Annotated in this window: 59 protein-coding genes and 2 tRNA genes (2 of these 61 running past the window's edge); 31 read left to right on the top strand and 30 right to left on the bottom strand. The window is 55.5% G+C overall.

The genetic code is table 11. The annotated features are described in order from the left end of the window. Positions 1–674, top strand: the final stretch of a protein-coding gene (locus PGR29_RS10900; RefSeq protein ID WP_045396993.1) for a glutamine synthetase family protein. Its footprint begins 745 nt before the window's first position; the window shows 674 of its 1419 coding nt (coding positions 746–1419); its start codon lies off the left edge, out of view; it ends in the stop codon at positions 672–674. 350 nt (positions 675–1024) lie between these two features. After that, positions 1025–2416: an APC family permease gene (locus tag PGR29_RS10905; protein ID WP_087858046.1), complete on the top strand. Its 1392-nt coding sequence runs from the start codon at positions 1025–1027 to the stop codon at positions 2414–2416. 89 nt (positions 2417–2505) lie between these two features. On the opposite strand, the gene PGR29_RS10910 is transcribed toward PGR29_RS10905, so the two are convergent. Continuing rightward, on the bottom strand, positions 2506–2628 hold the full coding sequence (locus PGR29_RS10910) for a small membrane protein (RefSeq protein WP_072251592.1): 123 nt from the start codon (positions 2626–2628) through the stop codon (positions 2506–2508). Between the two features lie 266 nt (positions 2629–2894). Between PGR29_RS10910 and PGR29_RS10915 the strand changes: the two genes are divergently transcribed. Further along, positions 2895–3119: a hypothetical protein gene (locus PGR29_RS10915; RefSeq protein ID WP_087858045.1), complete on the top strand. Its 225-nt coding sequence runs from the start codon at positions 2895–2897 to the stop codon at positions 3117–3119. A gap of 16 nt (positions 3120–3135) precedes the next feature. Here the strand turns inward: PGR29_RS10915 and PGR29_RS10920 are convergent, their stop codons facing one another. After that, positions 3136–3885 (bottom strand): SDR family oxidoreductase, encoded by a 750-nt coding sequence (locus PGR29_RS10920; RefSeq protein ID WP_087858044.1) that lies wholly within the window; start codon positions 3883–3885, stop codon positions 3136–3138. A 102-nt stretch (positions 3886–3987) separates the two neighbouring features. On the opposite strand from PGR29_RS10920, the gene PGR29_RS10925 reads away from it, so the two are divergent. After that, positions 3988–4347, top strand: a complete 360-nt coding sequence (locus PGR29_RS10925) for a winged helix-turn-helix transcriptional regulator (protein ID WP_087858043.1) — start codon at positions 3988–3990, stop codon at positions 4345–4347. Positions 4348–4446: 99 nt separating this feature from the next. Further along, a complete protein-coding gene (gene agp / locus PGR29_RS10930; RefSeq protein ID WP_045396982.1) occupies positions 4447–5694 on the top strand; it encodes a bifunctional glucose-1-phosphatase/inositol phosphatase in 1248 nt (415 codons plus the stop codon). A gap of 66 nt (positions 5695–5760) precedes the next feature. Here agp and PGR29_RS10935 read toward each other — a convergent pair whose 3' ends face one another. Beyond that, on the bottom strand, positions 5761–5988 hold the full coding sequence (locus PGR29_RS10935) for a YccJ family protein (RefSeq protein WP_015367252.1): 228 nt from the start codon (positions 5986–5988) through the stop codon (positions 5761–5763). Positions 5989–6008: 20 nt separating this feature from the next. Continuing rightward, a complete protein-coding gene (wrbA, locus tag PGR29_RS10940; protein WP_015367251.1) occupies positions 6009–6605 on the bottom strand; it encodes an NAD(P)H:quinone oxidoreductase in 597 nt (198 codons plus the stop codon). A gap of 391 nt (positions 6606–6996) precedes the next feature. Here wrbA and PGR29_RS10945 point away from each other — a divergent pair, with 391 nt between their 5' ends. Beyond that, a complete protein-coding gene (locus PGR29_RS10945; protein WP_015367250.1) occupies positions 6997–7170 on the top strand; it encodes a general stress protein in 174 nt (57 codons plus the stop codon). Positions 7171–7327: 157 nt separating this feature from the next. After that, a complete protein-coding gene (locus PGR29_RS10950) occupies positions 7328–8254 on the top strand; it encodes a DMT family transporter (RefSeq protein ID WP_113374225.1) in 927 nt (308 codons plus the stop codon). A gap of 45 nt (positions 8255–8299) precedes the next feature. On the opposite strand, the gene rutG is transcribed toward PGR29_RS10950, so the two are convergent. The 7 genes from rutG to rutA are packed head-to-tail and all read right to left on the bottom strand — an operon-like array spanning position 8300 to position 13725. Continuing rightward, positions 8300–9622: a pyrimidine utilization transport protein G gene (gene rutG / locus PGR29_RS10955; protein WP_316424521.1), complete on the bottom strand. Its 1323-nt coding sequence runs from the start codon at positions 9620–9622 to the stop codon at positions 8300–8302. A gap of 21 nt (positions 9623–9643) precedes the next feature. Then, positions 9644–10138 carry an NADH-dependent FMN reductase RutF gene (gene rutF / locus PGR29_RS10960; RefSeq protein WP_087858038.1) on the bottom strand — a complete coding sequence of 165 codons (495 nt, stop codon included), beginning with the start codon at positions 10136–10138 and terminating at the stop codon, positions 9644–9646. A 10-nt stretch (positions 10139–10148) separates the two neighbouring features. Then, on the bottom strand, positions 10149–10739 hold the full coding sequence (locus PGR29_RS10965; protein ID WP_213317056.1) for a malonic semialdehyde reductase: 591 nt from the start codon (positions 10737–10739) through the stop codon (positions 10149–10151). Beyond that, entirely contained in the window at positions 10736–11539 is an 804-nt protein-coding gene (gene rutD / locus PGR29_RS10970; RefSeq protein ID WP_316424523.1) for a pyrimidine utilization protein D, read from the bottom strand. Before rutD ends, PGR29_RS10965 begins: the two co-directional genes overlap by 4 nt. Further along, positions 11536–11928 carry a pyrimidine utilization protein C gene (gene rutC, locus PGR29_RS10975; protein WP_020079164.1) on the bottom strand — a complete coding sequence of 131 codons (393 nt, stop codon included), beginning with the start codon at positions 11926–11928 and terminating at the stop codon, positions 11536–11538. The genes rutD and rutC overlap by 4 nt, the downstream gene beginning before the upstream one ends. After that, positions 11921–12631 carry a pyrimidine utilization protein B gene (gene rutB, locus PGR29_RS10980; RefSeq protein ID WP_316424650.1) on the bottom strand — a complete coding sequence of 237 codons (711 nt, stop codon included), beginning with the start codon at positions 12629–12631 and terminating at the stop codon, positions 11921–11923. Before rutB ends, rutC begins: the two co-directional genes overlap by 8 nt. Positions 12632–12633: 2 nt before the next feature. After that, entirely contained in the window at positions 12634–13725 is a 1092-nt protein-coding gene (rutA, locus tag PGR29_RS10985) for a pyrimidine utilization protein A (RefSeq protein WP_213317058.1), read from the bottom strand. Between the two features lie 284 nt (positions 13726–14009). Here rutA and rutR point away from each other — a divergent pair, with 284 nt between their 5' ends. Continuing rightward, positions 14010–14648, top strand: a complete 639-nt coding sequence (gene rutR, locus PGR29_RS10990; protein ID WP_316424524.1) for an HTH-type transcriptional regulator RutR — start codon at positions 14010–14012, stop codon at positions 14646–14648. On the opposite strand, the gene PGR29_RS10995 is transcribed toward rutR, so the two are convergent. Together PGR29_RS10995 and putA are read right to left on the bottom strand one after the other, a co-directional pair. Further along, positions 14645–15040, bottom strand: a complete 396-nt coding sequence (locus PGR29_RS10995; protein ID WP_087858034.1) for a lysozyme inhibitor LprI family protein — start codon at positions 15038–15040, stop codon at positions 14645–14647. The genes rutR and PGR29_RS10995 overlap by 4 nt on opposite strands. Positions 15041–15221: 181 nt before the next feature. Then, entirely contained in the window at positions 15222–19184 is a 3963-nt protein-coding gene (putA, locus tag PGR29_RS11000) for a trifunctional transcriptional regulator/proline dehydrogenase/L-glutamate gamma-semialdehyde dehydrogenase (protein WP_316424525.1), read from the bottom strand. Positions 19185–19606: 422 nt separating this feature from the next. Between putA and putP the strand changes: the two genes are divergently transcribed. Continuing rightward, positions 19607–21115, top strand: a complete 1509-nt coding sequence (gene putP / locus PGR29_RS11005; RefSeq protein WP_045365591.1) for a sodium/proline symporter PutP — start codon at positions 19607–19609, stop codon at positions 21113–21115. A 97-nt stretch (positions 21116–21212) separates the two neighbouring features. Here the strand turns inward: putP and PGR29_RS11010 are convergent, their stop codons facing one another. Continuing rightward, positions 21213–22301 carry an AI-2E family transporter gene (locus PGR29_RS11010; RefSeq protein ID WP_087858033.1) on the bottom strand — a complete coding sequence of 363 codons (1089 nt, stop codon included), beginning with the start codon at positions 22299–22301 and terminating at the stop codon, positions 21213–21215. A 241-nt stretch (positions 22302–22542) separates the two neighbouring features. On the opposite strand from PGR29_RS11010, the gene PGR29_RS11015 reads away from it, so the two are divergent. Beyond that, positions 22543–22977 (top strand): DUF3574 domain-containing protein, encoded by a 435-nt coding sequence (locus PGR29_RS11015; protein WP_316424526.1) that lies wholly within the window; start codon positions 22543–22545, stop codon positions 22975–22977. Positions 22978–23010: 33 nt separating this feature from the next. Here the strand turns inward: PGR29_RS11015 and PGR29_RS11020 are convergent, their stop codons facing one another. Beyond that, positions 23011–24195 carry a NupC/NupG family nucleoside CNT transporter gene (locus tag PGR29_RS11020; protein WP_113374216.1) on the bottom strand — a complete coding sequence of 395 codons (1185 nt, stop codon included), beginning with the start codon at positions 24193–24195 and terminating at the stop codon, positions 23011–23013. A 274-nt stretch (positions 24196–24469) separates the two neighbouring features. Here PGR29_RS11020 and efeU point away from each other — a divergent pair, with 274 nt between their 5' ends. The 5 genes from efeU (at position 24470) to PGR29_RS11045 (ending at position 29327) form a co-directional block, all read left to right on the top strand. After that, positions 24470–25300 (top strand): iron uptake transporter permease EfeU, encoded by an 831-nt coding sequence (gene efeU / locus PGR29_RS11025; protein WP_047043553.1) that lies wholly within the window; start codon positions 24470–24472, stop codon positions 25298–25300. Positions 25301–25353: 53 nt separating this feature from the next. Continuing rightward, positions 25354–26481: an iron uptake system protein EfeO gene (gene efeO / locus PGR29_RS11030; protein ID WP_087858030.1), complete on the top strand. Its 1128-nt coding sequence runs from the start codon at positions 25354–25356 to the stop codon at positions 26479–26481. A 4-nt stretch (positions 26482–26485) separates the two neighbouring features. Continuing rightward, on the top strand, positions 26486–27769 hold the full coding sequence (gene efeB / locus PGR29_RS11035; RefSeq protein ID WP_316424527.1) for an iron uptake transporter deferrochelatase/peroxidase subunit: 1284 nt from the start codon (positions 26486–26488) through the stop codon (positions 27767–27769). A 510-nt stretch (positions 27770–28279) separates the two neighbouring features. Then, positions 28280–29068 carry a phosphate starvation-inducible protein PhoH gene (gene phoH, locus PGR29_RS11040; RefSeq protein ID WP_015367231.1) on the top strand — a complete coding sequence of 263 codons (789 nt, stop codon included), beginning with the start codon at positions 28280–28282 and terminating at the stop codon, positions 29066–29068. A gap of 106 nt (positions 29069–29174) precedes the next feature. Next, a complete protein-coding gene (locus PGR29_RS11045) occupies positions 29175–29327 on the top strand; it encodes a hypothetical protein (protein ID WP_316424528.1) in 153 nt (50 codons plus the stop codon). A gap of 479 nt (positions 29328–29806) precedes the next feature. On the opposite strand, the gene PGR29_RS11050 is transcribed toward PGR29_RS11045, so the two are convergent. From PGR29_RS11050 to PGR29_RS11060, 3 genes are all read right to left on the bottom strand, one after another. After that, positions 29807–29894 (bottom strand) — tRNA-Ser (locus PGR29_RS11050). A 146-nt stretch (positions 29895–30040) separates the two neighbouring features. After that, entirely contained in the window at positions 30041–30718 is a 678-nt protein-coding gene (locus PGR29_RS11055; RefSeq protein ID WP_015367229.1) for an isochorismatase family protein, read from the bottom strand. 19 nt (positions 30719–30737) lie between these two features. Beyond that, positions 30738–31598 carry a pirin family protein gene (locus PGR29_RS11060; RefSeq protein WP_316424529.1) on the bottom strand — a complete coding sequence of 287 codons (861 nt, stop codon included), beginning with the start codon at positions 31596–31598 and terminating at the stop codon, positions 30738–30740. Positions 31599–31713: 115 nt separating this feature from the next. On the opposite strand from PGR29_RS11060, the gene PGR29_RS11065 reads away from it, so the two are divergent. Beyond that, on the top strand, positions 31714–32619 hold the full coding sequence (locus PGR29_RS11065) for a LysR family transcriptional regulator (protein ID WP_316424530.1): 906 nt from the start codon (positions 31714–31716) through the stop codon (positions 32617–32619). 345 nt (positions 32620–32964) lie between these two features. On the opposite strand, the gene PGR29_RS11070 is transcribed toward PGR29_RS11065, so the two are convergent. Continuing rightward, positions 32965–33052: transfer RNA gene (locus PGR29_RS11070), tRNA-Ser, on the bottom strand. A gap of 268 nt (positions 33053–33320) precedes the next feature. Between PGR29_RS11070 and ghrA the strand changes: the two genes are divergently transcribed. The 7 genes from ghrA (at position 33321) to ymdB (ending at position 37975) form a co-directional block, all read left to right on the top strand. Next, complete coding sequence (gene ghrA, locus PGR29_RS11075; RefSeq protein ID WP_113374210.1) at positions 33321–34259, top strand: glyoxylate/hydroxypyruvate reductase GhrA; 939 nt, start codon at positions 33321–33323, stop codon at positions 34257–34259. A gap of 85 nt (positions 34260–34344) precedes the next feature. Beyond that, positions 34345–35082, top strand: a complete 738-nt coding sequence (locus PGR29_RS11080; RefSeq protein ID WP_015367224.1) for a phosphatase — start codon at positions 34345–34347, stop codon at positions 35080–35082. A gap of 23 nt (positions 35083–35105) precedes the next feature. Further along, the gene (locus tag PGR29_RS11085) at positions 35106–35660 is read left to right on the top strand and encodes a TorD/DmsD family molecular chaperone (RefSeq protein WP_316424531.1); all 555 of its coding nucleotides are present in this window, start codon (positions 35106–35108) and stop codon (positions 35658–35660) included. Positions 35661–35762: 102 nt separating this feature from the next. Then, a complete protein-coding gene (locus PGR29_RS11090) occupies positions 35763–36245 on the top strand; it encodes a DUF1097 domain-containing protein (RefSeq protein WP_316424532.1) in 483 nt (160 codons plus the stop codon). A gap of 287 nt (positions 36246–36532) precedes the next feature. Next, entirely contained in the window at positions 36533–36829 is a 297-nt protein-coding gene (locus tag PGR29_RS11095; RefSeq protein ID WP_228302313.1) for a fimbrial assembly protein, read from the top strand. 228 nt (positions 36830–37057) lie between these two features. Beyond that, positions 37058–37360 carry a type 1 fimbrial protein gene (locus tag PGR29_RS11100; RefSeq protein ID WP_087858023.1) on the top strand — a complete coding sequence of 101 codons (303 nt, stop codon included), beginning with the start codon at positions 37058–37060 and terminating at the stop codon, positions 37358–37360. Positions 37361–37450: 90 nt separating this feature from the next. Further along, positions 37451–37975 (top strand): O-acetyl-ADP-ribose deacetylase, encoded by a 525-nt coding sequence (ymdB, locus tag PGR29_RS11105; protein WP_087858022.1) that lies wholly within the window; start codon positions 37451–37453, stop codon positions 37973–37975. Positions 37976–38019: 44 nt separating this feature from the next. Here ymdB and mdoC read toward each other — a convergent pair whose 3' ends face one another. Beyond that, positions 38020–39180 carry a glucans biosynthesis protein MdoC gene (gene mdoC, locus PGR29_RS11110; protein ID WP_213793810.1) on the bottom strand — a complete coding sequence of 387 codons (1161 nt, stop codon included), beginning with the start codon at positions 39178–39180 and terminating at the stop codon, positions 38020–38022. A 252-nt stretch (positions 39181–39432) separates the two neighbouring features. Between mdoC and mdoG the strand changes: the two genes are divergently transcribed. From mdoG to PGR29_RS11125, 3 genes are all read left to right on the top strand, one after another. Then, on the top strand, positions 39433–40986 hold the full coding sequence (gene mdoG, locus PGR29_RS11115) for a glucans biosynthesis protein MdoG (protein ID WP_045393624.1): 1554 nt from the start codon (positions 39433–39435) through the stop codon (positions 40984–40986). Continuing rightward, complete coding sequence (gene mdoH, locus PGR29_RS11120) at positions 40979–43507, top strand: glucans biosynthesis glucosyltransferase MdoH (RefSeq protein ID WP_113374206.1); 2529 nt, start codon at positions 40979–40981, stop codon at positions 43505–43507. Before mdoG ends, mdoH begins: the two co-directional genes overlap by 8 nt. A gap of 61 nt (positions 43508–43568) precedes the next feature. Further along, on the top strand, positions 43569–43796 hold the full coding sequence (locus tag PGR29_RS11125) for a YceK/YidQ family lipoprotein (RefSeq protein WP_087858019.1): 228 nt from the start codon (positions 43569–43571) through the stop codon (positions 43794–43796). Here the strand turns inward: PGR29_RS11125 and PGR29_RS11130 are convergent, their stop codons facing one another. The 3 genes from PGR29_RS11130 to PGR29_RS11140 form a co-directional block, all read right to left on the bottom strand. After that, complete coding sequence (locus PGR29_RS11130; protein ID WP_316424533.1) at positions 43797–44183, bottom strand: MysB family protein; 387 nt, start codon at positions 44181–44183, stop codon at positions 43797–43799. 91 nt (positions 44184–44274) lie between these two features. Beyond that, positions 44275–45525, bottom strand: coding sequence for a multidrug efflux MFS transporter MdtG (gene mdtG / locus PGR29_RS11135; protein WP_316424534.1), 1251 nt, complete (start codon positions 45523–45525; stop codon positions 44275–44277). Between the two features lie 174 nt (positions 45526–45699). Further along, complete coding sequence (locus PGR29_RS11140; protein WP_087858016.1) at positions 45700–46620, bottom strand: Kdo(2)-lipid IV(A) acyltransferase; 921 nt, start codon at positions 46618–46620, stop codon at positions 45700–45702. 207 nt (positions 46621–46827) lie between these two features. On the opposite strand from PGR29_RS11140, the gene PGR29_RS11145 reads away from it, so the two are divergent. Continuing rightward, positions 46828–47892: a rhodanese-related sulfurtransferase gene (locus tag PGR29_RS11145; RefSeq protein ID WP_087858015.1), complete on the top strand. Its 1065-nt coding sequence runs from the start codon at positions 46828–46830 to the stop codon at positions 47890–47892. On the opposite strand, the gene PGR29_RS11150 is transcribed toward PGR29_RS11145, so the two are convergent. From PGR29_RS11150 to mdtH, 7 genes are all read right to left on the bottom strand, one after another. Next, entirely contained in the window at positions 47878–47991 is a 114-nt protein-coding gene (locus PGR29_RS11150; protein ID WP_015367210.1) for a YceO family protein, read from the bottom strand. The two genes, PGR29_RS11145 and PGR29_RS11150, sit on opposite strands and share 15 nt — an antisense overlap. Positions 47992–48049: 58 nt before the next feature. Beyond that, positions 48050–49168 (bottom strand): N-methyl-L-tryptophan oxidase, encoded by a 1119-nt coding sequence (solA, locus tag PGR29_RS11155; RefSeq protein WP_316424535.1) that lies wholly within the window; start codon positions 49166–49168, stop codon positions 48050–48052. 124 nt (positions 49169–49292) lie between these two features. After that, a complete protein-coding gene (bssS, locus tag PGR29_RS11160) occupies positions 49293–49547 on the bottom strand; it encodes a biofilm formation regulator BssS (protein ID WP_015367208.1) in 255 nt (84 codons plus the stop codon). 304 nt (positions 49548–49851) lie between these two features. Beyond that, complete coding sequence (gene dinI, locus PGR29_RS11165; protein ID WP_087858013.1) at positions 49852–50097, bottom strand: DNA damage-inducible protein I; 246 nt, start codon at positions 50095–50097, stop codon at positions 49852–49854. Between the two features lie 73 nt (positions 50098–50170). Then, positions 50171–51217, bottom strand: a complete 1047-nt coding sequence (gene pyrC, locus PGR29_RS11170; RefSeq protein ID WP_113374203.1) for a dihydroorotase — start codon at positions 51215–51217, stop codon at positions 50171–50173. 130 nt (positions 51218–51347) lie between these two features. Further along, on the bottom strand, positions 51348–51908 hold the full coding sequence (locus tag PGR29_RS11175; RefSeq protein WP_087858011.1) for a lipoprotein: 561 nt from the start codon (positions 51906–51908) through the stop codon (positions 51348–51350). A gap of 114 nt (positions 51909–52022) precedes the next feature. Beyond that, on the bottom strand, positions 52023–53231 hold the full coding sequence (gene mdtH / locus PGR29_RS11180; RefSeq protein ID WP_015367204.1) for a multidrug efflux MFS transporter MdtH: 1209 nt from the start codon (positions 53229–53231) through the stop codon (positions 52023–52025). Positions 53232–53458: 227 nt separating this feature from the next. Between mdtH and rimJ the strand changes: the two genes are divergently transcribed. From rimJ to murJ, 4 genes are all read left to right on the top strand, one after another. Next, on the top strand, positions 53459–54043 hold the full coding sequence (gene rimJ / locus PGR29_RS11185; RefSeq protein WP_087858010.1) for a ribosomal protein S5-alanine N-acetyltransferase: 585 nt from the start codon (positions 53459–53461) through the stop codon (positions 54041–54043). A gap of 9 nt (positions 54044–54052) precedes the next feature. After that, entirely contained in the window at positions 54053–54700 is a 648-nt protein-coding gene (locus tag PGR29_RS11190) for a YceH family protein (protein WP_316424536.1), read from the top strand. Positions 54701–54702: 2 nt separating this feature from the next. Further along, positions 54703–55626 (top strand): Gfo/Idh/MocA family protein, encoded by a 924-nt coding sequence (locus PGR29_RS11195; RefSeq protein WP_316424537.1) that lies wholly within the window; start codon positions 54703–54705, stop codon positions 55624–55626. A 113-nt stretch (positions 55627–55739) separates the two neighbouring features. Then, a protein-coding gene (murJ, locus tag PGR29_RS11200; RefSeq protein ID WP_316424538.1) for a murein biosynthesis integral membrane protein MurJ crosses the window boundary here: on the top strand, positions 55740–55994 show its start. 1281 nt of this gene lie beyond the right edge of the window; 255 of the gene's 1536 nt are visible here — the first part of the coding sequence; its start codon is at positions 55740–55742; the stop codon falls past the right edge of the window.

The raw sequence follows: 55994 nt of genomic DNA on the forward strand, positions 1-55994 counted from the left end.
TGGCATTAAAACGTCTCGTGCGTTTAATGGCGGAGAAGCATAAGATGCACGCCACTTTTATGGCGAAACCTTATGAAGAGCATGCGGGTAGCGGGATGCATATCCATATCAGCATGCAAAACAATAAGGGTGAAAACGTGCTGGCGGATGCGGACGGCGAGGATTCAGCCCTGCTGAAACGCGTGCTGGCCGGGATGATTGACCTGATGCCGGCGTCGATGGCGCTGCTGGCGCCGAACGTAAACTCGTATCGTCGCTTCCAGGCGGGCATGTATGTGCCGACGCAGGCGTCATGGGGGCATAACAACCGTACGGTAGCGCTGCGTATCCCGTGCGGCGATCGACATAACCACCGCGTTGAATACCGCGTAGCCGGGGCGGACGCCAACCCGTATCTGGTGATGGCGGCGATTTTCGCCGGCATCCTGCACGGCCTGGATAATCCGCTGCCGCTGCAGGAAGAGGTGGAAGGTAACGGTCTGGAACAAGAAGGCTTGCCGTTCCCGATCCGCCAGAGCGACGCGCTGTGGGAGTTTATGCAAAACGATCATCTGCGGGAGCGTCTTGGCGAGCGTTTCTGCCACGTTTACCACGCCTGTAAGAATGATGAGTTACTGCAGTTTGAGCGTCTTATCACAGAAACAGAAATTGAGTGGATGTTGAAAAACGCCTGATGTTCGCCCCGTAAGGGGCGCATTAGTTTAATCAGTAGCATCATACGGCCTGAGCGGAGCCTGGTCGTCCTTTTTGCTGGGAGCCCAGCCATTTCCCGGATGTCGCGTTAAGGAGCGCAGGCGGCAACGGGGCTTCAGTTAACGACACAGTGTGTGACGAGGAAATGAGATGATGCAGATGTTCAAATATCCGCAGGGAGAAGGGGGCCTCTTTGGCCGCATTGGATGCCAACTTACCGCCGTTCATCGGTCCGTCTTACCCTTTTATTTACGTCTTACCCCCTTGCTAAGCAGGTTTGTTACCCGGTCTTTGTGCCCGCAAACTGTCGTCGGCATGGGGGGAATGCGTCATGGCTGCTAATCTTCCTGCAGAAAACGCCGCTCAGGCGGGAAAACCGCGTCTGCGTAAATCGCTCAAACTGTGGCAAGTGGTGATGATGGGGCTGGCTTATCTGACCCCCATGACGGTGTTTGATACCTTCGGCATCGTTTCCGGCATCAGTAATGGCCACGTTCCAGCCTCTTATCTGCTGGCGCTGGCTGGGGTGCTATTCACCGCCATCAGCTACGGCAAGCTGGTGCGCCAGTTCCCGGAAGCGGGTTCGGCCTACACCTATGCGCAAAAATCAATTAGCCCGCACATCGGTTTTATGGTCGGCTGGTCCTCACTGCTGGACTATCTGTTCCTGCCGATGATTAACGTCCTGCTGGCGAAGATCTACCTCTCCGCGCTGTTTCCGGAAGTGCCGCCGTGGGTGTGGGTGGTGACCTTTGTCGCCATTCTGACCGCGGCGAATCTGAAAAGCGTCAACCTGGTGGCCAACTTCAATACTTTGTTCGTGCTGGTGCAGATCTCCATCATGGTGGTGTTTGTGGTTCTGGTGGTACAAGGGCTGCATAAAGGCGAGGGTGTGGGTACCGTCTGGTCGCTGCAGCCGTTCATCAGCGAGAATGCGCATCTGATTCCGATTATTACCGGCGCGACGATTGTCTGCTTCTCTTTCCTCGGCTTTGACGCCGTTACCACGCTTTCAGAAGAAACCCCGAATGCCGCGCGGGTGATCCCGAAGGCCATCTTCCTTACCGCAATGTACGGCGGCATTATTTTTATCGTCGCCTCGTTCTTTATGCAGCTGTTCTTCCCGGATATCCATCGCTTTAAAGATCCGGACGCCGCGCTGCCGGAAATTGCGCTCTACGTCGGCGGCAAGCTGTTCCAGTCGATTTTCCTGTGCACCACTTTTGTTAATACCCTGGCATCGGGCCTGGCGTCGCACGCCAGCGTGTCGCGCTTGCTGTACGTGATGGGCCGCGATAACGTCTTCCCGGAGCGCATTTTCGGCTATGTGCATCCGAAATGGCGAACCCCTGCGCTCAACGTGATTATGGTGGGCATCGTCGCGCTGTCGGCGCTGTTCTTCGACCTGGTGACCGCGACGGCGCTAATCAACTTCGGCGCGCTGGTGGCCTTTACCTTCGTCAATCTCTCGGTATACAACCACTTCTGGCGGCGCAAGGGTTATAACAAAACCTGGAAAGATCGCTTCCACTACCTACTGTTGCCGATGGTCGGCGCATTAACCGTGGGGGTGCTGTGGTTGAACCTCGAGGCGACCTCATTGACGCTGGGCCTGGTTTGGGCGGCGTTGGGATTGCTTTATCTCACTTACCTGACCCGCCGTTTCCGTAAACCGCCGCCGCAGTTTGATGCAACAAAGGCGGAACAGGCCTGGGAGTCTTAACTTTTAGTGATAGCAGGAGAGAAGGCAGGCGCTAAGCCTGCCTTCTCTGTTTGTTACGCAGCCCAGGTGTAAAGATTGGCAAAGGGGAATTATTTCTTTTTTTTATCGGTTGGCAGCTGAGCGGCGCGACGTTCTTTGATATAGGACACCAGACTGTAAACGGCGACTCCCAGTAGAGCAATCGCCACGATAAAGAGCACAAAACCCGACATAAATTAACCTAATGATTTGTTTAAACAGAAGAAAAAATAACGCCTCACGAAGACGATAACATCGGGATGTTTCCGAAAGATGACCTAAAAGTGCCAAAGGCATCAGCCATGGCTCATTATGTTAAAGTATTGATGGTGTTAATGTGTTGATGGCGCTCTGTGAGCGCCTTAGCGTCTGACGTAACACTCCGTTAAGTCATTTTACAGACGGACGGGATTGCGGCTGGTACGCTAATCGTTGAATGAGAATTTTCTGAGAGTAATGCATGTTTAAAAACAGTACCGCTGGCCTGTTTGCTTCGGCGCTAATGCTGACGACTTTTGCCTGTTGGGCACAGTCGGAAAGCCAACAGGTTCGCGAACGAATCGTCGAGCAGGTGCTTAAACCCTGTGAAGGAAAAAAAGCCGGCGATAAAGTCGTTATGGTCGATCGCCGGGGCGGCGAACATGAAGCGATTTGTACGCTGGCGGCGGTACCCTTACCGGAATAAGCGCCGCCTTCCGGATTTACAAGTTGCCGGTGCCGCCATCAACCAGCAGCTCGGTTCCTACCACGTAGCTTGATTCATCCGACGCCAGGTACAGCGCCGCTTTCGCCAGCTCTTCTGGCGTGCCCATCCGGCCCAGGGGTACCAGTGCTTTAATCTCTTCCTGTAACGCCTGCAGCGCATCTGCGCCGAGCCCAAGTTTGTTCAGCGCCGGAGTTCGAACCGGGCCGGGACTCAGGCCGTTGACGCGAATTCCCCGCGACAGCAGCTCCGCTGACAGCGTGCGCGCCAGCGATAATATTCCAGCTTTACTGGCGGCGTACACGCTGCTGGCGGGCAGCCCGATATGGGCGCTTACCGATCCGCAAAGGATGACCGATGACGGATTCGCCAGCAGCGGCAGCAGTGCCTGCAGCAGGAAGAACGGTCCTTTCAGGTTGATGTTCATCAGTTGATCCCACTGCGCGGGCGTCCAGTCGCTAATCGCGCCATGGGTAACGTCCCCTGCATTGATAAATACCGCATCCAGCTGTGGCCAGCGTTGGCTAATTACTTGTGCCAGGTGCCGCTGTCCGACAATATCGCCGGCATCCGCTGCGATGGCCCAGCCGTTTTCCCCTAATTGCGCCTGTGCCTGTGCAAGGGCGTCAGGATTGCGACCGGTGATTGCCACTTTCGCCCCTTCGGCGATAAACGCTTGCGCGGTGGCTAACCCAATACCGCTGGTACCGCCGGTAATCAGCGTATATTTACCTGCTAAACGTGCCATCTGTGAAACTCCAATGTGCGGGGTGGAAAAGGCACTATAAAAAATTTAGTATCCAAAGGATACCAGGTACCAAATGGATACTAATGCGCAAAGAGGTGTGCAATGACGGTAAAGACTGCGCGGGCGGCGCAAAAAAAATTTGATCCACAACCTTGTCCGATGACGGATTTCGTTAATCTGATCGCCGGGAAATGGGCGATTCCGATTTTATATCGGCTGATCGTGCTTAATGAACCGGTGCGATTTGGCGAACTGTTGCGGGCGGCGGCCCCGATCACTCAAAAAGAGTTGACCCGGCAGCTCCGCTTGTTCGAACAGCGCGGGTTGGTCTCCCGCGAGGTGTACGCTGAAATACCGCCACGTGTGGAGTACCAGATAACGCCGCTGGGCCTGTCGATGCGCAGCGCGTTGCAACCGCTGGCGGAATGGATGCGCGATTATGGCGACCGGCTGAAGCGCTAAAAAAGCGACCGACGCCTCAGTTTGTGAGCCATTGCCCGCAAAAATGTCATAAATCCGTCACAATGATGGCGATGATAATAAATGACTGAGGATGAAGGGATGAAAAAAAGTCTACTCGCTGCCGCAGTGGCCGGGGCTGTATTGTTATCCGCCGGCGTGCAGGCGCAGGACGCCGTTGCGCCAGAGGGCTATCAGCTGCAACAGGTGCTGATCATGAGCCGCCATAACCTGCGCGCGCCGCTGGCCAATAATGGCAGCGTACTTGAGCAGTCGACGCCGAAATCCTGGCCGCAGTGGGATGTACCAGGCGGTCAGTTGACCACCAAAGGCGGCGTGCTGGAAGTCTACATGGGTCACTATATGCGTGAGTGGCTGGCGCAGCAGAAGCTGGTGACCAGCGGCGAGTGTCCGCCGGAAAATGCGGTTTACGCCTACGCCAATAGCCTGCAGCGCACCGTTGCAACCGCGCAGTTCTTTATCACCGGCGCTTTCCCGGGCTGCGGGGTGCCTGTGCATCATCAGCCGCAGATGGGAACCATGGATCCTACTTTCAATCCGGTCATTACCGATGATTCAGCCGAATTCGCGCAAAAAGCGGTGCAGGCGATGGAGAAAGAGCGTCAGGGGATGCAGCTCGCTGAGAGCTACAAGCTGCTGGAAGAGATGACCGACTATCGCAATTCGCCATCCTGTAAAGAAAAGCATGTCTGCTCGCTTAGCGACGGTAAAGATACCTTTAGCGCCAAATATCAGCAGGAGCCGGGCGTCTCCGGGCCGCTGAAGGTCGGCAACTCGCTGGTCGACGCCTTCACCTTGCAGTACTACGAAGGTTTTCCGAAGGATCAGGTGGCGTGGGGCGAAATTGCCAGCGATAAGCAGTGGCAGGTGTTGTCGAAGCTGAAAAACGGCTATCAGGACAGCCTGTTTACTTCCGCGGAAGTGGCGCGCAACGTCGCTAAGCCGCTGGTCAAATATATTGATAATGCGCTGGTGGGCGATGGCGCCGGTAAGGCGAAGGTAACGCTGCTGGTCGGGCATGATTCCAATATCGCTTCGCTGCTGACGGCGCTGGACTTTAAACCCTACCAGTTACCGGGCCAGTATGAGCGCACCCCCATCGGCGGCAAGCTGCTGTTCCAGCGCTGGCACGATAGCGGCAGCAATCGCGATTTAATGAAGATTGAGTATGTCTATCAAAGCACTGAACAGCTGCGCAACGCGGACGCCTTGAGCCTGCAATCCCCGCCGCAGCGGGTCACGCTGGCGCTTAACGGTTGTCCGGTAGATGATCAGGGATTCTGCCCGCTGGAGACGTTCAAAAAGGTCATGAACGAGGCGGCAAAATAGAACAATAAACCCGGAGCAATCCGGGTGATGAATGAGCGCGGGCGCTATGCCCGCGCAATTGAGCTATCAGACGTTTTTACGTTCGATGGTCTGTTCGCCCCAGAAGAGGCTGTCTTTGTCGGTTTTGGCGAAAGCTCGCGACAGCACCTCATCGCTGCCTTCTTCCCAAATTTTCTCCGCCAGCTTTTCATCGTAATTCGCGAGTTCGAAAATGGCTTCGGCGATTTCCAAAGAGGTATTACGTAAGCTTGCCCATTCGCCCACGTGGTGGGCCTTCGCTTCTTGGTTCGGCATGCAACTCCTCCTGTTAAAGGTTAGCCGTGTAATTTCACAGCCACATTGGCGACGTGTTCACCCTGATAGCGAGCGATAGCCAGCTCTTCCTGGCTTGGTTGACGGGAGCCGTCGCCGCCTGCGATGGTGGTTGCGCCATACGGCGTGCCGCCGCGCACCTGGGAGACATCAAACAGCTCCTGCGCGCCGTAGCCAATCGGCACAATGATCATCCCATGATGGGCAAGGGTAGTCCAGGTTGAGGTAATTGTCTGCTCCTGGCCGCCGCCGGTACCGGTTGAACTAAAGACGCTGGCGACTTTGCCATACAGCGCGCCAGACGCCCACAGGCCGCCGGTCTGATCCAGGAAGGTGCGCATCTGTCCCGACATATTGCCGAAACGGGTAGGGGTACCAAAGATGATGGCATCATACTCCGCCAGTTCCTGCGGCGTGGCGACGGGCGCATTTTGTGTTTTCCCGCCTGCTTTGGCAAACGCTTCAGCCTGCATAGTTTCCGGCACGCGCTTCACAACCACCTCAACGCCGTCAACTTTATTTGCCCCTTCGGCAACGGCATGAGCCATGGTTTCGATGTGTCCATACATGGAATAATAAAGCACCAGAATTTTAGCCATTTGCATCACTCCTCGGTTGCGTAGTTGTCCAGCCAAACGACTGGCTATCTATAAAGATAAGACCTGTGGCGCAGAGTGCAAATCCAACAAACATTTGTTTGATTTATAACAAAATGGCAAAGATTAATTTGCAACATACCTCGTAGCAAATAGATACATTTTACGCAGGGCTGATTTCAGCTCTGAGAAGAAATGCTTAGCGGTTGCGCTGGCGGCTGGCGTCTGGTTTTAACGATTAAATGTTGCGGGATGTGACTATTTTTCCAGGGAATGAGTTTCATTTACTACGCTTATAAGCACGCGATGCATAATGGCCATGCCATATGTCGCGGGGGCTTAGGCCCTGAACTCACCTAATGCAATATGATGTCAAACCCAATGGAGGTCAGTAATGGCAAACCATCGTGGCGGTTCCGGCAACTTTGCCGAAGATCGTGCCAGAGCATCAGAAGCAGGTCGTAAAGGTGGCCAGCACAGCGGGGGGAACTTTAAAAACGATCCTCAACGCGCCTCGGAAGCTGGCAAAAAAGGGGGTAAAAATAGTCACGGTAATCGCAATAGCTAGCCGGGACTGTCTTTAATGATGCGGTGTTAATCTCCCCCGACCCTGCCGCATCACCCTCGCCGCCGACGTATGTCGGCGGTTTTTTTGTCAATGAGTGTTGCTTTTAGCCTGAAGCGCCTGCGAAACTGATTAGCTATATTTTGCTATTGGTCGCCTCATGTCTTCGCTCAAACTCTCGATAACGCCGCAGGAACTGATCCTGATTGTGATCACCATGTTCTGGGGCGGTACCTTTCTTGCCGTACAATACGCCGTGAGCTTTAGCGGGCCGTTTTTCTTCGTCGGCCTGCGCTTCGCCACCGCCGCGCTGGCGGTGGCGCTACTGTCGCTGCGTACGCTACGCGGCCTGACCTGGCTTGAGGTTAAGGCCGGTGTGGCGATTGGCGTAGCGATTGCGCTCGGATACAGCCTGCAAACCTGGGGCTTACAGTCCATCTCCAGCAGTAAATCGGCGTTTATTACCGCCATGTATGTGCCGCTGGTGCCGCTGTTGCAGTGGCTGTGTCTGGGGCGCATGCCCGGCGTCATGTCCTGCGTGGGCATCGTGCTGGCGTTTATCGGGCTGATCCTGCTGGCGGGGCCGGAAAACAACCTGCTGGCTTTGGGGATTGGCGAAATGATTACCCTGGCAAGCGCGGTGGCTATCGCTGCCGAGATCATTTTAATCAGCGCGTGGGCGCGTCAGGTCGATGTGCGCCGGGTGACGGTGGTACAGCTGGCGACTGCCTCGCTGGTGGCTTTTGCCGCGATGGGCCCGGCAGGGGAGTCTATCCCGCCGATGCGCCCGGAACTGCTGGCCGTCGCGCTGGGACTGGGGATTTTCAGCGCCATTATTCAGGTCACCATGAACTGGGCGCAGCGTAGCGTATCGCCGACGCGGGCGACGCTGATTTACACCGGCGAGCCGGTTTGGGCTGGCGTGTTTGGTCGTATCGCCGGCGAGCGTCTGCCGCTGCTGGCGCTGGTGGGCTGTCTGTTTATTCTCGCCGGGGTGCTGGTCAGCGAGCTGAAGTGGAAGAAAAAATCGCGGCCGCAGATCGTGGCGGAGGAAGCACCAGAGCTCGCGGATCGGCGCGAGCCCTAATTTTCGCCCCGGCAGCCGCGCCGCCGGGGCGAACCAATACTCACGTTATACCGTAGTGGCTTTCGCCACCTTTTCCTGATGCTGGCGGCGGTTAAGCAACGCATGCAGTAGAATAGCGCCGAAAGTCGCCGTGCCAATCCCGCCCAGGCGAAAGCCCCCCAACGACAAGGTAAAATCGCCTGCGCCCAGAACCAGCGTCACCGCCACCATGATTAAATTCGCATTCTGGCTGAGATCGACCCGATTCTGCACCCATATCCGCGCCCCGGTGACCGCAATCAAACCAAAAACCACGATTGACGCGCCGCCTATTACCGGGCCTGGGATCGTATGAATCAGGGCGCCGAACTTGGGCGAAAAGCCGAGCAGGATGGCGATCAGCGCCGCGGCGACAAACACCAGCGTTGAATAGACTTTGGTTACCGCCATGACGCCGATATTCTCCGCATAGGTGGTGACGCCACTACCGCCGCAGGCGCCGGAAAGCAGGGTCGCCAGCCCGTCGCCGACAAACGCGCGCCCCATCCAGGGATCCAGATTACGCCCGGTCATTCCCGCGACGGCCTTCAAATGCCCCAGGTTTTCCGCCACCAGAATAATCGCCACCGGCGCAATCAGCAGCATCGCCTGGGTGTCAAAGGTGGGCGAAGTAAAGTGCGGGACCCCAAACCATGCCGCCTGAGCGACAGGGGCAAAATCCAGCGGTTTGCCAAGACCGAATCCGTTGGCCAGCAGCGCATAGAGCGCACAGGCGATAATAAGCCCCATCAGGATCAGCAGACGCTGCAGCAGTCCTCGGGTAAACACCGCGACGGCGCCGATACACAGCACCGTCAGCATCGCCATCCAGCTGTCGAAGGCATTGGCGGAAACGCTGTGCACGGCAATCGGCGCCAGGTTAAGACCGATCGCCATCACCACCGCGCCGGTTACCGCCGGCGGCATCAGACGCTCTATCCAGCCGGTGCCGATTTTTATCACCACCAGACCGATCAGGGTATAGAGCAACCCGCAGGCGATAATACCGCCGAGGGCGATGCTGAGATGAGGATTCAACCCCTGACCGGTAAAGCCGGTCACGGTGATGACCACGCCGACGAAGGCGGCGCTGGAGCCAAGATAGCTCGGTACCCGGCCGCCGGTGACGACAAAGAACAGCAGAGTGCCCACTCCCGACATCAGGATAGCCAGGTTCGGATCAAGTCCCATCAATAAAGGCATTAATACGGTTGCGCCAAACATTGCCACGGCGTGCTGAACGCCCATGATCAGCGTTTGCCCGGCGGATAGACGTTCATCCGGGGCGACAACGCCGGCATCCGTGGCGGGGGAGGTCAACTGCCAGCGAGGAAAATTGAAGAGTGCCATGATGATATCCCGGGTGAGAGGTTAACAAACGGGCCGCATAAGCGTGTGGTAGCTGCGGTCAAACCACATCAAACCTCGCGGTTCCTGTTGGCGGGTGATGGCCACGACCTGGCAAAACAGAATGTCATGGGTGCCGACCTGCAGCCGCTGGTCGATGCGGCAGTCAAAACTGACCAGCGCCTCTTTCAGCCGCGGGCAGCCGGTCGCGCCGGTTTGCCAGTCGGCGGCGGCGAAACGTTCCGCCATCGGGGTTTTGCCGCCAAAAGTATTCGATAATGTCTCCTGCCCTGCCGAGAGGGTATTGACGCAAAGGGTTTGATGTTCGCTGAATACCGGCCAGACTGACGCCGAACGGTTGAGACATACCAGCAGCGTCGGCGGGGTATCGGTTACGCTGCATACTGCGCTGGCGGTAAAACCGGCGCGCCCGGCAGGCCCTTCAGTGGTGATGATGTTGACCGCCGCGCCGACATGAGCCATGGCGTCACGAAAACTGTGTTGATCCGCTACGTTCATTACTGTCTCCTTATGCCAGCAGGCAGGCTTCATCAAAGCTCAGGCGCGGCAGCCGGTCGTACAGTTTGTCGGGGTCGCCATAGCCGATATTCACCAGCAGATTGCTTTTCCAGCCGCTGTCGGCGAAAAACGCCGCATCGACTTTCTCGCGGTCGAACCCCGACATCGGACCGGTGTCGAGGCCCAGCGCGCGGCAGGCGAAAATCAGATACGCCGCCTGCAGCGAGCTGTTGCGAAAGGCGGTTTCCTCGGCCAGATGCGGGCTGGAAGTAAACCAGCTCCGGGCGTCGCCGTGGGGAAACAGCGCGGGCAAGCGGTCGTAAAACGCGCTATCCCAGGCCACGATGGCGGTGACCGGCGCCTGCATGGTTTTTTCCATATTGCCGCTGGAGAGCGTTGGGCGGAGTTTCGCTTTGCCCTCGGCGCTGCGCACAAAAACGATTCGCGCCGGTGAACAGTTGGCCGAGGTCGGCCCCATTTTCATCAAGTCGTAAATCTCCTGCAGCTGCCGATCGCTAACCGCCTGTTCGCGCCAGCCGTTGTAGGTTCGGGCGTGGGTGAATAGTGTCTCGCAAGCCTTTTGGTTGATTGCTTCGCTCATATATTCTCCTCGGCGACCGGCAGCAGGGCCGCCAGTCCGTCGCATAAAAGGGGGTTAAACGTCTCGCTGTCGGTAACGTTACAGGCGTGGCCGCCCCAGGCCATTTCCACGAGTCGGCTATTGGGGATAGACGCCTGCAGCATTCGCGAGCAGGAGGCGGGTACCAACAGGTCGTCGGCGGCGCTGATGATAAGCGTCGGGCAGGCGATAGCCGCCGCGCGGCGCGAAAAATCCGCCTGTTTCAGGGCCTGCAGCCGTTTCAGTAAATTCTCCTTGCCCTGGAAATGGCTAATGGCCAACGCGTCTTCAGCTTCGAGACGCGGCAGGCGGGCCGCCATCCACTCCGCCGGATAGAGAAACAGCGGTTGAGCCTCGACCCACGCCTGAGCGCCGCCGGCATGCAGCAGGCGTTCGCGAACCTGAAAGCAGCGGCGGGTATGCGGGGAAAGGGTTAGCCAACCGTTAACCAGCACCAGCGCGCGGACCGCGCGCGGATAGTCGAGCGCTAACTGCATCCCAATCAGCGCCCCCAGGGCGTGGCCAACCAGCGCGAAGCGCATGATGCCCGCCGCCTGCAGGGCGCTGAACAGCTCCTGCGCCATCGTCGCCATGCTGTAATTTTCCGGCAACGGGCCGCGGTTCTCCCCGGTACCGTTATGGTCATAGAACACCAGTTGATAATGCTGTGCCAGCGCCGCCCGCTGCGCCAGCCAGTACGCGCCACCGCCGCCAAGACCGGCGCTCAGCACCACCACCGGCGCGCCGGGCCACGGCGGCGGGGCAATATTGAGCCTCATCATGTTGGAGTACCGATATGGGCGACGCTGGCAATCTCCACCAGCGCATCGGGTTTCACCAGCCCGCACTGAATACAGAAACGCGCCGGTTTATCACCGGGGAAAAACTCAGCGTAGACCTCGTTAATCGCGGCGTAATTTTGCCAGTCGGTGATAAAGATACTGTTGAAGGTCACATCCGCCATGCTGCCCCCCGCCGTTTCGATAACGCTTTTGATAATCTCCAGCACGTGACGGGTTTGCGCTTTTGGGTCGCCGGGGTAGAGCACATTGTTTTGCTTATCAAACGGCAGAGTGCCGGAGACATATACCACCCCGTCGGCGAGCGTCCCAGGAACAAAGGGGGCAATCGGCGTAGCGGTGCCGGGGGGAATAATCACCTGTTTAGGCATAGCGTTTCTCCTCGGTAAAAGCGAGCGGGGCGGCGCCTTCTATGGCACGACAGAAGCTACCGACATCGCTGACCCAGCCGAAAAAGGTTTCAATGTTGAACAACGCCGCCTGTTGCGCGAAGGCGGGGCCTGCCTGATGGGTAGCATCTTCCAGCACCACGCCGAAGTATTCGAGGAAGAAGCCATCGCGCAGCGTCGATTCGACGCAGACGTTGGTGGCGATGCCGGTGAACACCAGGTGGCGAATACCGCGGCTGCGTAAAATGCTGTCGAGCGGGGTATTGAAGAAACCGCTGTAGCGCGGTTTCGGCAGGACGATATCGCCCTCCTGCGGCCGCAATTCATCAACCAGTTGATAATCCCAACCGCCTTTCGCCAGTAATTTACCCTGCAGTTCGGGACGTTGGCGCATGGTCTTCAGCGCGTTGGATTTATGGTAATTCGGCGAGCCGGGACCGCCGGCTTCCACATACTGTTCGTCCCAGCCATTCTGGAACCAGATGATTAACATGCCGGCGGCGCGGGCGGCGGCCACCGCGAGATTAATATTATCGATAACCGGCCGGGTGGCGGAGACGTCAAAACCGGCGAGATCCAGGTATCCGCCCTGGCTTGCATAGGCGTTTTGCATATCGACCACGATCAGCGCGCTGTGCTGCGGCGACAAGGTCAGCGATTCCGGGCGAGCGGGAAGGGTAATCATCATCAGGCCACCTCGCGGTTAATGGGAGCAATGTGGTCACGGCAGCGCATCAGCGGCTGAATACGTTCGCCGAAGGCGTCAATGCCCTGCAGGAAATCATCGAAGGTCAGCAGTACGCCGTCGGTACCGGGGACCGCCGCCACCTCATCGAGCATACGGGCGACGTTGGCATAAGAGCCGACGAGGGTGCCCATATTGATGTTGACCGCGGAGGTGGGGTCGGCCATCTGGCGGACGTTGGTATCGCTGCCGGAGCGGGTATCTTTCTGGCTCTGTTCGGTCAGCCATGCCAGCGCCTCGTCATCCGCGCCGGCCTTGTAGTGTTCCCATTTAGCGCGGGCCGCTTCGTCGGTTTCGTCGGCGATCACCATAAACAGCACGTAGGAGCCGACGTCGCGACCGGTTTTTTCCGCCGCCTGCATCATACGTGCGGCGGTGGGCGCGAAGGCGGCGGGGGTATTAACCCCTTTGCCAAAGCAAAAGTTGTAGTCGGCGTGTTGGGCGGAGAATGCCATTCCGGCGTCGCTTTGCCCGGCGCAGATAACCTTCATCGGCTGCGAGGGCCGTGGGCTAACCCGGCAGTCGTTCATGGTGAAGTAATCACCTTTAAAATCGCTGCGCCCGGTGCCCCACAGATCGCGCAGAACCGTAACGTATTCAGTCAGGTAGTCATAGCGGCTGGCGAAGTATTCGTCGCCGGGCCAGATCCCCATCTGGTCATATTCCGGTTTTTGCCAGCCGGTCACCAGATTCACGCCAAAACGTCCGCCGGAGATAGAGTCGATAGTCGAGGCCATGCGGGCGACGATGGCCGGAGGGAGCGTCAACGTCGCGGCGGTGGCATAAATCTCTATCTTCGACGTCACCGCTGCCAGACCGGCCATCAGGGTGAACGATTCCAGGTTGTGATCCCAGAACTCGGTCTTCCCTCCGAAGCCGCGTAGTTTGATCATGGAGAGCGCGAAGTCGAAATGGTAGTGCTCGGCCTTCTGCACAATCGCCTTATTCAGTTCGAAGGTAGGCATATACTGCGGTGCATGGGTGGAAATTAACCAGCCGTTATTACCAATGGGAACGAAAACACCGATTTTCATAACTACCTCTCTGTCGTCATGGAAGATGAAATCGCGCGGTGTGGCATCCTGCCTCTCCCCGAACCACCTCGCAGAAGAAATAAAGCAAAGGTAATGCCAGTTTTAAAAAGGGTTTTGTTATTAATGTGTTGCGTAATGGTTGCTGGATTTGAGGATGAAAATGTGGACTGAATGGTCAAAATCAGTGCACGAAAAAACGGCAGTCATGCGCGATCGGAGTGCGCAGGGTCGTGTCGGCGAGGGGCTTTTGCTATGCTGAAGACGACTACTGAAGGAGAAGACGTATGGCACAGGGCGCCGTGAAAAAAATCGGCAAGCGTTCACAGGCGGTGAGCGCCAAAAAAGAGGCCATTCTGGCCGCTGCGCTGGAGACCTTCTCGCAGTTCGGCATTCACGGTACGCGGCTGGAGCAGGTCGCTGAACTGGCCGGGGTATCGAAAACTAATTTACTCTATTACTACCCGTCAAAAGAGGCGCTGTACGTTGCCGTGCTGCAGCGGATCCTCGCCATCTGGCTGGCGCCGCTGCGGGCATTTCGCGAAGATATCAGTCCGCTGGTGGCGATCCGCGAATATATTCGCCTCAAGCTTGAGGTATCGCGCGATCATCCTCAGGCCTCCAGGCTGTTCTGTCTGGAGATGCTGCAGGGGGCGCCGCTGCTGATGGGCGAACTGACCGGCGATCTAAAGGCGTTGATAGATGAAAAGTCGGCGATAATCTCGTCATGGATTGATAGCGGCAAGCTGGCGGCGGTCGATCCGCAGCACCTTATCTTTATGATCTGGGCGACGACGCAGCATTACGCCGATTTCGCCACTCAGGTGGAGGCGGTGACCGGCGCAACGCTGCAGGATGAGTTGTTTTTCCAGCAAACCGTGGATAACGTGCAGCGGATGATTATCGAAGGGATCCGCGTACGTTAATTGGCCGGCGGCAGCGGGCAGTTTTGGTCGCCGTCTTCGCACTGAAGCAGCGAGGCGAGGAAGGCTTCGCGCTCGACGCTCTTATCGGTCATACACTGGCTTATCAGCATCGGTTGCATACTGCCGCCTTCCGCGCCGGAAGCGAGAAACGCGCAATCGGCGTCACGCAGGGAAATCCACGCCTGCTGGGCTTTTTTCAGCAATTCCAGCTGTTGGCCGGAGGCGCGTTTCAGCGCCTGCTGCCAGGTCTCATTCAGCTTTTTATCGGCCGCCTGATATTGTGCGGCGGCACACTGATTCATTTCGGTTTGCGTGTTGGCGTTGCTGCAGTCATCCGCCCACGCCGCACCGCTGGCTAATAGGGCAGCCACGGCAATTAAAGTGCGTTTCATCGTTCTACTCCCATAAAAAAAGCTCCCATCCGGGAGCCTTAATTAAGCACAGCTGACGTCGGCTGTCATTAGTTGAACACGCCGTAGATTTCCCGGAAGACGGCGCACAGCGCCTCATCCGGGCTACCCTTTGGCGGGGTTATGTAGCCCCGGTAAGCGTAGCGCCACCGGGGAGCCCGTTTTAGCCGATGGTCATGAGGCTGGCGTTACCGCCTGCCGCGGCGGTGTTGACGCTCAACGAACGCTCGATATACAGGCGCTCCAGCAGCAGATTGGTTTCGCCGCGGGCAAAGCCCTGCACCGATACAATCGCCCCGTCGCGCGCCGCCACCTGCTCACACAGCTCGCGCAACTGATCGGAATCACCGTGATAAATGACCGCGTCGAAAGCCTGGCTGGTCAACTGATCCGCTTTCGCAAAATGAATCCGCTCGCTGACCTCACGCGGCAGTTTCTTCGCCAGTTCGCGCTGCAGGGCGCTATCCGGCCACAGCACTTCACAGCCAACCGCCATCGCCGCCGCCAGCTGAATCAGCGCGTCCTGCTCGTTATCCGCCACGCACAATACGCGTTCGCGCGGCATCAGCGTCAGGGTATTACGCTCGCCGGTTGGTCCTGGCAGCAGGCGTTGAGTGCCGCTTTGCGCCAGCTCGCTGTATTGCTGACACAGCGCCTGCAGTTCAGGACGGCCTGCCGCCCACTGCTGCAGCGCCTGCAGCGGTTTTTCCAGCAGCGTTTTCAACTGGGCGTCCAGCGGACGCTCCGCATCCTGGCGGGCGAAAGTGACGCCGACCGCGCCCTGCGGGCGACTGGACAGCAGGCGATACAGGTACAGCGGGCCGCCGGCTTTCGGGCCGGTACCCGATAACCCTTCGCCGCCGAACGGCTGTACGCCGACCACCGCGCCAACCATATTGCGGTTAACATACAGGTTGCCGACTTTCGCGCTGCCGGTGACCTGAGCGATGGTTTCGTCGATGCGGGTATGCACGCCGAGGGTCAGACCGTAGCCGGAGGCGTTAATCTGCTCGACCAGCTTATCCAGTTCGTTACGGTTATAGCGCACCACGTGCAGAACCGGGCCAAAGACCTCTTTTTTCAGTTCGTCGAAGCTTTCGAGTTCGATAAGCGTCGGCGCGACGAACGTACCGTGATTCCATTCGCGGGCATCTTCGCTATTTTCACGTACCGCCTGGAAGACATTGCGGCCTTTCGCGCGCAGCGCCTGAATATGGCGTTCGATATTCTCTTTGGCTTCCGCGTCGATTACCGGGCCGATATCGGTGGTCAGGCGACCCGGATTCCCCATCCGGCATTCGCTCATTGCGCCGCGCAGCATGGTTAACGTATGGTCGGCGACTTCTTCCTGCAGGCACAGCACGCGCAGGGCAGAACAGCGTTGGCCGGCGCTGTCGAAAGCCGAGGCCAGTACGTCGATCACCACCTGCTCGGTGAGCGCCGACGAGTCGACGATCATCGCGTTCATACCGCCGGTTTCCGCGATAAGCGGTGTCGGACGGCCCTGCGCATCAAGGCGGTTAGCGATGTTGCGCTGCAGCAGCGTCGCTACTTCGGTCGAACCGGTAAACATTACGCCGCGTACGCGTTCATCTGAGGTTAGCGCGGCGCCGACGGTTTCCCCGCGGCCCGGCAGCAGTTGAATCACGCCCGGCGGCACGCCGGCTTCCAGCAGAATCGCCACGCCTTGCGCGGCGATAAGCGGCGTCTGCTCGGCCGGTTTGGCCAGCACGCTGTTGCCTGCCGCCAGCGCCGCGGTAATCTGGCCGGTGAAGATCGCCAGCGGGAAGTTCCACGGGCTGATACAGACGACCGGACCTAACGGGCGGTGGGTTTCATTATCGAAATCGTCACGCACCTGACCGGCATAATAGTGCAGGAAGTCGACGGCTTCGCGCACTTCAGCAATGGCGTTGCTGAAGGTTTTGCCAGCTTCGCGTACCAGGATCCCCATCAGGGTCGGCATCTGGCTTTCCATCAACACGGCGGCGCGCTCAAGAATGGCGGCGCGTTCCTGCGGCGGGGTGGCGAACCAGATTGGCGCGTTATTGATAGCGCTGGTTAGCGCCTGCTGCACTTCGGCATCGCTGGCTTCGCGCACGTAGCCGACGATATCTTTCGGTTCTGCCGGGTTGATGACCGGCTGCATTTCGCCTTCGGCCACCGGCTGCTCCAGCATCGGTAGCGCCTGCCACTTGTGCAGCGCGCTGTTAAGCAGCGAAGAGGAGAGGGAGGCCAGTCGGTGTTCGTTAGCCAGATCCAGACCGGCGGAGTTGCTGCGGCCGTTACCGTAGAGATCGCGCGGCAACGGAATTTTCGGATGCGGCAGGCCGGCCTGGCCTTCCTGCTGCGCCAGTTTTTCGACCGCGCTGACCGGATCGGCCACCAGTTCGTCCAGCGGCAGGGTATTATCCGCGATACGGTTAACGAAGGAGGTATTGGCGCCGTTTTCCAACAAACGACGTACCAGATAAGCCAGCAGCGTTTCATGGGTACCGACCGGCGCGTAGATACGGCACGGACGGTTTAGTTTGCCGTCGGCGACTTTGCCCACGACCTGCTCATACAGCGGTTCGCCCATGCCGTGCAGGCACTGGAATTCATACTGGCCAGGATAGTAGTTTTGTCCAGCCAGTTGGTAGATAGCCGCCAGCGTGTGGGCGTTATGGGTGGCAAATTGCGGATAAATCAGGTTCGGTACCGCCAGCAGCTTTTTGGCGCAGGCGAGATAAGAAACGTCGGTGTAGACCTTACGGGTATAAACCGGATAGCCTTCGAGGCCTTCCATCTGCGCGCGTTTGATTTCGCTATCCCAATAGGCGCCTTTCACCAGGCGGATCATCAGGCGACGACGGCTACGGGTCGCCATGTCGATCAGCGAATCAATCACAAACGGACAGCGTTTCTGGTAGGCCTGAATAACAAAGCCGATTCCGTTCCAGCCGGCCAACTCCGGTTCAAAGCACAGTTTTTCCAGCAGATCGAGGGAGATCTCCAGACGATCGGCCTCTTCGGCGTCGATGTTAATACCGATGTCGTACTGGCGCGCCAGCAGCGTCAGCGATTTAAGGCGCGGATAGAGCTCTTCCATGACCCGATCATACTGCGCGCGGCTGTAGCGCGGGTGCAGCGCGGAGAGTTTAATCGAGATACCCGGACCTTCATAAATGCCGCGGCCGTTGGAGGCTTTACCGATGGCGTGGATCGCCTGCTGATAAGAGACCATGTAGGCCTGCGCATCGGCGGCGGTCAGCGCGGCTTCGCCGAGCATATCGTAGGAGTAACGGAACCCTTTCTCTTCCAGCTTGCGGGCGTTGGCCAGCGCTTCGGCGATGGTTTCCCCGGTGACGAACTGCTCGCCCATCAGGCGCATCGCCATATCGACGCCTTTGCGGATCAGCGGTTCGCCGCTCTTGCCAATAATGCGGTTCAGCGAGCGGGAGAGGCTGGTCTCGTTATGGGTCGACACCAGTTTCCCGGTAAACAACAAGCCCCAGGTGGCGGCGTTGACGAACAGCGACGGGCTACGGCCGATATGCGATTGCCAGTTGCCGTTGCTGATTTTGTCGCGGATTAGCGCATCACGGGTGGCTTTATCCGGAATACGCAGCAGCGCTTCGGCCAGGCACATCAGCGCCACGCCTTCTTGTGAGGAGAGTGAGAATTCCTGCAGCAAGCTTTGCACCATCCCGGCGCGGCCGCTGGCGGTTTTCTGATTACGCAGTTTTTCCGCCAGTTGGTAAGCCAGCTTGTGCGCCTGTTCGCCTAACGGCTGCGGCAGACGGGCCTGTTCCAGCAACATCGGTACCGCATCGGTTTCCGGGCGACGCCAGGCCGCGGTGATCGCCGCGCGGCTGACCGACTGCGGCAGGATTTGTTCGGCGAATTCGAGGAACGGCTGATACGGCTCGTCCGCCGGAGCGCCTGCTTCATCACTTTCATTGGCGGCGCCGGAGAGGAGCGCCGGCAGTTCCGGCAGCGTCTCGTCGTTTTCCAGCTTTTCCAGATAGTTGAAAATGGCTTGCTTAATCAGCCAGTGCGGCGTGCGGTCAATACGGCTCGCGGCGGACTTAATGCGTTCGCGCGTGGCGTCGTCAAGTTTTACACCCATGGTGGTGGTGCCCATTGCGGGAACTCCTGTTAGCTATGTAATGCCCTTTTATCGGTTGCGTAGAAATATCACCTATGTTGCAACTTTGTGCAACCTTGTTAATTGTGACTTGGCTAGCAAGCTGAGAAATGAATGAATTGTTAATGGTGTTGATAAGATTTTCCAATAAATAGCCTCATTCAAATAACGTATTTATCTGCGTTGCTTAACAGTTTTTTCAGGTGCAACCCGTAAAAACGTGAGGGAGTGCAACCTATAGAAAATTGCTATTTTTCCTGAGACAACTTTCGTGTAAATGCTGTGTTAAATCGTTTGTGAAATACCGACGCATCCGTCAGGATACGCTCGCCCAATACAACCAATACGCCATTACCCCGTTCCGGTAGTGGCTAAAACGACAAAGTTGGACGTTGTCGAAATAAATTCTGGAGATTTGCATGGCTATTAGCACACCCATGTTGGTGACGTTTATTGTTTATATTTTTGGCATGGTACTGATAGGTTTTATTGCCTGGCGCTCAACCAAGAACTTTGACGATTATATTCTCGGCGGCCGCAGCCTTGGGCCATTTGTGACCGCGCTCTCTGCCGGTGCATCGGATATGAGCGGCTGGCTGCTGATGGGGCTACCGGGAGCGATTTTCCTCTCCGGGATTTCCGAAAGCTGGATCGCCATCGGCCTGACCCTGGGGGCGTGGATTAACTGGAAACTGGTGGCCGGGCGTCTGCGCGTGCATACCGAAGTCAACAACAACGCCCTGACGCTGCCGGACTATTTTACCGGCCGCTTCGAAGATAAAAGCCGCGTGCTGCGTATTATCTCCGCGCTGGTTATCCTACTGTTCTTCACTATTTATTGTGCTTCCGGGATTGTTGCCGGCGCGCGTCTGTTTGAAAGCACCTTTGGTATGAGCTATGAAACCGCGCTGTGGGCCGGCGCCGCGGCGACAATCATTTATACCTTCGTGGGCGGTTTCCTGGCGGTAAGCTGGACCGATACCGTGCAGGCCAGCCTGATGATCTTCGCGCTGATTTTAACGCCGGTGATGGTGATTATCTCGGTCGGCGGTTTCGGCGATTCGCTGGAAGTGATTAAGCAAAAAAGCATCGAAAATATCGATATGCTCAAGGGACTGAACTTCGTGGCGATTATTTCGCTGATGGGTTGGGGTCTCGGTTATTTCGGTCAGCCGCATATTCTGGCGCGCTTTATGGCGGCGGATTCTCATCACAGCATTGTTCATGCGCGTCGTATTAGTATGACCTGGATGATCCTGTGCCTGGCGGGCGCGGTATCGGTTGGTTTCTTCGGTATCGCCTACTTTAATAACAACCCGAGCCTGGCGGGCGCGGTTAACCAGAACGCCGAACGGGTATTTATCGAGCTGGCGCAAATCCTGTTTAACCCGTGGATTGCCGGGATCCTGCTGTCGGCTATTCTGGCGGCGGTCATGTCGACCCTGAGCTGCCAGCTGCTGGTCTGCTCCAGCGCTATTACCGAAGATCTGTATAAAGCCTTCCTGCGTAAAAACGCCGGTCAGAAAGAGTTAGTCTGGATCGGCCGCTTTATGGTGCTGGTGGTGGCGCTGATTGCGATTGCGCTGGCTGCTAACCCGGAAAACCGCGTACTGGGTCTGGTCAGCTACGCATGGGCAGGCTTTGGCGCCGCATTTGGCCCGGTCGTGCTGTTCTCGGTGATGTGGTCGCGTATGACCCGTAACGGCGCGCTGGCCGGGATGATTATTGGCGCGGTCACGGTTATCGTCTGGAAACAGTTCGGCTGGCTGGGACTGTATGAAATCATCCCTGGCTTCCTGTTCGGCAGTATCGGGATTGTGGTCTTCAGCCTGCTGGGCAAAGCGCCATCGGCGGCGATGCAACAGCGTTTTGCCGAAGCGGACGCGCATTACCATTCCGCGCCGCCGGTACGTGCTACCGCTGAATAAAAGTAGCGAGCATCAGAAACCGCAACGGCTCCCATCAGGGAGCCGTTTTTTTTCGCCGCCTGTAAGGCCCGGCGGAAAGCGACTGGCGGCAAGGCGGTTACTTCGCCGCGCCTTCGTTTACCCAGTTCATGAAGATCAGATACCCGATGGAGAGCAGGGTGGCGCCAATAAACATCCCGAGAATGCCATCGGTGGCCATGCCGCCCAACGCGCCGAGCAGAACGATCGGCATCGGCGCATCTACGCCGCGGCCCAACATCAGCGGTTTGAGGACGTTATCGACCATCCCGGCGACAATCAGCAGGACGGTAAACACGACATTCACCGCGGTGCCGTGGTCGCCGGTCATCCACATAATGGCAATCGCCGGGGCGGTAACCAGAATCACCGGGATTTGCGCGATGCCGAGCACCAGCGCCAGCACGAAGAAGATGCCGGCGGCCGGGATCCCCGCCAACGCAATGATAATTCCCGTCAGCAAGGCCTGAATCAGCGCCACGCCAATAACCCCCTGCGCCACGGCGCGAATGGTGCCGGTGCACAGGCGACTCAGGGCAAGACCTTTATTTTCATCGGTGATACGGATGGCGATACGTTTGGCGCTGTTGGCGCCCGCCGCGCCCCAGGTCATGATGGCGCCGGCAACAATAAAGGAGAGAACAAAGCCCAGCAGCCCGCCGCCCATACTTGCCAGCACGCCGAGCACCAGTTTTGCCGCCTCGCCAATTTGCGCGTGATAGCTACTCAGTACGGCAGGCAGGTCCGCTGAGGCTTTCAGCCAGAACGCATATAGCTTACCGCCGACAAGGGGAATAGAGGCGACGTTAGCCGAAGGCGGCGGCAGCGTCAGATCGCTGCCGCTGACTTTATCAATCAGGCTACCGGCGCTTTCGCCAAGCGAGGTCACCATGAAAATGGTCGGAATGACGATAATCAGCAGGCCGAATAATACTAATATGGTCGATGCCAGCCCCTGCCGCCCGCCTATGCGTCGCGCGATGTGTTGATGTAAAGGATAGAGGGTGACGGCCAGAATCAGCGCCCACAGCATCATGTTCAGGAACGGCGAGAAGACGGTAAAGCAGAAGGAGGCCAGCGCCAGTATCAAGCCGAACTTAATAAACATATCGAGAAAGCGGGTGACAATTCTTTTCTCAATATTAGCTAACTCATTATTTTCTATCATGAATTATTCCAGTTGTTATTTTACGCGGCCGCCAGGCCAGTTAAAAACGCTCAACTATAGAGAAGTCTTTGAAATAAAAAACGCAGGAAATAATTTAAAAAAGAATTTCGCCCAGGCTGTGTTTATCAGTGTAGAACAAAAGAAAATACGCCGTATCGCCAGAGAGTAATGTTCGCGCATCTCTTGCTAATTCACTGAAAATACGCTGATATCTGTGTACAAAAAACCATGAGGATAGCAAATGAAATTACCCCAGGGCGCTGCGGCGCTGATCGTTGCCGCACTATTGGCAGGATGCGTGGCGCCATCCGAAAAAAGCGCCGCGCACGTTGATAATAACGCCTGCCCGGCGGATAACAGGATGATGCAAACCACCCTTTATTTCGGCCTTAGCCGGCCGGCGGGGAAAGATATTACCGCCCAGGAGTGGCAGCAGTTTGTCGACCGCGATGTGACGCCGCGTTTTCGCGATGGCCTGACGGTTTTTGACGCCCGCGGCCAGTGGTTAGGCAACAATGGCGCAGTCGCCCGCGAGTCCAGCAAGGCGCTCATGCTGATTCATAGCAAAGATGCGAAAAGCGAGCAGGGGATTGAAGCGCTGCGTAATACTTATAAGACGCGGTTCGCCCAGGAGTCCGTTATGCGCGTTGATCAGCCGGTGTGTGTACATTTCTGAAGAACAGGGCGGGGAGAGCCCCCGCCCGACGAGTTACAGCACCAGCCCGGCAAAACTGGCTGACAGCAGGCTCACCAGCGTCGCGCCATAGACCAGACGCAGGCCGAAGCGGGAAACGGTGTTGCCTTGTTGCTCGTTAAGCCCTTTAATCGCCCCGGCAATGATGCCAATGGAGGCGAAGTTGGCAAACGAGACGAGGAACACCGAAAGGATCCCTAGCCCGCGCGGCGTCATGCTGGCGGCAATTTTCTGCAGTTCGATCATCGCCACGAATTCGTTAGCGACCAGTTTGGTGGCCATAATACTCCCGGCATTTAACGCGTCGCTTAAAGGGATACCCACCAGCCATGCCAGCGGATAAAAGACGTAACCGAGGATTTGCTGGAAGCTTAGGCCGAAAACGGTCGCAAATAACGCATTAACGGCGCTAATCAGGGCGATAAAGCCGATTAGCATCGCCAGAATAATCATCGCCACCTTAAAGCCTGCCAGGATATATTCGCCCAGCATTTCAAAGAAGCTCTGCGATTCATGCATCTTTTCAAGCTTTATTTCTGCTTCGCTACCGGGGCGCGTAGGATTAATAATCGACAGCACAATAAAGGTGCTGAACATATTAAGAATCAACGCCGCCACCACGTATTTCGCATCAAGCATAGTCATATACGCGCCGACGATCGACAGTGATACCGTTGACATGGCTGTTGCTGCCATCGTGAACAGGCGACGCGAAGAGAGGTCGCCGAGTACACCTTTGTAAGCAATAAAGTTTTCCGACTGGCCGAGGATCAGCGAGCTGACGGCGTTGAAGGATTCCAGCTTGCCCATGCCGTTCACCTTCGACAGTAGGGTGCCGATAAGACGAATAAAGATCGGCAGAATACGCCAGTGTTGCAGAATACCTATCAGCGCGGAAATAAAGACGATCGGACACAGTACGCCGAGGAAAATAAAGGCCAGTCCTTTTTCACCCATTCCGCCAAATACGAAGTTGGTCCCTTCAGCGGCGAACCCGAGTAACGAAGCAAAAAAGCCAGAGATATTTTTCACTATCCATAAACCGCTTTCGGCGTGAAGGAAAAAGAAAGCCAGGGCGATTTCAATAATAATTAACTGCAGAATATAGCGAATGCGGATTTTTTGTCGGTCATAGCTGGCAAGCCAGGCAAGGCCAAGAATAACCGCCAGCGCCAGCAGGAAGTGCAAAATTTGAGTCATGTTATTTATTTCGCAGATAAATCAGGACCGCCATTTAGCCACAGCGCTCAAGCCCGGTAAATATGCGACATAAAAAATCATGCTATATGCCATTTTAATGCTTAGCTGGTGAGATATTTTCGCAAGTGACTATTTTGTAGCGATTAATTTACAACTAGTCATCATTCCCTGAACATTTCGCTTGTGTTTCTCATTGTTGTAATGATAATCACTATCAGAAATATTTACCTATCTTTGCATCCGTTGACTGCGGTTCACATTTAAGGGTTTCGGCATGTTTGTTCCATTTCTCATCATGTTACGCGAAGGGCTGGAAGCCGCGCTGATTGTCAGCCTGATTGCCAGCTATTTAAAACGAACCCAGCGCGGCAGCTGGATCGGCGTCATGTGGATTGGCGTATTCCTCGCGGCGGCGCTCTGTCTCGGGCTGGGGATTTTTATTAACGAGACCACCGGAGAATTTCCGCAGCGCGAACAGGAGCTGTTTGAAGGCATCGTGGCGGTGATAGCGGTATTTATCCTCACCTGGATGGTGTTCTGGATGCGTAAAGTGTCGCGCAACGTCAAACAACAGCTGGAACAGGCGGTGGATAACGCGCTGCAGCGCGGGAATAACCACGGCTGGGCGCTGGTGATGATGGTGTTTTTTGCGGTTGCCCGCGAAGGCCTGGAGTCGGTCTTTTTCCTGCTGGCGGCATTCCAGCAGGATGTCGGCATCTGGCCGCCGCTGGGGGCGATGCTCGGCCTGGCGACGGCGGTGGTATTAGGTTTCCTGCTTTACTGGGGCGGTATCCGCCTTAATCTCGGCGTGTTCTTCAAATGGACCAGTCTGTTTATCCTGCTGGTGGCGGCCGGTCTGGCCGCCGGGGCGATTCGCGCTTTCCATGAGGCGGGGCTGTGGAATTATTTCCAGAACGTCGCCTTTGATCTTAGCAACGTGGTATCGACGCATACGCTGTTCGGCACGTTGCTGGAAGGCATCTTTGGTTATCAGGAGACGCCAACCGTCAGTGAAGTGGCGGTTTATCTCCTCTATTTGATCCCGGCGCTGGTGTGCTTTGCCTTGCCGCCGGGCAGCAAAACGACAGCATCGCGAGCCGCGTAATTCAGGCGCCGCTGATTAATATAGTTACAACATACTTTTCGAAAGGGATGGTCATGATAATTCATTTTCGCCGTACTGCGCTGCAGTTAACCGTCGCCGCGCTGTTTAGTTCCGCATTTTACGCTCAGGCTGCGGATATCCCGCAGGTGAAGGTCACCGTCAACGACAAGCAGTGCGAACCGATGAATGTGACGGTGAAGGCGGGTAAAACCCAGTTCATCATCCAGAACCACAGCCAAAAAGCGCTGGAGTGGGAGATCCTGAAAGGAGTAATGGTGGTCGAGGAGCGTGAAAACATCGCGCCAGGATTTACGCAAAAATTGACGGCCAACCTGCAGCCGGGCGAATACGATATGACCTGCGGCCTGCTGACTAACCCGAAAGGTAAGCTTATTGTCACCGGTGAAACCAGCAAAGATGCGGCGAAAGCCAATGCGGTGCTGAGTCTTGGCGAGGCGATTACTGCCTATAAAGCTTACGTTACCGCGGAAACCGCGCAGCTGGTTAGCGGCACTAAAGCCTTTACCGATGCTGTAAAAGCCGGTGATATCGAGAAAGCGAAGGCGCTGTACGCCCCGACCCGTCAGCACTACGAGCGCATCGAGCCGATTGCTGAGCTGTTCTCTGACCTCGACGGCAGCATTGACGCCCGTGAAGATGATTTTGAGAAAAAAGCTGAGGATCCGAAATTCACCGGTTTCCACCGCCTGGAAAAAGCGCTGTTTGGCGATAACAGCGTGAAGGGAATGGAAAACTATGCCGAACAGTTGAACAGCGATGTGCTGGAACTGCAAAAACGCATTAGCGAGCTGGCTTTCCCGCCGTCGAAAGTGGTAGGCGGCGCGGCTGGGCTGATCGAAGAAGTGGCGGCCAGCAAAATTAGCGGCGAAGAAGATCGTTACAGCCATACCGACCTGTGGGACTTCCAGGCTAACATCGACGGCGCGCAAAAAATCGTTGACCTGCTGCGCCCGCAGCTGCAAAAAGATAATAGCGCGCTGCTGGCTAAGGTTGACGCCAACTTTAAAAAAGTTGATGCCATCCTCGCTAAATACCGCACGAAAGACGGTTTCGAGACCTATGACAAGCTCACCACCGCTGACCGTAATGCGCTGAAAGGGCCGATCACGACGCTGGCAGAAGATCTGGCACAGCTGCGCGGGATTTTGGGCCTGGATTAATTCGATGACACAACAAAAACCACGCGACGTGAATGAACCGTCACGTCGCCGCTTACTGAAGGGGATCGGCGCGCTTGGCGGCGCGCTGGCCATCAGCGGGGGCTGCCCGATGGCGCAGGCGGCGAAAGCGGAAAGCTCTCCCGGTACGCTTGCACCGGATGCGCGTCAGGAAAAACAGCCATTTTATGGCCCGCATCAGGCGGGCATCCTGACGCCGCAGCAGGCCTCGATGATGCTGGTGGCGTTTGATGTGCTGGCGGCGGATAAAGCCGACCTCGAACGCCTGTTCCGCTTGTTGACCCAGCGGATCGCCTTTTTAACCGCAGGCGGTCCGGCGCCGGATACCCCGAATCCCCGATTGCCGCCGATGGATTCCGGGATTTTAGGGCCGTGGATTGCGCCGGATAACCTGACTATCACCGTCTCGGTCGGCCATTCGCTGTTCGATGAGCGCTTTGGATTAGCGGATAAAGCGCCTAAAAAACTGCAGGCAATGACGCGTTTCCCGAATGATTCGCTGGATGCCGCGCTGTGCCATGGCGATCTGCTACTGCAGATTTGTGCCAATACCCAGGATACGGTCATTCACGCACTACGTGACATTATCAAGCACACGCCCGATCTGCTGAGCGTGCGCTGGAAGCGGGAAGGGTTTATTTCTGATAGCGCGGCCCGTAGCAAAGGCAAAGAAACGCCTATTAACCTGCTGGGCTTTAAAGACGGTACCGCTAATCCGTCGAGCCAGGATAAAGCGCTAATGGATAATGTGGTGTGGGTTACTGCCGACCAGGGCGAACCGGCCTGGGCGATCGGCGGTAGTTATCAGGCTGCGCGTATCATTCAGTTCCACGTTGAGTTCTGGGATCGTACGCCGCTGAAAGAGCAGCAGACTATTTTTGGCCGCGATAAACATTCTGGCGCGCCGTTAGGGATGCAGCATGAACATGATGTTCCGGACTATAGTCGCGATCCGAACGGCGAAGTGATTGCCCTTGATAGCCATATTCGCCTTGCGAACCCGCGTACTTCGGAAACGCAGTCCAGCCTGATGATGCGCCGCGGTTACAGCTATTCGTTGGGAGTCACCAACTCGGGGCAACTGGATATGGGGTTATTGTTCGTCTGCTATCAGCACGATCTGGAAAAGGGATTCCTGACGGTGCAGAAACGGCTGAACGGCGAGGCCCTGGAGGAGTACGTTAAACCGATTGGCGGCGGATACTTCTTTGTATTGCCCGGCGTGATGAATAACCAGCATTATCTTGGACAATCGCTGTTGCAAGCCTGATAGACGTCCTGCCGGCGAAGGCAGGGCGTTTTCTGCTGTTTTTCTCGGATTCAATATATTTCCTGCCATGTGTTATATTTCTGTAATACAAATGACGGATAGTTTTCTACAATGATTTTAGAAACCATTGTTGCGTCAATGTAAAAAATAAGTTGCATTAAGAATAATTTTTGATGTACTTATTACATACGCGGTAGTTCCCGGCAGTGATGTCGCTCACTATGGAGATCGCGAATGGTAAGGTCCTGTAGCGGACAACGTAAAACCACATACCGTACTTTCCAGCACGGAGGCCCAGCTTCCGGCAGCGATTTTCACTCTGTAACCCCAATCTCTTCCACTACTAATCAGGCTAACTCTGGCAGGGTACGCGGTGCGCGTAGCCGCGACTCGTTGTCCATTCAATCGGCAAGCAATGGCTTACAAGGAAGCCAAACCTCAATCGTTCGTGCGCATAATCGCGTTGCTCTTGACGCGCGTGATGTAAACCAACAACGCAAGGTGCTATCCATGGGAAGACAAAAAGCAGTGATCAAAGCTCGTCGTGAGGCAAAACGTGTGCTGAGACGGGATTCGCGTAGCCATAAACAACGTGAAGAAGAATCGGTCACATCGCTTGTGCAAATGAGTGGCGTAGAAGCAATCGGCATGGCGCGGGATAGCCGCGATCTTTCACCGATTGAGGCGCGTAATGAAGCTCAGGCGCATTATTTGAATGCCATCGACAATAAACAGCTGATTTTCGCCACCGGCGAAGCCGGGTGCGGGAAGACCTGGATCAGCGCGGCTAAAGCAGCTGAAGCCCTGATCCATAAGGATGTGGACAGAATTATTGTTACCCGTCCCGTTCTGCAGGCCGACGAAGATCTCGGCTTCTTACCGGGAGATATCGCCGAAAAATTCGCTCCCTATTTCCGACCGGTATATGACGTGCTGGTGAAGCGGTTGGGCGCTTCCTTTATGCAATACTGCCTGCGTCCGGAAATCGGCAAGGTAGAAATCGCGCCGTTCGCCTATATGCGCGGACGCACCTTTGAAAACGCGGTGGTGATTCTGGACGAGGCCCAGAACGTGACCGCGGCGCAAATGAAGATGTTTTTGACCCGCCTCGGGGAGAACGTCACGGTTATCGTCAACGGCGATATTACCCAGTGTGATTTGCCCTCTGGCGTAAAATCGGGTCTGAGTGATGCGTTGTCGCGTTTTGAAGAAGACGACATGATTGGCATCGTACGCTTTACCACCGATGACTGCGTGCGTTCAACGCTCTGCCAGCGAACGTTGAAAGCCTATTACTAAACGCTAGTGAGTGTGCAAAGCCCGGGATATCCCGGGCTTTGTTGCTTTTGCAGCATTTCCCCGGCGGCGCTGCGCTTGGCCGGGCTACTGGCTAATGGTGCGGCCTGTGGGATACCCGGCGACGCTGCGCCTGGACTGGCTACTCGTTGGCGGTGCGGCCTGTGGGATTCCCGGCGGCGCTGCGCCTGGACTGCTACTCGTTGGTGGTGCGGCCTGCGGGTTTCCCGGCGGCGCTGCGCTTGGCCGGGCTACTGGCTAATGGTGCGGCCTGTGGGATGGGTAGCCCGGGCGAGGCATTTATGCCGACCCCGGGAAGGGCGGCGGTGCCACATGCGAAAAAAGCCCGTACTTTCGTACGAGCTCTCATCTCGAATATGGCGGTGAGGGGGGGATTGACTCGCTTCGCTCGCCCCTGCGGGGCAGCCCGCTTACTGCGTTCGCGGTCTGTCCAACTGGCTGTGCCAGTTGTCGAACCCCGGTCGGGGATTCTCATCCCCCTGCGAGTGCCACATGCGAAAAAAAAGCCCGTACTTTCGTACGAGCTCTTCTTAAAATATGGCGGTGAGGGGGGGATTGACTCGCTTCGCTCGCCCCTGTGGGGCAGCCCGCTTACTGCGTTCGCGGTCTGTCCAACTGGCTGCGCCAGTTGTCGAACCCCGGTCGGGGGTTCTCGTCCCCCCCAACGGAGAATATAAAAGAAAAGAGCCCGTACTTTCGTACGAGCTCTCATCTCGAATATGGCGGTGAGGGGGGGATTCGAACCCCCGATACGTTGCCGTATACACACTTTCCAGGCGTGCTCCTTCAGCCACTCGGACACCTCACCATATTGTCTTGCTGCTCACCTTGGGTGGGCAACGGGGCGCTACTATAGGGAGTTGAGCTAAAACGGTCAAGCATATTTTTTTCTTTCTTTACCGTTCGGTTAAGCAATGAACACTGCCCCGTCGATTCATCGACGGGGCAGCTATTTTAACGCTGGGAGTCCAGCTTTTCGTTATTCTTCACGACGTCCTGCGCCTTGCTGTAGCTTTCAATCAGCAACTGATACGCCGGGAAGACTTTGGTGTACACCTCAGCCCACTCGGCGGCATCCGGACGGTTCCAGGTGCGCTGCAGTTCTGAGGCTACCGCGGCAGTATCCATTGGCACTACACCGGCCTGGACTACGCGGGCCAGGGTGATCTCCTGCGCCATTTTGCTATAGGTACCCGAGGCGTCGATAACGGCAAACACCTTATAACCGTCGGCGACGGCGGCAATCGCCGGGAAAGCCATGCAGACGCTGGTAATAGTACCGGCAATGATTAAGGTTTTACGCCCGGTGGCTTTCACCGCGGCGACAAACTCCGGGTTATCCCAGGCGTTGATCTCGCCTTTACGCGCAATATACTTCGCATGCGGCGCATTCTCATGAATTTCCGGAATCAACGGACCGTTCGGGCCCTGCGGCACGGAAGCGGTGGTGATCACCGGGATCCCGGCAAGCGATGCCATTTTCGCCAGCGCGGCGGCGCGAGCGCGCAGTTCCGGCATCGGCATATCGCCAACGGTCTGGAACAGGCCGCTTTGGTGGTCAATCAACAGCATCGCGGTATCGTTAACATCAATCACCGGACGAGAACCGTTAAAGTTAGCTGGAGTAGACATATTCTTCACCTCAATTTCGTTAGATTTGGCCAAAACGGCCGCTGTTAAAATCGCGAATTGCTTCGGCAATTTGCGTTTTGGTATTCATCACAAACGGGCCGTAGCCCACGATCGGCTCCTGTAGCGGCTCGCCGGCCATCAGCAGAACCTTCGCGTTGGAGCCCGCTTCCAGATGGAAGGCTTCACCTTTTTGGCTCAGCACTACCAGCTGTCCTTCCCGTGCGTTTTCGGTACCGTTGACGGTGACTTCGCCCTCGAGTACGACCAACGCGGTGCTCCAGCCTTCCGGCTGATGCAATGTCACATCGTGACTTTGTTTGAGCTGCATATCCCACACGTTCAACGGTGAGAACGTATGCGCTGGGCCGGCGACATCGCCGTAACGCCCGGCAATCACTCTGACGCTCCCGGCATCTTCTTCCAGCGCCGCTTGCGGAATGACGTCTGCGGTAATGCTCTGATAGCCCGGAGTCGTCATCTTGTCTTTCGCCGGCAGGTTGACCCACAGCTGCATCATTTTCAGTTCACCGCCGGAGCGGGTGAACGCTTCCGAGTGGAACTCTTCATGCAGGATCCCGGCGCCAGCCGTCATCCACTGCACGTCGCCAGGGCCGATAACGCCGCCTCTGCCGGTTGAGTCGCGATGCTCTACTTCACCGGAGTAGACAATGGTGACGGTTTCGAATCCGCGATGCGGATGTTCGCCGACGCCGCGTTTACCGTTTCCCGCCGGAAAAGTATGCGGACCGGCATAGTCGAGCAGTAAAAATGGGCTCAGTTGTTCGCCGTGGGTCTGGTAAGAAAACATTGAGCGAACCGGGAAACCGTCGCCCACCCAGTGCTGCGAAGGGGCGGTGTAAACGCCAGTAATCTGTTTCATGGTTATCTCCTGCGTGTCTGTATATGATGTGAATAAGCTTATATCTTGGGCTAATATTCCGGTAGATAGCGAAAATGACCTATACTGTTCTAAAAATGGAACGATGGAGAAAAGGATGCAGGATCTCAACGACCTGGCATGGTTTGTTCAGGTGGTAGACCATGGCGGTTTTGCCGCTGCCGGTCGGGCGCTCGACCAGCCTAAATCCAAACTCAGCCGCCGCATTGCGCAACTGGAAGAACGCTTGGGCGTGCGCCTGATTCAACGAACTACCCGACAGTTCGCCGTCACGGAAGTCGGCCAAACTTTCTACCAACATTGCAAGGCGATGTTGATAGAAGCCGAAGCGGCGCATCAGGCGGTAGAAACGCTGCAATCTGAACCGCGCGGCAGCGTCAAGCTCACCTGCCCGGTAACCCTGCTGCATGCCCATATTGGCCCGATGCTGGCACGCTTTATGGTGCGATACCCTGGAGTAACGCTGCATCTGGAAGCCACCAATCGGCGGGTGGATGTGGTGGGCGAGGGGGTTGACGTGGCCATCCGCGTGCGGCCAAGGCCATTTGAAGATAGCGACCTAGTCATGCGGGTGTTGGCCGATCGCGGTCATCGCCTGGTGGCGAGTCCGGCGCTGATCGCTCGGCTTGGGCGCCCACAGGCGCCGGCGGAATTGAGTACCTGGCCGGGGCTAAGTATTGGCGCCGGAAAACATCAGCATAAATGGCAGCTGACCGGTCCGGAGGGGGCGCGAGCCGAGGTTTATTTCACCCCGCGGATGGTGACCAGCGATATGCTGGCGCTGCGCGAGGCGGCCATGGCGGGCGTTGGCGTGGTTCAGCTTCCTTTATTAATGGTGCGCGATCAGCTGGCGTCAGGGGAGTTGGAAATCGTGCTTGATGAGTGGCAACCGCGTCGGGAGGTCATTCATGCGGTGTTCGTCTCGCGGCGCGGTTTATTACCTTCCGTCAGAGCGCTGGTGGATTATCTCAGCGAAGAGTATCAGCGGATGGAAGAGGATTAGCTTCGTTTTTTCCCGGCGGCGCTGCGCTTGGCCGGGCTACTGGCTAATGGTGCGGCCTGTGGGATGGGTAGCCCGGGCGAGGCATTTATGCCGACCCCGGGAAGGACGGCGGTGCCACATGCGAAAAAAGCCCGTACTTTCGTACGAGCTCTCATCTCGAATATGGCGGTGAGGGGGGGATTGACTCGCTTCGCTCGCCCCTGCGGGGCAGCCCGCTTACTGCGTTCGCGGTCTGTCCAACTGGCTGCGCCAGTTGTCGAACCCCGGTCGGGGGTTCTCGTCCCCCCCAACGGAGAATATAAAAGAAAAGAGCCCGTACTTTCGTACGAGCTCTCATCTCGAATATGGCGGTGAGGGGGGGATTCGAACCCCCGATACGTTGCCGTATACACACTTTCCAGGCGTGCTCCTTCAGCCACTCGGACACCTCACCATATTGTCTTTCCCGTTGTTGCTGGGAACGGGCGCTAATGTAGGGAAATACGTATCTCCCGTCAATCATCTTTTTTAAAAAAAGATGCGTTTAGCCAAACTTCAAACAACTTGCTTCTTAATCGCGCGGTAATCGTTTTTTTTGTCGCCATTCTCTTTATTGCTCGATAGCGATGCGGAATTTGTTATGCTGGCAAACCAATACAAAACAAAGAGTAAAACACGACGCAAACCTCAACCTACTCACGCGTCAGTAATCAGGAGTCATTATGGAGATTATTTTTTACCACCCAACGTTCGATACCCCATACTGGATAGCAGAACTGGAAAAACATCTGCCGGGAGCGCGCGTTCGTGAGTGGAAACCTGGCGACAATCAACCAGCCGACTATGCGCTGGTCTGGCATCCACCGGTAGAAATGCTGCAAGGCCGCGAATTGAAAGCGGTTTTTGCCCTCGGCGCAGGCGTGGATTCCATTCTTAGCAAGCTGCGGGAACATCCGGAAATGCTGCCGCTTTCGATTCCGCTGTTCCGCCTCGAAGATACCGGCATGGGCCTGCAGATGCAGGAATATGCGGTAAGCCAGGTATTGCACTGGTTCCGCCGCTTTGATGATTATCAGGCGCTGAAGCAGGAATCCCGCTGGCAGCCGTTGCCGGAATATCGTCGCGAGGATTTCACTATTGGTATCATGGGGGCAGGGGTGTTGGGCGGCAAAGTCGCGGAAAGCCTGTTGCGCTGGGGTTTCCCGCTGCGCTGCTGGAGCCGTAGCCACAAATCCTGGCCGCAGGTTGAGAGTTTTGCCGGTCAGGAAGAACTGGGCGCGTTTCTACAAGAAACCCGAGTGCTGATCAACCTGTTGCCCAATACGGCCGAAACCGTCGGCATCATTAATGAAACCTTACTTTCTCAACTTCCGGATAACAGCTATGTTCTGAATCTCGCCCGCGGCGTGCATATCGTCGAGCCGGATTTACTGGCGGCGCTTAATAGCGGCAAACTGAAAGGGGCGATGCTGGATGTCTTTAGCCGCGAACCGTTGCCGAAAGAGAGTCCGCTGTGGGCGCATCCGCGCGTGGCCATGACGCCGCATATTGCCGCCGTTACCCGTCCGCAGGAAGCAATTGCCTATATCGCCAGCACCATTAGCCACCTGGAGCGGGGTGAAACGGTCAGCGGGCAGGTCGACCGCCAGCGCGGCTACTAATCGATAACCCCGCTACGGCGGGGTTTTTACTGATCATGACTCCTGATTCCTGCTATTCTTGCCACAAATAGAGGAGGAGATTGTGATGTATCCTGTTGACCTGCACATGCATACCGTCGCCAGCACCCACGCCTACAGTACCCTGCATGACTATATTGCCGAGGCCAAACGTAAAGGCATTAAACTATTTGCGATAACCGATCACGGCCCGGATATGGCAGATGCCCCGCACTACTGGCATTTCGTCAATATGCGTATCTGGCCGCGTCTGGTTGATGGCGTCGGCATTCTGCGCGGTATTGAAGCGAATATCAAAAATACCCAAGGTGAAATTGACTGTACCGGACCAATGCTGACTTCGCTGGATCTGATCATTGCTGGATTTCATGAGCCAGTATTCCCGCCCCAGGATAAAGCCACTCATACTGAAGCGATGATTGCCGCGATTGCCAGTGGCGCCGTCCACATGATTAGCCATCCGGGTAATCCGAAATTCCCAATCGATATTCCAGCGGTAGCCGAAGCGGCGGCAAAGCATCATGTGGCGCTGGAAATTAATAATTCCTCATTCCTCTCATCGCGTATTGGTAGTGAGGATAATTGCCGGGCGATCGCCGCCGCAGTGCGTGATGCGGGTGGTTGGGTGGCGCTGGGTTCGGACTCGCATACCGCCTTTACCCTTGGCGAATTTACCGAATGCCGCAAAATCCTTGACGCGGTGAATTTCCCGGAAGAGCGGATCCTCAACGTCAGTCCGCGTCGACTATTGAATTTCCTCGAATCACGCGGAATGCCGGCGATTGCGGAATTTGCAGACCTTTAATTTGAACCACTGGAACATATTGTATGAATGAATTTTCAATCCTCTGTCGCGTGCTGGGCTCGCTGTACTATCGTCAGCCGCAGGATCCGCTGTTGGTGCCGCTGTTCACGCTGATTCGCGATGGCAAGCTGGCCGCCAGCTGGCCGCTGGAACAGGATGAATTACTGGAGCGTCTGCAGAAGAGTTGTGATACCCAGCCCTTAACCGCTGATTACAACGCCCTGTTCGTTGGGGAAGAATGTGCGGTCTCGCCTTATCGCAGCGCGTGGGTTGAAGGTGCAACTGAAGCGGAAGTTCGTGGTTTTCTGACGCAACACGGCATTCCTACTGGCGAAGGTCCAACCGATCATATTGGATCCTTACTGCTGGCCGCATCCTGGCTTGAAGATCATGCCTCGGATGACGAAAGCGAAATGCTGGAAACGTTGTTTGCCGATTATCTATTGCCGTGGTGCGGCACCTTCCTTGGAAAAGTGGAAGCGCATGCGCAAACCGCATTCTGGCGCACCATGGCGCTATTAACGCGTGAAGCGATTTCCGCGATGTGGGATGAACTGCAGGAAGAAAACGACGAATAAATGTGACATAGGTCACTTTTGATGTGAAACAGCAAACTCATGCATTCATATTGTGTGTTCTGGATCGCATTTGGTTGCCGCGTATCTGCTATGATACGCGGCATGAACATACTCTTCGCAATCGCACTCACGACGGGCATTCTCTCCGGCATTTGGGGATGGGTGGCGGTCTCACTTGGCCTGCTGAGCTGGGCCGGATTCCTCGGCTGTACGGTCTATTTCGCGTGCCCACAGGGCGGTCTGAAAGGGCTGTTGATTTCCGCCTGCACGGTCATGAGCGGCGTGATATGGGCGCTGGTGATTATTTACGGTAGCGCGTTGGCGCCGCAGCTGGAAATCCTCAGCTATGTGATGACCGGAATAGTCGCTTTCCTGATGTGCATTCAGGCGCGCCAGCTGCTGCTCTCTTTTGTTCCTGGAACCTTTATCGGCGCCTGCGCGACGTTTGCCGCGAGCGGCGACTGGCGCATTGTCGTGCCGTCTCTGGCGCTGGGATTGGTCTTTGGCTATGCCATGAAAAATAGCGGGCTGTGGCTGGCAGCGCGAGCGGCAAAGAATAAATCTTTGGCTAACGATCACGTCTGATTTTCTTCACATTTCCTCGATGACGGGAGCAAGCTTCCCGTCACGCCCTACATGAAAGCCTTTTCGCATCAACCCCTCTTCGATTGTTTTTTCCTCTTAATGCAGACATTTTGAGCAAACAAACCATAATAATTTGATACCGTTTGCAAAAACGAAGAGAAAAAAGTATCAACAGGTACTTCATATATATACTGATTTTGTATGTAGTTGCTTGTATTCAACTGCGCTCATGGATGATTTGTAAGGTTTTTTTGACCGTTACGCAGAGGGGTTTTGCCGTGAAAAAAATGACTGGCGTACTACTTGCTACAGTTTGTTTCCTTCCCGCTTTATTGACTTTTTCGACTACCTCTAGCGCCGCAAGCGGCGTGATTCGTTTCCACGGCGGCGTTGTTGAACCGCCTTGTCAAATTCGTTCTTCAGAAGATCAGGTCTCGATGGCCTGCGCTAAGCAGAAGTCAGTTACTTTTTCTGCTCAGCAGGTGGCCCGAGGGGATCTGCAACATGCCAATATCAAATCTACGCAATTAACCTACATTAATCCTCAGCACACTAACGCTATCCTCGAAGTGAATTATCGTTAACAGTACAGCCCCTGCCGGACCCGCAGGGGTTTTCCCGTCTCTCACCTGATATTCCCACGCAGATTTTTTGTAGCAAAATCAAGATGAATCGGTTTTGTTATCAAAAAGAAAACAAAAAGTAATATATTTGTGTTTTATAACGCAATCATTGCCTTGCCGTAGTCTGGCGGCGCAGTGCGCTCAGGGATGGCCTGTTGCTTCTTTGCTATTCATACAGAGGAGTTTGCCGTGATAAAAAAAATCCACGCCTTAGCGGTGCCATGTCTGATGTTGTCATGCTTATTTGGCTCAGTGAATGCCGCGCCGACCGGCGGCGTTGTCGCCATTTACGGGCAGGTCGTTGACCCCTCCTGCGAAGCCAATAGTGTGGGTGATAAGATTGAAATGGCCTGTCCTCGGCTGCGTACCCATATGGTTTCGCCGCAGGTGCTGACGACGGGGAATTACAGCAATGACGCCGTCCATTCGGCACAATTAAAGTATATTGATCCGCAACATACCCGCGCTATCCTCGAAGTGAATTATCGCTAAATACTGGCCCTCAGGCTTCCGCCTTGGGGGCTATCATGCCATAGTAGACATCACGCTAGGTATGAAGACGTTTGCCGACAGGAGGGGGAAATGGTTGTTCAACCTGAAGTGGTTCTCGGCGATATTACGACGTTGCAGGTAGATGTTATTGTCAACGCGGCCAACCCATCGTTACTGGGCGGCGGTGGCGTTGATGGCGCCATTCATCGGGCTGCGGGTCCGGAATTACTGGCCGCCTGCAAAATAGTCCGTCAGCAGCAGGGCGAATGTCCGCCCGGGCATGCGGTTATCACCAGCGCCGGTAATTTACCGGCCAGCGCGGTGATCCATGCGGTCGGCCCCGTCTGGCACGGCGGCGGCGAGCAGGAAGCTGAATTACTGGCGGATGCCTATCGCAATAGTCTGTTGCTGGCGGCAGCCAATAATTATCGTTCTATTGCTTTTCCGGCTATCAGCACCGGCGTATATGGCTATCCGAAACAGGCGGCGGCGGAAATTGCGGTAAAAACGGTGAATGCTTTCCTCACCCGATATAATCCGCTGGAACGGGTCTATTTCGTCTGTTTTGATAAAGAAACGGCGGAAATTTATCAGCGATTATTACAGGCAGAATGAATCGTGATACCGACAGCGCGCGGGCGCGCTGTCGGTTGCAGATTTTAGTTAACCGACACCGGCGCTTTCGCCGGTTTTTGTTGCGGTTTACCTGAGAACAGGAAGCGCAGCAGCGGAATACGAAGATGGATTTCGTACAATATCAGCGCAATCCCCACCACAAATACCAGTCCGGTGATAAAACCTAACAGGTTCGATTTTATTATCGGCGTAATCCATGCCCCATACAGCAGGGTGAGCGGATGGTGCACCAGGTAGATAAACAGCGAAGCGTTGACGAAGTAAGTCACCCGAGCGGACTGGAAGTTAAGCAGGCGGTGGCCCAGTGAGAAGACCACGTTTACCATCCACAGCCCCAGCACCATCGTAATCACCGATTCGGTTTCATACATCCAGCCATCGCCAGAACCATACTGCTGGTTAAGACGATAGGCGATAAAGCCCAGCAGTGCGCCAACAAAACACCAGGGTGACGAGGTGGTGAACATCGCTTTTAGCCGCGGATTGATGAACGTCTGCGCGCCGAGAATGAAGAACGGCAGATAAAACAGGGTCTGCATAACGATAAAGTTAAACAGTCCGTTGCTGAGAATCGGCGGGTATACGATAAAAATGGTGCGACGGATCACCGCATACAATACGCCAAGTCCCAGAAAAATCAGCGATAATTGACTGAATGTGACGGTGTCACCGAAGCTGGCGGTCTGCGTTTTTCGCCGATTGGCCAGCCACTTAAACAGCACTACCCCGGCGGTGGTCAGCACCACAAGCACCAGCAAAAACCACAGATGGGAGATAAGCTCCCAGGCCAGGGTGTTGAATTTGTCATAGCCGGAGAGCGTATGCCAGTCCTGGGCTTTACCATTGACGTATTGCAGCATCAGAAACTGCGGCAGGGTGAGCAGTGGGATCGCGGTGAGCATCGGTATGCCAACTCGCTCTACACGCACTTTCCACCATTTCTTCAGCGGATAGCGGAGAAAGAGCATGTATGAGAAATAGCCGGAAATAACAAAGAAGACCTGCATACGGAAGGCATGGATAAAATCGTTGAACAGCGTTAGCCCCCAGGAGGGCTCCAGGCTATTCACATGCCAGCTGTGGCTGGAGTAGATAAGTGAGATGTGAAACGGGATCCCCAACAGCATCAGCCAGGCGCGGATACTGTCGAAGAAATATTCACGTTCTACTGGTGTTTTATTCATAAATTCACAACAATCTCAGACAATTCGTCTTATCACTCAGGGCGATAACGGTTACATTGCCAGCAACCCTACATGAACTCAGGGTATCTGTCTCCAGGATAAGTACGCAAAGTGCAATATGGGACAGAGAACTGTTTATTCCCTGGTCCGCTAAGCTGAACAATGCAGGGATTATGTTGTCGGATTGCCTGAGTTTCCATTAAAATAGATCGGATCGATTTAAGCACACAAAGGGGGAAGTGCTTACTTACTATGAAACATAAACCACAGATGATGAAAATGCGTTGGTTAAGCGCAGCCGTAATGTTGTCCCTGTGTACTTCATCTGCATGGGCATTCAGCATTGATGACGTAGCAAAACAGGCGAAAACGTTAGCCGGGAAAGGCTATGAAGCGCCAAAAAGTAACCTGCCCTCCGCCTTCCGCGATATGAAATACGCGGATTACCAGCAAATCCAGTTCAATCACGATAAAGCCTACTGGAATAATCTGAAGACCCCATTCAAGCTGGAATTTTACCACCAGGGCATGTATTTCGACACGCCGGTTACTATTAATGAAGTGACCAGCACCAGCGTACGTAAAATTAAATATAGCCCGGATTATTTTAATTTTGGCAATGTTCAGCACGATAAAGACACGGTGAAAGACCTTGGTTTCGCCGGTTTTAAAGTACTGTATCCGATCAATAGCAAAGACAAGAATGACGAAATCGTCAGCATGCTCGGGGCCAGCTACTTCCGCGTTCTGGGCCAGGGTCAGGTCTATGGGCTTTCCGCCCGCGGCCTGGCTATCGATACCGCGCTGCCGTCCGGCGAAGAGTTCCCTCGCTTCCGCGAGTTCTGGATTGAGCGTCCGAAAGCGACCGATAAGCGCTTAACCATTTATGCGCTGCTGGATTCCCCGCGTGCGACCGGTGCCTATCGCTTTGTGATTATGCCCGGGCGCGACACCGTGGTTGATGTGCAGTCGAAGGTTTACCTGCGCGACAAAGTCGGCAAGCTTGGCGTGGCGCCGTTGACCAGTATGTTCCTGTTTGGGCCGAACCAACCGTCGCCGACCACCAACTATCGTCCGGAATTACATGACTCCAACGGTCTGTCGATTCTTGCCGGTAACGGCGAGTGGATCTGGCGTCCGCTGAATAACCCGAAACATCTGGCCGTCAGTAGTTATGCGATGGAGAACCCGCAAGGGTTTGGCCTGCTGCAGCGTGGCCGCCAGTTCTCCCGCTTTGAAGATCTCGACGATCGTTACGACCAGCGCCCGAGCGCGTGGATCACTCCGAAAGGCGACTGGGGTAAGGGTAAAGTCGAATTGGTTGAAATCCCGACCAACGATGAAACCAACGATAATATCGTCACCTACTGGACCCCGGATCAGCTGCCGGAACCAGGCAAAGAGATGAACTTCAAGTACTCCATTACCTTCAGCCGCGATGAAGACAAACTGCATGCGCCAGACAGCGCTTATGTGGTGCAGACTCGCCGCTCAACCGGTGATGTGAAGCAGTCTAATCTCATTCGCCAGCCAGATGGCACCATCGCTTTCATCGTTGATTTCACCGGCGCTGACATGAAAAAAATGGCGGCGGATACCCCGGTAACGGCGCAGGCGAGCATCGGCGATAACGCCGAAATCGTGGAAAACTCGGTCCGCTATAATCCGGTTATCAAGGGTTGGCGTATGACCCTGCGCGTGAAAGTGAAAGATCCGAAGAAAACCACGGAAATGCGTGCGGCGCTGGTCAATGGCGATCAGACGCTAAGCGAAACCTGGAGCTATCAGCTGCCTGCCAATGAATAAGATAACGAATTATATCGACGCATTGCCGCTGTCGGATGCAGAAAAAGCCGCATTACCTGATACGAGCCTGCAAGCCGTACATGAAGCGCTTGACGCAGAGCATCATCATTTTTCGCGCGATGAAGATTCCCCATTAGGATCGGTAAAAGCGCGGCTGGAGCATAGCTGGCCGGACTCTCTGGCCGGCGATCAGCTGGTGAAAGATGATGAAGGACGCACTCAGCTTCATGCGATGCCGAAAGCGAAACGTTCCTCGATGATCCCCGACCCGTGGCGTACCAACCCGGTAGGCCGCTTCTGGGATCGTCTGCGTGGCCGTGATGTGACTCCGCGCTATCTCTCTCGTCTCACGCAGGAAGAGCGCGAAAGCGAACAGAAATGGCGTACCGTCGGCACCATTCGCCGCTATATTTTGCTGCTGCTGACGCTGGCGCAAACGGTAGTGGCCACGTGGTATATGAAGACCATCCTCCCTTATCAGGGATGGGCGTTGATCAATCCATCCGATATGGTTGGCCAGGATCTATGGGTCTCCTTCATGCAGCTACTGCCGTACGTGTTGCAGACCGGTATCCTGATCCTCTTCGCGGTACTTTTCTGCTGGGTCTCGGCCGGTTTCTGGACCGCGCTGATGGGCTTCCTGCAACTGCTGATCGGGCGTGATAAATACAGTATTTCGGCATCCACCGTTGGTGACGAGCCGCTGAACCCGGAACACCGGACGGCGCTTATTATGCCAATCTGCAACGAAGATGTTGACCGCGTGTTTGCCGGCCTGCGCGCCACCTGGGAATCGGTGAAAGCGACGGGTAACGCTGCGCATTTTGACGTTTACGTGCTAAGCGACAGCTACGACCCGGATATTTGCGTTGCCGAGCAAAAAGCGTGGATGGAGTTGATTGCCGAAGTGCAGGGTGAAGGCCAGATCTTCTATCGTCGCCGTCGCCGTCGCGTGAAACGTAAAAGCGGCAACATCGATGATTTCTGCCGTCGCTGGGGTAGCCAGTATAGTTACATGGTGGTGCTCGACGCTGACTCAGTGATGACCGGCGAGTGCCTGAGCGGGCTGGTGCGCCTGATGGAAGCGAATCCGAATGCCGGGATCATCCAGTCTTCGCCGCGCGCCTCTGGTATGGATACCCTTTATGCGCGCTGCCAGCAGTTCGCCACCCGCGTGTACGGCCCCCTGTTTACCGCCGGGCTGCACTTCTGGCAGTTGGGTGAATCGCACTACTGGGGTCACAACGCCATTATCCGCGTAAAGCCGTTCATCGAACACTGTGCGCTGGCGCCGCTGCCGGGCGAGGGTAACTTTGCCGGTTCGATTCTGTCGCATGACTTCGTGGAAGCCGCGCTGATGCGCCGTGCGGGTTGGGGCGTATGGATCGCCTACGATCTGCCGGGCTCCTATGAAGAGCTGCCGCCGAACCTGCTGGATGAGCTGAAGCGCGACCGTCGCTGGTGTCAGGGTAACCTGATGAACTTCCGCCTGTTCCTGGTGAAAGGGATGCACCCGGTACACCGTGCGGTGTTCCTGACCGGCGTCATGTCTTATCTGTCGGCGCCGCTGTGGTTTATGTTCCTCGCATTGTCGACTGCGCTGCAGGTCGTGCACGCCCTGACCGAGCCGCAATACTTCCTGCAGCCGCGCCAGCTGTTCCCGGTATGGCCGCAGTGGCGTCCAGAACTGGCTATCGCGCTGTTTGCCTCGACCATGGTACTGCTGTTCCTGCCGAAACTGCTGAGTATCATTCTGGTGTGGTGCAAGGGGCCGAAAGAGTACGGCGGCTTCTTCCGCGTGACGCTTTCCCTGCTGCTGGAGGTGCTGTTCTCGGTGCTGCTGGCGCCGGTGCGCATGCTGTTCCACACCGTGTTCGTGGTCAGCGCGTTCCTCGGTTGGGAGGTGGTGTGGAATTCACCGCAGCGCGATGATGACTCAACGCCCTGGGGCGAGGCCTTTATGCGTCACGGCTCGCAGCTGCTGCTGGGTCTGGTTTGGGCGGTTGGTATGGCGTGGCTGGATCTGCGTTTCCTGTTCTGGCTGGCGCCTATCGTCGTGTCGCTAATTCTCTCTCCATTTGTCTCGGCGATTTCCAGCCGCGCGACGGTAGGTCTGCGTACTAAACGCTGGAAATTGTTCCTGATCCCGGAAGAGTATTCGCCGCCGCAGGTACTGAAAGATACCGATGCTTACCTGACTCTGAACCGTCAGCGTTCGCTGGGCGATGGCTTTATGCATGCGGTGTTTAACCCATCGTTCAACGCCCTGGCGACGGCAATGGCAACGGCGCGTCATCGCCACGGTCGTATTCTTGATATTGCCCGTGAACGCCACGTTGAGCAGGCGCTGAATGAAACGCCTGATAAACTTAACCGCGATCGTCGTCTGGTTCTGTTAAGCGATCCTGTAACGATGTCGCGTCTGCACTACCGCGTGTGGAACTCCCCGGAGAAATACTCTTCCTGGGTGGGGGAGTATCAGAAACTCACGCTGAACCCGCTGGCGTTGAAAACGAAGTAAGCCGTACGTTAAGGAAAATACCGGCAATTGTGCCGGTATTTTTTTGCCTGAGAGGAAGTGAATGAGAATATTTGTGCTTATCGCCATGACGCTGGTACTCAGCGGCTGCGGCAGCATTATTAGCCGTACGGTACCGGGGCAGGGCCATGGCAACCAATATTACCCCGGCGTACAGTGGGATGTTCGCGATTCAGGCTGGCGCTATCTGACCATTCTCGATCTGCCATTCTCGCTGGTATTTGATACGCTGTTGCTGCCGTTAGACGCCAGCCATGGTCCCTATGAGTAATTAACGCTCGTCCCACTCATCGGCTGCGGTCTGCCCCTCTTCGGTATCCAGGGAAGGCTCCAGCTGAAACTCGCCTTCATCCCATTCGTGTAGCGTATTTTCTTCCACCCACTCCTGGCGTAGCTCGATTTCGTCAAAATCACCGTCAAATACGCTTTGCGCCGCTTCACCACTGAGCATGGGGAGACACTCGCCTTCTTCATCTTCGCTGGCGAAGAATTCAGCCCGCCAGGCGATATCACCGTCCTGGAGTACGTACTTCTGCATATTGAACTGTTCAATATCGGCAGTTTCTTCATCGCTATCGGGATTATCGGCCAAAAACTCTTCCCGGGCGGCGTCGATTGCCTCTTCGAGCGTGGCGTAGAAAACTGATTCCGTTGACATAGCTAACCCCCTAAGAAGAATGAAAAAGGAACACGTTTCAATCTATAGAAGGCGGTTAGCCTGGCGTCAAGGCAGAGAAGCGCTGAAGCGCTTAATTTACCGAACGTTTACCCGGGCCTCCGTCATCCGCTGAAGCGTTATGCCGTGGGCGACGTAGACTGATGGTCGAGTAAAAAGCGTTAAACAGGACGACGCAGGCGGTGACGAGGAACACGGCGCGGAAGCCGTAGTTAGCCGAGACCGAGGCGCCGATTAACGGCCCGGTGACGTTGCCAATATCGCGAAACGACTGGTTATAGCTGAAGATACGCCCCGATATCTGGCTGGTGGAGTTGTACACCAGCAGAGTTTGTACGGCGGGTAATAGCGCGCCGTCGGCGGCGCCGAGCAAAAAGCGCAGAATGCCTAGCTGCAGCGGCGTCTGAACGAATGACATTGGGACCAGCAGCAGCACGGAAATAACCAGGGCAACGATCAGGATCTTTTCCGGCCCAATACGATCGCCGAGCTTGCCTAAACGTGGCGCGCTCAGCAGGGCGGCAATGCCGGGTACGGAGGCAATCATACCGCTAATAAAGGCGATATTGCTGACGTTACCCGCCAGGTCGCGCACGTAGAGCGTCAGGATCGGCGCAATGGAACCCGTCGCCACCTGGATAATCAATGAGGTCACGAACAAGCTGAGCACCAGTTTAGGGTTCTTGAGCGAACCGAAAACGTCCCTGGCATTGAGCATCTCTTTTTTGTTCACCGGAACAAAGTTTTCGCGAATCAAAAACAGGGTGAACAGGAAGCAGATAAACAGCACCGTGGCGGTCATGAAGAAGACGGTGCGCAAACCCCAGTGGTCGGCAAGGAAACCGCCCGCCAGCGGGCCAAGGAGGGCGCCGCTTACCGCGCCGGTTGAAAGCGTTCCTAGCGCCCAGCCGCTTTTTTGACGCGGGATCTGGGTTGCGATCAGCGCATTGGCATTGGGGATAAAACCGCCCAGTAAACCCAGCAGCGCGCGCAGGATCAGGAATTGCCAAATGTTTTGCGCCATGCCCATCAGCATCATGACGATGGCCATCCCCAGCGCTGAACGGAGCAGCATAATCTTACGCCCTTTACGGTCGGCCAATCCGCCCCAGAACGGCGAGGCAACGGCGGAAAACAGGAAGGTAATGCTAAACACCAACCCTGACCACATATTCAGCGCGCTATGGCCGGTCACACCCAACTGTTCGACATAGAGTGGCAAAAAAGGCATCACGAGGCTAAAGGCGGCGCCGGTTAAAAAGCAGCCAAGCCAGGTGACGGTAAGATTTCGTTTCCAGTTAATAGGCGTATCAGCAGACGACATAAGGTCTCACTGGCCCGCGGCGCGGGTCAAAATAAAGGAAAATATGAGCCTGCTAATTATGCGCCTGAGAAATGGTTGTCGCAATGGAGCGTAGCTTTTAAAGCTAAAGGAGTATTAAAAAGGATCGGCGGTAAAAATATATCCGGGCAGGGGACCACCCGGATAATGAGTCAATCAGTAGCGCGAAGGCACGCCTTCCGGACGCGTCTTAAAGCGACGATGCAGCCACATATATTGCTCTGGCGCCATCATGATGCATTGTTCGACGATTTTGTTCATCCATGCGGCGGTGGTCTCCGCGTTATCCAACGGCGGATCGCACTCCGGCGGCAGCATGATGAGCTCATAGCCTTTGCCGTTTGGTTTGCGGCGCGGAACAAATGGCACAATGCAGGCTTTGGACATTTTCGCCAGCATCCAGGTACCCGAAGTGGTGGCGGCCTGGTCGACGGCGAACAGCGGCGCGAAGACGCTGGCGGTCGGGCCGTAGTCGTGATCCGGGGCGTACCAGACCACTTCGCCTTTTTTCAGCGCGCGGATCATGCCTTTGAGATCTTTACGGTCAATCATATCTTTGTTGGAACGCAGGCGGCCCCAGGTCTGCAGCCAGTCGATAACCGGATTGTCATTCGGGCGATAGACGCCGATGCCAGGCTCGTTCATGCCGAACATGCGCGCGCCCATTTCCAGCGTCAGGAAATGAATACCAATCAACAGAATGCCGCGCTGTTGTGCCTGCACGTCGCGGACATATTGGAAGCCGATGGTGTCTGTCCAGCGCGCAATGCGTCGGGTTGGCCAGAACCATGCCATCCCGGTTTCCATCAGGCCCATGCCGACGGACTCAAAGTTTTGTACTACCAGCTGATGACGCTCTTGCTCGCTCTTCTCAGGAAAGCAGAGTTCAAGATTGCGATAAGCGATTTTTGCGCGGCGTTTCATAAAACGCATTGCCAGGCGACCAATGGCATTACCGAGACGGTAGATAACCGGATAAGGGAGTTGGACAACTAACCACAACAGGCCTATGCCCAGCCAAAGCAGCCAGTAGCGCGGATGGAGCAGCGCGGCGGAAAATTTCGGTAAATGGGTCATTTCATACCTGTCTGATTTAACAACGCGTTCTATTATCGCATTTTTTTGCGCTGCCGCCAAAAGCAGTCTCCTGCTGAAGCTGATTGTTAACGGCTGAAAATTACGTGGCTGAAATGTAGCGTAAAATGTAGGGATGTAAATTAACGGTGTTTGCTATATGATGCCCGCCGTTTATTTTACTCATTTCCTATGTCGAGCAGGTACACCATGCCAGTGTTACACAACCGCATTTCAAATGAGACGTTAAAGGCGCAGATGCTGGCTGAAACCGAGCCGCGCACGACGATCTCGTTCTATAAATATTTCACTATCGTTGACCCGAAAGCGACCCGCGACGCCCTGTGGCTGGCGCTGACTAAGCTGAATGTCTTTGGCCGCATCTATCTGGCCCATGAAGGTATCAATGCGCAGATCAGCGTGCCGGAAAGCAAGGTTGCGGCGTTACGTGAGTTTCTCGATGGTTTTGACCCGGCGCTGAAAGGGTTACGTCTGAATATCGCGTTGGATGATGACGGTAAATCCTTCTGGGTCCTGCGCCTCAAGGTTCGCGACCGTATTGTGGCCGACGGTATTGATGACCCGACTTTTGATCCCTCTGACGTGGGCGAGTACCTGAAAGCGGCGGAAGTGAACGCGATGTTGGATGATCCGGACGCGGTATTCATCGATATGCGCAACCATTATGAATACGAAGTCGGTCACTTCGAGAACGCGATGGAAATTCCGGCGGATACCTTCCGCGATCAATTGCCGAAAGCGGTTGAGATGATGCAGGAGTACAAAGACAAGAAAATTGTCATGTACTGTACCGGCGGCATTCGCTGTGAGAAAGCCAGCGCCTGGATGAAACATAGCGGTTTCAATAAGGTGTGGCACATTGAAGGCGGGATTATCGAGTACGCACGCCGCGCCCGTGAACAGGGCTTGCCGGTACGCTTTATCGGTAAGAACTTTGTCTTTGACGAGAGAATGGGCGAGCGTATTTCTGATGATGTGATTGCCCACTGCCATCAATGCGGCGCACCGTGCGACAGCCACACCAATTGCCTCAACGACGGCTGCCATTTGCTGTTTATTCAGTGCCCGGCTTGTGCCGAGAAATTTGCCGGTTGCTGCAGCGAAGCCTGTATGGAAGAGCATAAACTGCCGGAAGAGGAGCAGCGCAAATTGCGGGCGGGGCGAGAAAATGGCAATAAGATTTTTAATAAATCCCGCGGCCGTCTTAATACCAAACTAGGTATCCCGGATCCCGACCCGTCAGTAAAACCATAACCAGATGAGGTCGATTACTGCTAGCAGCAGCCACAGCGCGAGATAAATCATAAAGTGCTCGCGTACGTTGTTGACTAACCAGTGGTACAGGCGACGCATACACGCTCTCTGAGATGAAACGGCCTCAATCGAGGCCGTTTTGTTTTATAGCTGGCTATTATTGTGAAAATCGCGCCAGCGAGAAGGGAGTCAGATCAAACTCCGTCGTTTCACCTTGCGCAAATTGCGTCGCAATTTCACCAAGTACCGGCGCAAACTTGAAACCGTGACCGCTTAAACCGGTAATGAGTAATGTATTGTCGTGACCGGGAAGGGTATCAATGATGAAATCTTCATCTGCCGTATTATCGTATGTGCAGGAAGCGCCGTGCAGGCAGCCGCCGATTCCGGGCAGTACATTGCGCAGGAAGTTGAACGACTCAGAGCCATCGCTGGCGACAGCGCCAAACGGTTTCCGCTCGCCCGGCTCGGAAATCAGCTGGCCGCCATTATGCTTACCGATCTTCAATTCGTTGTCTTCCGCCGGGAAGCCATAATACTGATCGCCATTCGGCAGTTCGCCGGTGAAAGCCGGGAAGTTATTTTTCGCGCTATAGCGACCATCGGCCTGGAACCAGGCGAAGACTTTACGTACCGGTTGAATGGGCAGTTCCGGCAATAATTTTGTTACCCAGGTCCCGGCGCTGATCAGCAGTTTTTTGCCGCTGTAGCTACCATCGGCGGTATCAATGGTCACGCCGTCGGTGTGATGGTGAATTGCGGTAACCGGGCAGTTGAACAGTTGGGAGCAGCCCGCTTCGCGCGCCAGGCGAATCCAGGTTTCTACCGCCAGCTCGCTGCGTAACACGCCGGAAGCCGGTTCAAAAATAGCCCGGTAATCTTGCGGGATACGAATCTCCGGCCAACGTTTCATAACCGCCTCAGCATCCAGCTCTTCCACGTTAAGCTCAAACTGACGCGCGCTGTGGGCCACGTTATTGAGAAAATCGGAGCCGGCGGGGCCAAGGTTAATAACCCCGGTTTTTTCGAATACGGCCTCGCCGCTACTTTGCGCAAATTCGTCCCATAGCTGCTGGGCGCGTAGCACCAACGGCACGTATCTTTCGCCCTCGCCATAAGCGTGACGAATCAGACGCGTGTTGCCATGGTGGCTGCCTTCCAGGTGCGGCGGTTTGTGGGCATCGGTCATCAGGACATTCAGACCGGCGCGGCGGGCGTAATAGCCAGCGGCAGCGCCAACGGAGCCGCTACCGATAATGATGAGGTCGTATTGCATGGTGAGTTCCGGGTTATTGTTTTATTAGCAGGGTAATTAACATCAGCCGGATGTACAAGCGCGAAAAATAATTCAGGCACCCGCAGGTGCCTGTTCAGTGAATATTTAGACATCATCGGTGATGCTAATGTCTGCGATACTCATTTGCCTGGTAATCGCCAGATTCTATCTTTGCTATTCCTGCTTCCAGAATAGAAATAAACTGACGTGCGACGTCCGTCGTTAGCCATAGCGTCTGGCCAATTTCTGCTTCTTTATCGCTTTCTTGGGTGGGGTTTTGGTAGTGCAGGCGCAACATCAGCGCATCGTAGCTATCAACGGTGCTGATGTCCCATCCGACGAGGGGATGGGTCTGGATGACTTCATTATTCTTTTCCATCATAACCCCTTATTCATATGTTAAAAGACAACAATTCTCGAGGTTTAATGCTTGTTTTCTGAAGCAGGTTAATTATATCAGCAGTTAAGTGCAAACTCGAGAAAATAAATAATTAGAGACAAATTTTACGCTGATCGGTGGTTTTTTGCGCGGGTTTCATCCTGAGTCTCATTATTTTTTAAGGAATTTATCAGGATATTAAGGAAAGTCTTAGTTATAGGCGGAGATAAAAAAGCCGGGGCGACCCGGCAAAAAAAAGCACAATGAGGGAGCAAATTGATTTTGCGTAAGCAAACCCGGAGGCTTAGTCGTGGATAAACCAGTCGTCGGCGCTTTCCCAGGTTTCCTGCAGGATTTCGCTAATCCGGTCTTTGTCTTCTTTCAAACCACCGATGACAGATAAATTATTGCCGGCGGCGTAACGTACCGTGACCTGGTTTTCTCGTTCCGGATAATGTTGAGCGATACGCTTAGCGAGTTCGTTATTCAGCGCTTCCAGCGCGCCGCTGGGTAAGGCTGTGGTTTTGGCAATTGACACTTCGATGCGCATAATGGCCCCCTGGGTAATATACTGTTTATTTATACAGTAACGCTTGCGCATTTACAACAGGGGGCAAAAAACTTTATTTTTTCATCGTCCAACGCACGGTTTCACCGGCCAGGAACGGCACCAACGTATCGCCTGGAAGAGCGATACTTTCGGCAACGGTGCTCTCTTCACGTACCAGTTCAACGTAGCTTTCATTCACCGGCAGGCCGTAGAAACGCGGGCCATTCAGCGAGCAGAAAGCCTCAAAATGCTCCAGCGCATTCATCTCTTCAAAGACGGTGGCGTAGCTGCCGAGCGCGGTGGGGGCATTGAAACAGCCCGCACAGCCGCAGCTGGCCTCTTTACGGTGGCGCGCGTGTGGGGCTGAGTCTGTGCCGAGGAAGGCGCGGCTGAACCCGCTGGCGACCAGTTCACGCAGCGCCTGCTGGTGGACGTTTCGCTTGAGGATCGGCAGGCAGTATAGATGCGGACGAATACCGCCAACCAGCATATGATTGCGGTTAAACATCAGATGCTGCGGCGTGATGGTGGCGGCCAGCAGTTCGTTGCCGTCGCGCACGTATTCAGCAGCATCTTTGGTGGTGATATGTTCGAAGACCACTTTTAACCCCGGCAGCCGTTTGCGCAGCGGTTCCATCACCGTCTCGATAAAGCGCGCTTCGCGATCGAAGATATCGATATCAGCATGGGTAACTTCGCCGTGCACCAGTAGCGGCATGCCCAGTTTCTCCATCCGTTCCAGTACCGGCATGATGGCGTCGGTGCTGGTTACGCCGTGACTGGAATTGGTAGTGGCGTTTGCCGGGTAGAGCTTGGCTGCGGTGAACACGCCTTCATGGAAACCGCGCTCCAGTTCGTCCGGGTCGAGCGTGTCGGTCAGGTAGCAGGTCATCAGCGGCGTGAAATCATGCCCGGCGGGAATTGCATCGATGATGCGCTGGCGGTAAGCAATGGCAGCAGCGACGGTCGTTACCGGCGGTACCAGATTCGGCATCACGATCGCCCGGCCATAAAACTCACTGGTGTAAGGCACGACGGTTTTCAACATATCATCATCGCGTAAATGAATATGCCAGTCGTCAGGGCGGCGGATTTTCAATACCTGGGGTTGTGCTGTCATGGAAGGCTCCGGCTAATTGGTTCAGTCATCAGGGCTGTTTTTTGCCGGGCACTAAGGATAAGCGTAAACGTTTTCCTTTGCACTCATTTCCGTAAAAAATTAAGGGCGCCATATTCAGCGCCCTTATTGTTTAATCAGTGAAGGGGATGATTATCTCGCCCGGTTTCACTTCGATGCCTTTAGCGTATTTCTTCGCTAAGGCTTCGCCGGTGCTGGCATCTTCACGCAGAACGTAGGCCGGTTGCTGGTTGAAATAGCTGCGCAGGGACTGATTCAGATAAGGGATCAGCGTCTGTACCACGGAGGTGAGCTTTTCCGGCTTAACTTTCGCATCGACGACTTCCATTTCACGCAGATAAATCGCGCCTTGCTCTTTATTGAACACCGGCAGCGCTTTGAGCTTCAGGTCGATGGTCGCTTTCTGATTGCCAAACAGCGAATTCAGATCCAGATTAGCGGTTCCGCTCAGCGCCACTTTATTCGGCTCTTCACGACCGATGGCGCTGGTCAGGTTTTGCAGTTCAATATGCGCATCCGCTACGCCAGGCAGGCCGATATCTTTGGCGAAGTGATTACGTTTCTGCAGCGCCTGGTTAATCTCCTGCTCGCTAACGGAGTATTGCGTAAGCTGGTTACATCCGCTCAGAAGGCCGCCGACAATCAGCGCGGCCGCGATCAACATCTTTTTCATTGGGTTCCTTAACGTCATGCCATAGCTAATCCTGACACAAAGCAGCATGGTCTGCTAGCCCCGCTTGTACTAGCGGAAAATGCTGAAAAAAAGGATTACCACTTTGGCCGAGCGTCAGGTGCGCGGTTCCAGCATGCCGGAAGCCGATCGTTTTTGGCTGAACTGCCACCACAGCGCAATGAATGTCGCAAAGCCGATAATGCCCAGCATCAGCCACGGCAGCTCGGGCTGATTGAGCACTTTACCGGCGTCAAACAGCCAGCCGCCGCCGGCGTACCCCAGCGCGCCGCCGAAAGCCAGTCCAAGGCGGCTGAAACCCATATAGCTGCCGCGAGCGCGGGCATCGGCCAGTGACGCGCCCAGCGTTTCGCGCGCGGGTTCGGCAATGATTGAGCCAATATAAAAGATACAGATTAGGGTAAACAACTGCTGCAGTGTGCTGGTTAAGCCAATCGGCAGCATCGCCGCCGTCATCACCAGCAAACCCGCCATCAGACGATGCTCGAGGCGAAAACGTTTCTCGCTCCAGCGGGCGATGGGGTACAGCAGCGTCAAGGAAATTGTCGCTTCAATGGCATACATCCATTTCACCGCCGCCGGAGAGCCTGCAATATCGTTAACCATAATCGGCAGCATGAGCATCACCTGCACGGCCAGCATGTAGTAACCGGTCAGGGTCAGCACATAAGTGACAAAGCGCTTATCGCGTAACACCAGCCCCAGTCCTTCGCGGATTGGCGTTTTGACCGTCGAAAGTTTCCATGCCGGCAGATACCAGGCGTTAAACGCGGCACAGGCAATGAAGAGCGCTGCCCCTGCGCTGCACACCAGACGGAAATCGTACTGTAAGAGCCAACTGCCCAGCAGAGCGCCGATGACCGCGCCGGCGCTATCCTGCATCATCAGGATAGAGAAGAAGCGACCACGTTGATGCGGGCGCACCAGTTTGACCACCAGCGCCGCTCGCGGCGGGTCGAACAGGGTGCCGCCGAGACCGGACAAAATGCATGAAAGCCAGAGCACCCAGGGCTCATGGGCGACGGCCATCGCCGCGAAACCGCCGGCGCGCATCAGCATCCCGGTGACAATCATCGGTTTGGCGCCGAAACGGTCGGCAATCGCGCCGCCGAAGATGCCTAAACCTTGTTGCACCAGTTGACGTAGACCGAGGGCAATACCGACCATCAGCGCCGCCCAGCCCATTTGGTCGACAAAACGGATCGATATCAGGGGGAATACGACAAAAAAGCCGAGCACAACCAGCATGTTATCGACCAACAGGAAATATTTACCCAGGCTCCTTGCCTGCGATACGCGGGACATTTCCCCTCCAGGGAAAAAGAAAGATAAGCTTAGATATTCTGCGGTGGCGGCGGTTATTTTCCCAGCATACTGGCGACAATATTTTTTTATCAAAAAGCAAGATCGATTGAGGCTATTCATCGAAAAACGGAGGTGGTGCAGAAAATGGTATGTTGCTGTTTTCCCACCTTCACTCAGGGAAGGTATAGTGAAAGATATCAGTTTGGGGCAGGGAACAGGAGTGAGGAATGTTTGGCTATCGCAGTAACGTACCCAAGGTGCGTTTGACGACGGACCGGCTGGTGGTGCGGCTGGTTCACGATCGTGACGCCTGGCGTCTGGCCGATTACTACGCGGAAAATAAAGGGTTCCTGAAACCCTGGGAGCCGGTGCGCGATGAAAGCCACTGTTATCCCTCCGGCTGGCAGGCGCGGTTATCGATGATTACGGAGTTTCACAAACAGGGTTCGGCATTTTATTTCGCGCTACTCGATCCTGATGAGAAAGAGATTATTGGCGTAGCGAATTTCTCAAACGTGGTGCGTGGTTCATTTCATGCCTGCTATCTCGGCTATTCCATTGGTGAAAAGTGGCAAGGGCAGGGGCTGATGTTTGAAGCGCTGACCGCGGCGATTCGCTATATGCAACGTACGCAGCATGTCCACCGCATCATGGCCAACTATATGCCGCATAACAAACGCAGCGGCGATCTGCTCGCCCGGCTCGGATTCGAAAAAGAGGGTTACGCAAAGGACTACCTCCTCATTGATGGACAATGGCGAGATCACGTATTGACGGCGTTAACGGCCACTGACTGGACCCCAGGGCGCTAAGGAGACAACATGAAATATCAGCTAACCGCGCATGAAGCGCGCATCATTGGTTGCCTGCTGGAGAAGCAGGTAACCACGCCGGAACAGTATCCGCTATCAGTGAATGCGGTGGTTACCGCCTGTAACCAGAAAACCAACCGCGAGCCGGTGATGTCGCTGGCGGAAAGCGATGTCCAGGATTTGCTGGATGAGCTGGTTAAACGCCACTACCTGCGTACGGTAAGCGGTTTTGGCAACCGGGTAACCAAATATGAACAGCGCTTCTGCAATTCCGAATTTGGCGACCTCAAATTAACGGCGGCGGAAGTCGCCATCGTCACGACGCTGCTGCTGCGCGGCGCGCAAACGCCAGGCGAGCTGCGCAGCCGCGCGCAGCGGATGTATGAATTCCGCGATATGGCCGAGGTGGAAAGCACGCTCGACAATTTGGCTAGTCGTGAAGATGGTCCTTACGTCGCGCGCCTTCCGCGCGAACCGGGTAAACGCGAAAGCCGCTATATGCACCTGTTTTGTGATGACATCGATTCGCTCATTACCGTCGTGGAAGCCGTGTCCCCGCCGAATGACGATTTGCAGGCGCGCGTTGAGGCGCTGGAAAGTGAAGTCGCTGAGCTCAAAATACGTCTTGATTCCCTGCTGGCTCATTTAGGAGAGTAACCGTGACGGTGAAATTACGTGTTGGCGTAGTGGGGCTTGGCGGCATTGCACAAAAGGCATGGCTGCCGGTGCTTGGCGCCGCTGATGGCTGGACGCTGCAGGCCGCCTGGTCGCCGGGGAAAGAGAAAGCGTTACGCATCTGCGAAACCTGGCGTCTGCCTTATGCCGAGTCTCTGGATGCGCTGGCGGCGCAATGTGATGCGGTATTTGTTCATACATCAACCGCTTCACATTATGAAGTGGTTCATCATCTGCTGAATGCAGGCGTTCATGTTTGCGTGGACAAGCCGCTGGCGGACAAGCTCAGCGAAGCCGAATCACTGGTTGAACTGGCAGCGCGTCGGCGTTTAACGTTAATGGTGGGCTTCAATCGCCGCTTTGCGCCGCTGTATCGTGAATTGAAAGCGCATCTCAATGATGCGGCGTCATTGCGCATGGATAAGCACCGTAGCGATAGCGTCGGCAAAGAACTGCGTTTTACCCTGCTGGATGATTATCTGCATGTTGTTGATACCGCACTGTGGCTGGCAGGAGATAAGGCGCGGGTGAATGGCGGGATCCTGCAAACCACTTCTCAAGGGGAAATGCTCTACGCCGAGCATCACTTCAGCGCGGGGCAAGTGCAGATAACGACTAGCATGCATCGTCGCGCCGGAAGCCAGCGTGAGTGGGTGCAGGCGGTAACCGATGGCGGGCTGTATGAGGTGAGCGATATGCGCGAGTGGCGTGAAGAGCGGGGCAGCGGAATCTTGCAGCGCCCGGCACCCGGCTGGCAGACAACGCTTGAGCAGCGCGGATTCGACGGCTGCGCACGGCACTTCATTGAATGCGTGCAAAATCAGACGGTTCCGGAAACCGCCGGCGAGCAGGCGCTTTTAGCCCAGCGGATCGTGGAAAAGCTCTGGCGCGAGGCGATGAGCGAATAACTGGTTGTAACAACTGACAGTAGTAATTCATTGCGAACCCGGTAGACTATCGCCACTTTCCAGCGCCCGCTTTTGCGGGCGTTTTACTCCATGGGTTGTGGAATAAGACAGTAATGAATCTATTAAAATCATTAGCGGCAGTCAGCTCGATGACCATGTTCTCGCGCGTACTGGGGTTCGCCCGCGATGCTATCGTCGCGCGTATTTTTGGCGCCGGGATGGCGACCGACGCCTTTTTTGTGGCCTTCAAACTGCCAAACCTTTTGCGGCGTATTTTTGCCGAAGGCGCCTTTTCTCAGGCCTTTGTGCCGATCCTCGCTGAATATAAAAGCAAGCAGGGCGAAGACGCGACGCGGGTGTTCGTCTCC

The sequence above is a fragment of the Klebsiella sp. 141203 genome, assembly GCF_032601985.1.
GTDB lineage: Bacteria > Pseudomonadota > Gammaproteobacteria > Enterobacterales > Enterobacteriaceae > Klebsiella > Klebsiella aerogenes.

Coding starts and splice junctions, on each gene's coding strand:
- efeU (WP_047043553.1), top strand. CDS start 24,470: ATGTTTGTTCCATTTCTCATCATGTTACGCGAAGGGCTGGAAGCCGCG.
- rutF (WP_087858038.1), bottom strand. CDS start 10,138: ATGAACGTAGCGGATCAACACAGTTTTCGTGACGCCATGGCTCATGTC.
- PGR29_RS11175 (WP_087858011.1), bottom strand. CDS start 51,908: ATGAAAAAGATGTTGATCGCGGCCGCGCTGATTGTCGGCGGCCTTCTG.
- PGR29_RS11145 (WP_087858015.1), top strand. CDS start 46,828: ATGCCAGTGTTACACAACCGCATTTCAAATGAGACGTTAAAGGCGCAG.
- PGR29_RS11125 (WP_087858019.1), top strand. CDS start 43,569: ATGAGAATATTTGTGCTTATCGCCATGACGCTGGTACTCAGCGGCTGC.
- PGR29_RS11015 (WP_316424526.1), top strand. CDS start 22,543: ATGAAATTACCCCAGGGCGCTGCGGCGCTGATCGTTGCCGCACTATTG.
- PGR29_RS10905 (WP_087858046.1), top strand. CDS start 1,025: ATGGCTGCTAATCTTCCTGCAGAAAACGCCGCTCAGGCGGGAAAACCG.
- agp (WP_045396982.1), top strand. CDS start 4,447: ATGAAAAAAAGTCTACTCGCTGCCGCAGTGGCCGGGGCTGTATTGTTA.
- PGR29_RS10935 (WP_015367252.1), bottom strand. CDS start 5,988: ATGCCGAACCAAGAAGCGAAGGCCCACCACGTGGGCGAATGGGCAAGC.
- rimJ (WP_087858010.1), top strand. CDS start 53,459: ATGTTTGGCTATCGCAGTAACGTACCCAAGGTGCGTTTGACGACGGAC.
- PGR29_RS11150 (WP_015367210.1), bottom strand. CDS start 47,991: ATGCGTCGCCTGTACCACTGGTTAGTCAACAACGTACGCGAGCACTTT.
- rutR (WP_316424524.1), top strand. CDS start 14,010: ATGGCACAGGGCGCCGTGAAAAAAATCGGCAAGCGTTCACAGGCGGTG.
- PGR29_RS11020 (WP_113374216.1), bottom strand. CDS start 24,195: ATGACTCAAATTTTGCACTTCCTGCTGGCGCTGGCGGTTATTCTTGGC.
- PGR29_RS11080 (WP_015367224.1), top strand. CDS start 34,345: ATGTATCCTGTTGACCTGCACATGCATACCGTCGCCAGCACCCACGCC.
- bssS (WP_015367208.1), bottom strand. CDS start 49,547: ATGGAAAAGAATAATGAAGTCATCCAGACCCATCCCCTCGTCGGATGG.
- PGR29_RS11090 (WP_316424532.1), top strand. CDS start 35,763: ATGAACATACTCTTCGCAATCGCACTCACGACGGGCATTCTCTCCGGC.
- PGR29_RS11060 (WP_316424529.1), bottom strand. CDS start 31,598: ATGAAACAGATTACTGGCGTTTACACCGCCCCTTCGCAGCACTGGGTG.
- mdoH (WP_113374206.1), top strand. CDS start 40,979: ATGAATAAGATAACGAATTATATCGACGCATTGCCGCTGTCGGATGCA.
- PGR29_RS10925 (WP_087858043.1), top strand. CDS start 3,988: ATGACGGTAAAGACTGCGCGGGCGGCGCAAAAAAAATTTGATCCACAA.
- mdoC (WP_213793810.1), bottom strand. CDS start 39,180: ATGAATAAAACACCAGTAGAACGTGAATATTTCTTCGACAGTATCCGC.
- phoH (WP_015367231.1), top strand. CDS start 28,280: ATGGGAAGACAAAAAGCAGTGATCAAAGCTCGTCGTGAGGCAAAACGT.
- PGR29_RS11065 (WP_316424530.1), top strand. CDS start 31,714: ATGCAGGATCTCAACGACCTGGCATGGTTTGTTCAGGTGGTAGACCAT.
- rutC (WP_020079164.1), bottom strand. CDS start 11,928: ATGCCTAAACAGGTGATTATTCCCCCCGGCACCGCTACGCCGATTGCC.
- mdtG (WP_316424534.1), bottom strand. CDS start 45,525: ATGTCGTCTGCTGATACGCCTATTAACTGGAAACGAAATCTTACCGTC.
- PGR29_RS10945 (WP_015367250.1), top strand. CDS start 6,997: ATGGCAAACCATCGTGGCGGTTCCGGCAACTTTGCCGAAGATCGTGCC.
- PGR29_RS10915 (WP_087858045.1), top strand. CDS start 2,895: ATGTTTAAAAACAGTACCGCTGGCCTGTTTGCTTCGGCGCTAATGCTG.
- rutG (WP_316424521.1), bottom strand. CDS start 9,622: ATGGCACTCTTCAATTTTCCTCGCTGGCAGTTGACCTCCCCCGCCACG.
- rutB (WP_316424650.1), bottom strand. CDS start 12,631: ATGATTACCCTTCCCGCTCGCCCGGAATCGCTGACCTTGTCGCCGCAG.
- dinI (WP_087858013.1), bottom strand. CDS start 50,097: ATGCGCATCGAAGTGTCAATTGCCAAAACCACAGCCTTACCCAGCGGC.
- wrbA (WP_015367251.1), bottom strand. CDS start 6,605: ATGGCTAAAATTCTGGTGCTTTATTATTCCATGTATGGACACATCGAA.
- PGR29_RS10965 (WP_213317056.1), bottom strand. CDS start 10,739: ATGAGCGAAGCAATCAACCAAAAGGCTTGCGAGACACTATTCACCCAC.
- PGR29_RS10950 (WP_113374225.1), top strand. CDS start 7,328: ATGTCTTCGCTCAAACTCTCGATAACGCCGCAGGAACTGATCCTGATT.
- efeB (WP_316424527.1), top strand. CDS start 26,486: ATGACACAACAAAAACCACGCGACGTGAATGAACCGTCACGTCGCCGC.
- PGR29_RS10995 (WP_087858034.1), bottom strand. CDS start 15,040: ATGAAACGCACTTTAATTGCCGTGGCTGCCCTATTAGCCAGCGGTGCG.
- ymdB (WP_087858022.1), top strand. CDS start 37,451: ATGGTTGTTCAACCTGAAGTGGTTCTCGGCGATATTACGACGTTGCAG.
- PGR29_RS11190 (WP_316424536.1), top strand. CDS start 54,053: ATGAAATATCAGCTAACCGCGCATGAAGCGCGCATCATTGGTTGCCTG.
- putP (WP_045365591.1), top strand. CDS start 19,607: ATGGCTATTAGCACACCCATGTTGGTGACGTTTATTGTTTATATTTTT.
- PGR29_RS11010 (WP_087858033.1), bottom strand. CDS start 22,301: ATGATAGAAAATAATGAGTTAGCTAATATTGAGAAAAGAATTGTCACC.
- solA (WP_316424535.1), bottom strand. CDS start 49,168: ATGCAATACGACCTCATCATTATCGGTAGCGGCTCCGTTGGCGCTGCC.
- ghrA (WP_113374210.1), top strand. CDS start 33,321: ATGGAGATTATTTTTTACCACCCAACGTTCGATACCCCATACTGGATA.
- mdoG (WP_045393624.1), top strand. CDS start 39,433: ATGAAACATAAACCACAGATGATGAAAATGCGTTGGTTAAGCGCAGCC.
- mdtH (WP_015367204.1), bottom strand. CDS start 53,231: ATGTCCCGCGTATCGCAGGCAAGGAGCCTGGGTAAATATTTCCTGTTG.
- PGR29_RS11140 (WP_087858016.1), bottom strand. CDS start 46,620: ATGACCCATTTACCGAAATTTTCCGCCGCGCTGCTCCATCCGCGCTAC.
- PGR29_RS10910 (WP_072251592.1), bottom strand. CDS start 2,628: ATGTCGGGTTTTGTGCTCTTTATCGTGGCGATTGCTCTACTGGGAGTC.
- putA (WP_316424525.1), bottom strand. CDS start 19,184: ATGGGCACCACCACCATGGGTGTAAAACTTGACGACGCCACGCGCGAA.
- rutA (WP_213317058.1), bottom strand. CDS start 13,725: ATGAAAATCGGTGTTTTCGTTCCCATTGGTAATAACGGCTGGTTAATT.
- efeO (WP_087858030.1), top strand. CDS start 25,354: ATGATAATTCATTTTCGCCGTACTGCGCTGCAGTTAACCGTCGCCGCG.
- pyrC (WP_113374203.1), bottom strand. CDS start 51,217: ATGACAGCACAACCCCAGGTATTGAAAATCCGCCGCCCTGACGACTGG.
- PGR29_RS11130 (WP_316424533.1), bottom strand. CDS start 44,183: ATGTCAACGGAATCAGTTTTCTACGCCACGCTCGAAGAGGCAATCGAC.
- rutD (WP_316424523.1), bottom strand. CDS start 11,539: ATGATGAGGCTCAATATTGCCCCGCCGCCGTGGCCCGGCGCGCCGGTG.
- PGR29_RS11055 (WP_015367229.1), bottom strand. CDS start 30,718: ATGTCTACTCCAGCTAACTTTAACGGTTCTCGTCCGGTGATTGATGTT.
- PGR29_RS11085 (WP_316424531.1), top strand. CDS start 35,106: ATGAATGAATTTTCAATCCTCTGTCGCGTGCTGGGCTCGCTGTACTAT.
- PGR29_RS11095 (WP_228302313.1), top strand. CDS start 36,533: ATGACTGGCGTACTACTTGCTACAGTTTGTTTCCTTCCCGCTTTATTG.
- PGR29_RS10920 (WP_087858044.1), bottom strand. CDS start 3,885: ATGGCACGTTTAGCAGGTAAATATACGCTGATTACCGGCGGTACCAGC.